General features: G+C 56.0%; 56 protein-coding genes and 1 pseudogene (2 of these 57 cut by a window edge). 35 read left to right on the top strand and 22 right to left on the bottom strand.

Annotated features, from left to right (window positions below):
* On the top strand, window positions 1-654 hold the 3' portion of the coding sequence (locus V4835_RS13275; protein ID WP_331412452.1) for a LysR family transcriptional regulator. 243 nt of this gene lie to the left of the window's left edge; the window shows 654 of its 897 coding nt (coding positions 244-897); the start codon falls outside the window, past its left edge; the stop codon is at window positions 652-654.
* Window positions 655-661: 7 nt separating this feature from the next.
* Here the strand turns inward: V4835_RS13275 and umuC are convergent, their stop codons facing one another.
* Window positions 662-1,924 carry a translesion error-prone DNA polymerase V subunit UmuC gene (gene umuC, locus V4835_RS13280; RefSeq protein ID WP_331412453.1) on the bottom strand — a complete coding sequence of 421 codons (1,263 nt, stop codon included), beginning with the start codon at window positions 1,922-1,924 and terminating at the stop codon, window positions 662-664.
* Window positions 1,908-2,342, bottom strand: a complete 435-nt coding sequence (umuD, locus tag V4835_RS13285; RefSeq protein WP_008500532.1) for a translesion error-prone DNA polymerase V autoproteolytic subunit — start codon at window positions 2,340-2,342, stop codon at window positions 1,908-1,910. The genes umuC and umuD overlap by 17 nt, the downstream gene beginning before the upstream one ends.
* Before the next feature lie 289 nt (window positions 2,343-2,631).
* Between umuD and V4835_RS13290 the strand changes: the two genes are divergently transcribed.
* Entirely contained in the window at window positions 2,632-2,832 is a 201-nt protein-coding gene (locus V4835_RS13290) for a hypothetical protein (protein WP_032657653.1), read from the top strand.
* Window positions 2,833-2,877: 45 nt separating this feature from the next.
* Here V4835_RS13290 and V4835_RS13295 read toward each other — a convergent pair whose 3' ends face one another.
* Window positions 2,878-3,744, bottom strand: coding sequence for an aldo/keto reductase family oxidoreductase (locus V4835_RS13295; protein WP_331412454.1), 867 nt, complete (start codon window positions 3,742-3,744; stop codon window positions 2,878-2,880).
* A gap of 143 nt (window positions 3,745-3,887) precedes the next feature.
* Between V4835_RS13295 and tcp the strand changes: the two genes are divergently transcribed.
* Window positions 3,888-5,549 (top strand): methyl-accepting chemotaxis citrate transducer, encoded by a 1,662-nt coding sequence (gene tcp, locus V4835_RS13300; protein WP_331412455.1) that lies wholly within the window; start codon window positions 3,888-3,890, stop codon window positions 5,547-5,549.
* 27 nt (window positions 5,550-5,576) lie between these two features.
* Here tcp and smrA read toward each other — a convergent pair whose 3' ends face one another.
* Together smrA and V4835_RS13310 are read right to left on the bottom strand one after the other, a co-directional pair.
* Window positions 5,577-6,140 (bottom strand): DNA endonuclease SmrA, encoded by a 564-nt coding sequence (smrA, locus tag V4835_RS13305; RefSeq protein WP_063143001.1) that lies wholly within the window; start codon window positions 6,138-6,140, stop codon window positions 5,577-5,579.
* Between the two features lie 357 nt (window positions 6,141-6,497).
* Window positions 6,498-7,409 carry a LysR family transcriptional regulator gene (locus V4835_RS13310; protein WP_331412456.1) on the bottom strand — a complete coding sequence of 304 codons (912 nt, stop codon included), beginning with the start codon at window positions 7,407-7,409 and terminating at the stop codon, window positions 6,498-6,500.
* 175 nt (window positions 7,410-7,584) lie between these two features.
* Here V4835_RS13310 and V4835_RS13315 point away from each other — a divergent pair, with 175 nt between their 5' ends.
* The 7 genes from V4835_RS13315 (at window position 7,585) to uspE (ending at window position 14,753) form a co-directional block, all read left to right on the top strand.
* Window positions 7,585-8,895 carry a M20 family metallo-hydrolase gene (locus tag V4835_RS13315; protein WP_331412457.1) on the top strand — a complete coding sequence of 437 codons (1,311 nt, stop codon included), beginning with the start codon at window positions 7,585-7,587 and terminating at the stop codon, window positions 8,893-8,895.
* Window positions 8,895-10,340: a M20 family metallopeptidase gene (locus tag V4835_RS13320; protein WP_331412458.1), complete on the top strand. Its 1,446-nt coding sequence runs from the start codon at window positions 8,895-8,897 to the stop codon at window positions 10,338-10,340. The genes V4835_RS13315 and V4835_RS13320 overlap by 1 nt, the downstream gene beginning before the upstream one ends.
* A gap of 35 nt (window positions 10,341-10,375) precedes the next feature.
* Window positions 10,376-11,902, top strand: a complete 1,527-nt coding sequence (abgT, locus tag V4835_RS13325; RefSeq protein ID WP_063142997.1) for a p-aminobenzoyl-glutamate transporter — start codon at window positions 10,376-10,378, stop codon at window positions 11,900-11,902.
* A gap of 10 nt (window positions 11,903-11,912) precedes the next feature.
* A complete protein-coding gene (ogt, locus tag V4835_RS13330; RefSeq protein ID WP_331412459.1) occupies window positions 11,913-12,428 on the top strand; it encodes a methylated-DNA--[protein]-cysteine S-methyltransferase in 516 nt (171 codons plus the stop codon).
* Window positions 12,429-12,611: 183 nt separating this feature from the next.
* Window positions 12,612-13,364, top strand: coding sequence for a fumarate/nitrate reduction transcriptional regulator Fnr (gene fnr / locus V4835_RS13335; protein ID WP_006174991.1), 753 nt, complete (start codon window positions 12,612-12,614; stop codon window positions 13,362-13,364).
* Window positions 13,365-13,510: 146 nt separating this feature from the next.
* The gene (locus tag V4835_RS13340) at window positions 13,511-13,693 is read left to right on the top strand and encodes a hypothetical protein (protein ID WP_014883604.1); all 183 of its coding nucleotides are present in this window, start codon (window positions 13,511-13,513) and stop codon (window positions 13,691-13,693) included.
* 109 nt (window positions 13,694-13,802) lie between these two features.
* The gene (gene uspE / locus V4835_RS13345) at window positions 13,803-14,753 is read left to right on the top strand and encodes a universal stress protein UspE (protein WP_023335478.1); all 951 of its coding nucleotides are present in this window, start codon (window positions 13,803-13,805) and stop codon (window positions 14,751-14,753) included.
* Window positions 14,754-14,876: 123 nt separating this feature from the next.
* Here the strand turns inward: uspE and pntB are convergent, their stop codons facing one another.
* Window positions 14,877-16,265, bottom strand: coding sequence for a Re/Si-specific NAD(P)(+) transhydrogenase subunit beta (gene pntB, locus V4835_RS13350; RefSeq protein WP_063142995.1), 1,389 nt, complete (start codon window positions 16,263-16,265; stop codon window positions 14,877-14,879).
* A gap of 10 nt (window positions 16,266-16,275) precedes the next feature.
* Complete coding sequence (gene pntA / locus V4835_RS13355; protein WP_121423520.1) at window positions 16,276-17,805, bottom strand: Re/Si-specific NAD(P)(+) transhydrogenase subunit alpha; 1,530 nt, start codon at window positions 17,803-17,805, stop codon at window positions 16,276-16,278.
* A gap of 535 nt (window positions 17,806-18,340) precedes the next feature.
* On the opposite strand from pntA, the gene ydgH reads away from it, so the two are divergent.
* From ydgH to folM, 3 genes are all read left to right on the top strand, one after another.
* Window positions 18,341-19,285, top strand: a complete 945-nt coding sequence (ydgH, locus tag V4835_RS13360; protein ID WP_024909331.1) for a DUF1471 family protein YdgH — start codon at window positions 18,341-18,343, stop codon at window positions 19,283-19,285.
* A gap of 184 nt (window positions 19,286-19,469) precedes the next feature.
* Window positions 19,470-20,852 (top strand): amino acid permease, encoded by a 1,383-nt coding sequence (locus V4835_RS13365; protein ID WP_331412460.1) that lies wholly within the window; start codon window positions 19,470-19,472, stop codon window positions 20,850-20,852.
* A gap of 39 nt (window positions 20,853-20,891) precedes the next feature.
* A complete protein-coding gene (gene folM / locus V4835_RS13370) occupies window positions 20,892-21,614 on the top strand; it encodes a dihydromonapterin reductase (RefSeq protein ID WP_121423518.1) in 723 nt (240 codons plus the stop codon).
* On the opposite strand, the gene V4835_RS13375 is transcribed toward folM, so the two are convergent.
* On the bottom strand, window positions 21,611-21,946 hold the full coding sequence (locus V4835_RS13375) for a GlpM family protein (protein WP_063142993.1): 336 nt from the start codon (window positions 21,944-21,946) through the stop codon (window positions 21,611-21,613). The genes folM and V4835_RS13375 overlap by 4 nt on opposite strands.
* A gap of 128 nt (window positions 21,947-22,074) precedes the next feature.
* On the opposite strand from V4835_RS13375, the gene rstA reads away from it, so the two are divergent.
* Together rstA and V4835_RS13385 are read left to right on the top strand one after the other, a co-directional pair.
* A complete protein-coding gene (rstA, locus tag V4835_RS13380) occupies window positions 22,075-22,791 on the top strand; it encodes a two-component system response regulator RstA (protein ID WP_063143057.1) in 717 nt (238 codons plus the stop codon).
* A gap of 250 nt (window positions 22,792-23,041) precedes the next feature.
* Complete coding sequence (locus V4835_RS13385; protein ID WP_331412461.1) at window positions 23,042-23,302, top strand: hypothetical protein; 261 nt, start codon at window positions 23,042-23,044, stop codon at window positions 23,300-23,302.
* 103 nt (window positions 23,303-23,405) lie between these two features.
* On the opposite strand, the gene V4835_RS13390 is transcribed toward V4835_RS13385, so the two are convergent.
* From V4835_RS13390 to V4835_RS24420, 5 genes are all read right to left on the bottom strand, one after another.
* Window positions 23,406-24,526 (bottom strand): IS3 family transposase gene (locus tag V4835_RS13390; protein WP_331412462.1). Its coding sequence is split into 2 segments (ribosomal slippage): window positions 23,406-24,268 and window positions 24,268-24,526, totalling 1,122 coding nucleotides; the frame shifts between segments, so codons are not numbered across the junction.
* A 155-nt stretch (window positions 24,527-24,681) separates the two neighbouring features.
* Window positions 24,682-25,128, bottom strand: a complete 447-nt coding sequence (locus V4835_RS13395; RefSeq protein ID WP_331412463.1) for a hypothetical protein — start codon at window positions 25,126-25,128, stop codon at window positions 24,682-24,684.
* 146 nt (window positions 25,129-25,274) lie between these two features.
* Complete coding sequence (locus V4835_RS13400; RefSeq protein ID WP_331412464.1) at window positions 25,275-25,997, bottom strand: DUF4062 domain-containing protein; 723 nt, start codon at window positions 25,995-25,997, stop codon at window positions 25,275-25,277.
* A gap of 39 nt (window positions 25,998-26,036) precedes the next feature.
* Complete coding sequence (locus V4835_RS24415) at window positions 26,037-26,492, bottom strand: VRR-NUC domain-containing protein (protein WP_442877325.1); 456 nt, start codon at window positions 26,490-26,492, stop codon at window positions 26,037-26,039.
* A gap of 78 nt (window positions 26,493-26,570) precedes the next feature.
* Window positions 26,571-26,780 (bottom strand): DUF968 domain-containing protein, encoded by a 210-nt coding sequence (locus V4835_RS24420; protein WP_071994055.1) that lies wholly within the window; start codon window positions 26,778-26,780, stop codon window positions 26,571-26,573.
* 76 nt (window positions 26,781-26,856) lie between these two features.
* Here V4835_RS24420 and V4835_RS13405 point away from each other — a divergent pair, with 76 nt between their 5' ends.
* The 3 genes from V4835_RS13405 to tus all read left to right on the top strand — a co-directional run bounded on the left by V4835_RS13405 (window position 26,857) and on the right by tus (window position 29,472).
* Window positions 26,857-27,141 carry a tyrosine-type recombinase/integrase gene (locus tag V4835_RS13405; protein ID WP_331412465.1) on the top strand — a complete coding sequence of 95 codons (285 nt, stop codon included), beginning with the start codon at window positions 26,857-26,859 and terminating at the stop codon, window positions 27,139-27,141.
* Between the two features lie 29 nt (window positions 27,142-27,170).
* Window positions 27,171-28,469: a two-component system sensor histidine kinase RstB gene (gene rstB / locus V4835_RS13410; RefSeq protein ID WP_331412466.1), complete on the top strand. Its 1,299-nt coding sequence runs from the start codon at window positions 27,171-27,173 to the stop codon at window positions 28,467-28,469.
* Between the two features lie 73 nt (window positions 28,470-28,542).
* Window positions 28,543-29,472 carry a DNA replication terminus site-binding protein gene (gene tus / locus V4835_RS13415; RefSeq protein WP_331412467.1) on the top strand — a complete coding sequence of 310 codons (930 nt, stop codon included), beginning with the start codon at window positions 28,543-28,545 and terminating at the stop codon, window positions 29,470-29,472.
* Here tus and fumC read toward each other — a convergent pair.
* Window positions 29,473-30,866 (bottom strand): annotated as a pseudogene (gene fumC, locus V4835_RS13420) (class II fumarate hydratase).
* 180 nt (window positions 30,867-31,046) lie between these two features.
* Complete coding sequence (fumA, locus tag V4835_RS13425) at window positions 31,047-32,693, bottom strand: class I fumarate hydratase FumA (protein WP_121423513.1); 1,647 nt, start codon at window positions 32,691-32,693, stop codon at window positions 31,047-31,049.
* 199 nt (window positions 32,694-32,892) lie between these two features.
* Between fumA and manA the strand changes: the two genes are divergently transcribed.
* Together manA and V4835_RS13435 are read left to right on the top strand one after the other, a co-directional pair.
* Entirely contained in the window at window positions 32,893-34,068 is a 1,176-nt protein-coding gene (gene manA, locus V4835_RS13430; protein WP_331412468.1) for a mannose-6-phosphate isomerase, read from the top strand.
* 99 nt (window positions 34,069-34,167) lie between these two features.
* Window positions 34,168-35,700 (top strand): YdgA family protein, encoded by a 1,533-nt coding sequence (locus V4835_RS13435; protein WP_331412469.1) that lies wholly within the window; start codon window positions 34,168-34,170, stop codon window positions 35,698-35,700.
* Between the two features lie 106 nt (window positions 35,701-35,806).
* Here V4835_RS13435 and V4835_RS13440 read toward each other — a convergent pair whose 3' ends face one another.
* The gene (locus V4835_RS13440; protein WP_331412470.1) at window positions 35,807-36,835 is read right to left on the bottom strand and encodes a Mal regulon transcriptional regulator MalI; all 1,029 of its coding nucleotides are present in this window, start codon (window positions 36,833-36,835) and stop codon (window positions 35,807-35,809) included.
* 177 nt (window positions 36,836-37,012) lie between these two features.
* Between V4835_RS13440 and malX the strand changes: the two genes are divergently transcribed.
* The 3 genes from malX (at window position 37,013) to add (ending at window position 40,924) form a co-directional block, all read left to right on the top strand.
* On the top strand, window positions 37,013-38,605 hold the full coding sequence (gene malX / locus V4835_RS13445; RefSeq protein ID WP_023335462.1) for a maltose/glucose-specific PTS transporter subunit IIBC: 1,593 nt from the start codon (window positions 37,013-37,015) through the stop codon (window positions 38,603-38,605).
* Between the two features lie 48 nt (window positions 38,606-38,653).
* Window positions 38,654-39,826, top strand: a complete 1,173-nt coding sequence (locus V4835_RS13450) for a MalY/PatB family protein (RefSeq protein ID WP_331412471.1) — start codon at window positions 38,654-38,656, stop codon at window positions 39,824-39,826.
* A gap of 96 nt (window positions 39,827-39,922) precedes the next feature.
* On the top strand, window positions 39,923-40,924 hold the full coding sequence (gene add / locus V4835_RS13455) for an adenosine deaminase (RefSeq protein ID WP_045353860.1): 1,002 nt from the start codon (window positions 39,923-39,925) through the stop codon (window positions 40,922-40,924).
* Between the two features lie 51 nt (window positions 40,925-40,975).
* On the opposite strand, the gene V4835_RS13460 is transcribed toward add, so the two are convergent.
* Window positions 40,976-42,016 carry an oxidoreductase gene (locus V4835_RS13460; RefSeq protein ID WP_331412472.1) on the bottom strand — a complete coding sequence of 347 codons (1,041 nt, stop codon included), beginning with the start codon at window positions 42,014-42,016 and terminating at the stop codon, window positions 40,976-40,978.
* Window positions 42,017-42,259: 243 nt separating this feature from the next.
* Here V4835_RS13460 and blr point away from each other — a divergent pair, with 243 nt between their 5' ends.
* The 12 genes from blr to gstA all read left to right on the top strand — a co-directional run bounded on the left by blr (window position 42,260) and on the right by gstA (window position 52,425).
* Entirely contained in the window at window positions 42,260-42,385 is a 126-nt protein-coding gene (blr, locus tag V4835_RS13465) for a division septum protein Blr (protein WP_168112406.1), read from the top strand.
* Between the two features lie 231 nt (window positions 42,386-42,616).
* Window positions 42,617-42,832 carry a transcription modulator YdgT gene (ydgT, locus tag V4835_RS13470; protein ID WP_013096896.1) on the top strand — a complete coding sequence of 72 codons (216 nt, stop codon included), beginning with the start codon at window positions 42,617-42,619 and terminating at the stop codon, window positions 42,830-42,832.
* An 86-nt stretch (window positions 42,833-42,918) separates the two neighbouring features.
* Complete coding sequence (locus V4835_RS13475) at window positions 42,919-43,359, top strand: DUF2569 domain-containing protein (protein WP_023335458.1); 441 nt, start codon at window positions 42,919-42,921, stop codon at window positions 43,357-43,359.
* A 76-nt stretch (window positions 43,360-43,435) separates the two neighbouring features.
* Window positions 43,436-44,017: an electron transport complex subunit RsxA gene (gene rsxA / locus V4835_RS13480; RefSeq protein ID WP_008500564.1), complete on the top strand. Its 582-nt coding sequence runs from the start codon at window positions 43,436-43,438 to the stop codon at window positions 44,015-44,017.
* On the top strand, window positions 44,017-44,595 hold the full coding sequence (gene rsxB / locus V4835_RS13485) for an electron transport complex subunit RsxB (RefSeq protein ID WP_331412473.1): 579 nt from the start codon (window positions 44,017-44,019) through the stop codon (window positions 44,593-44,595). Before rsxA ends, rsxB begins: the two co-directional genes overlap by 1 nt.
* On the top strand, window positions 44,588-46,609 hold the full coding sequence (gene rsxC / locus V4835_RS13490; RefSeq protein ID WP_331412474.1) for an electron transport complex subunit RsxC: 2,022 nt from the start codon (window positions 44,588-44,590) through the stop codon (window positions 46,607-46,609). Before rsxB ends, rsxC begins: the two co-directional genes overlap by 8 nt.
* Window positions 46,610-47,662 carry an electron transport complex subunit RsxD gene (rsxD, locus tag V4835_RS13495; protein WP_331412475.1) on the top strand — a complete coding sequence of 351 codons (1,053 nt, stop codon included), beginning with the start codon at window positions 46,610-46,612 and terminating at the stop codon, window positions 47,660-47,662.
* Window positions 47,663-47,672: 10 nt separating this feature from the next.
* The gene (rsxG, locus tag V4835_RS13500) at window positions 47,673-48,293 is read left to right on the top strand and encodes an electron transport complex subunit RsxG (protein ID WP_063142978.1); all 621 of its coding nucleotides are present in this window, start codon (window positions 47,673-47,675) and stop codon (window positions 48,291-48,293) included.
* A gap of 2 nt (window positions 48,294-48,295) precedes the next feature.
* A complete protein-coding gene (locus V4835_RS13505; RefSeq protein ID WP_331412476.1) occupies window positions 48,296-48,982 on the top strand; it encodes an electron transport complex subunit E in 687 nt (228 codons plus the stop codon).
* The gene (nth, locus tag V4835_RS13510; protein WP_331412477.1) at window positions 48,979-49,614 is read left to right on the top strand and encodes an endonuclease III; all 636 of its coding nucleotides are present in this window, start codon (window positions 48,979-48,981) and stop codon (window positions 49,612-49,614) included. The genes V4835_RS13505 and nth overlap by 4 nt, the downstream gene beginning before the upstream one ends.
* Before the next feature lie 591 nt (window positions 49,615-50,205).
* A complete protein-coding gene (gene dtpA, locus V4835_RS13515) occupies window positions 50,206-51,714 on the top strand; it encodes a dipeptide/tripeptide permease DtpA (RefSeq protein ID WP_331412478.1) in 1,509 nt (502 codons plus the stop codon).
* A 105-nt stretch (window positions 51,715-51,819) separates the two neighbouring features.
* Window positions 51,820-52,425 (top strand): glutathione transferase GstA, encoded by a 606-nt coding sequence (gene gstA / locus V4835_RS13520; RefSeq protein WP_063142974.1) that lies wholly within the window; start codon window positions 51,820-51,822, stop codon window positions 52,423-52,425.
* A gap of 77 nt (window positions 52,426-52,502) precedes the next feature.
* On the opposite strand, the gene pdxY is transcribed toward gstA, so the two are convergent.
* From pdxY to anmK, 5 genes are all read right to left on the bottom strand, one after another.
* Window positions 52,503-53,363: a pyridoxal kinase PdxY gene (pdxY, locus tag V4835_RS13525; RefSeq protein WP_331412479.1), complete on the bottom strand. Its 861-nt coding sequence runs from the start codon at window positions 53,361-53,363 to the stop codon at window positions 52,503-52,505.
* Between the two features lie 68 nt (window positions 53,364-53,431).
* A complete protein-coding gene (gene tyrS, locus V4835_RS13530) occupies window positions 53,432-54,706 on the bottom strand; it encodes a tyrosine--tRNA ligase (protein WP_121423496.1) in 1,275 nt (424 codons plus the stop codon).
* Window positions 54,707-54,831: 125 nt separating this feature from the next.
* Window positions 54,832-55,488: a pyridoxamine 5'-phosphate oxidase gene (pdxH, locus tag V4835_RS13535; protein ID WP_028017303.1), complete on the bottom strand. Its 657-nt coding sequence runs from the start codon at window positions 55,486-55,488 to the stop codon at window positions 54,832-54,834.
* A 57-nt stretch (window positions 55,489-55,545) separates the two neighbouring features.
* A complete protein-coding gene (gene mliC, locus V4835_RS13540; RefSeq protein ID WP_063142971.1) occupies window positions 55,546-55,869 on the bottom strand; it encodes a C-type lysozyme inhibitor in 324 nt (107 codons plus the stop codon).
* 93 nt (window positions 55,870-55,962) lie between these two features.
* On the bottom strand, window positions 55,963-56,797 hold the 3' portion of the coding sequence (gene anmK / locus V4835_RS13545; protein WP_331412480.1) for an anhydro-N-acetylmuramic acid kinase. It continues 290 nt past the right edge of the window; the window shows 835 of its 1,125 coding nt (coding positions 291-1,125); the start codon falls outside the window, past its right edge; it ends in the stop codon at window positions 55,963-55,965.

A 56,797-nucleotide genomic window follows, 5' to 3' on the forward strand; every position in this document is an offset into this window, starting at 1 on the left:
AGGCGTTTACATCCTGTCGATCATCGCGTTCAGGGGCGCGTCCATGTCCAGTTACCGAGCGGCCTGGGGCAGATCGTTTTGCCGCATCTGCTGGCGCTACAGCACCTGCATCCCGAACTGCAGCTGATGATTTCCCTGGATGACCGCCTTGCCGATCTGGTGACGGAGGGCGTGGATGTTGCGATACGGCTGAGCAGTGAGCCTCCGCAGGCGCACGCGGCTCGCGTGCTGGCGCGTATTGAAGCCGCGCTGTTTGCCGCTCCCGGTTTTCAGGCGGTACACGGCGTTAGCGAGCTGGCCACGCTGCCACACGTACGGTTCAGCGGTATTCCGCTGGATGCCCCTCTGCGCCTGATTTCTGGCGAGGAAACGGTCGAGGTCAACGTAAATACCGTTTTCCGTGCCAACACCAGCGACGCGCTGCTGCAGGCGCTGGAGTCAGGCATCGGTATCGGCGGCATGCAGCGACCGCTCGTGTCCAGGGCGCTGCAGGCGGGCACGCTGGTACCGGTACTGCCCGACTGGCGGTTACCAGATCGCTTCCTCTATGCCGTATATCCTGACGCCCGCTTTATTCCGCAGCGCGTCAGAAAGGTCGTCAGCGTGATTGAGCAGTTACTGCCTGAGATCGCGACGCATGAAACCACAAAATAGCCGCCTTCTACTTTGCCACCGGCAAATCGGCGTACCGCGTCGTATAGGCCGGTGACAGCATCTCACGCTTCATCGCCCAGGATTTCTCAATACCCTGCCCGGCGAACCATATCTTCCCTTTACCGGAATGATTTACGCTGTCCATCATCTCCATCAGCGCCGCGCTGTTGGCGCGCAGACGATTATCGTCAAACAAATTCAGCTGGGCGACGCCGCTGCTGAAAAAGTCCGCCAGCATGACCCCGGCTTTCATATAGCGATATCCGTCGAGCCATATACGCCCCAGCGCCTCCGTGGCGGCGCGGATGATATCGCGCGAGTCATTGCTGGGCGTCATCAGGGTGACCGAAGCCTGATTGCCATAATAAATTTCGTTTTCAGCATGCGGGCTGGTGCGCACAAACACGCTGATAAAACGACAGTATTGATGCTCGCCGCGCAGTTTCTCTGCGGCGCGTTCCGCGTAGGCGCAAATCGCCTGGTGCATCTCTTCATATTGCGTAATGCGGTGTCCAAAGGAACGGCTACAGATGATTTGCTGCTTCGTGGGGGTGAACTCTTCCAGATCAAGACAGGGCTCACCGCGAAGCTCGCGGGCCGTACGTTCCAGTACCACGTTGAAATGTTTGCGGATGACCCAGGATGACGCTTCCGCCAGCTCCAGCGCCGTAGTAATCCCCATCGCGTTCAGTTTTTTCGTGATGCGCCGCCCTACTCCCCACACCTCCTCTACCGGAACTTTTGCCAGCAGCTTACGCTGCCGCTCGCGGCCTGAGAGATCGACCACGCCGCCCGTGCTGGCCCAGCGTTTCGCCGCATAGTTGGCCAGCTTTGCCAGCGTTTTGGTCGGGGCAATACCGACGCCAACGGTTAAGCCCGTATTTTTAAAGACCTGCGTGCGCATCTGGTGACCGAACGCTTCCAGTGACAGGCAGTGACTGACCCCTGAAACGTTCACGAACGCCTCATCAATGGAGTAAATCTCTATTGCCGGGGCGAGATCGGTCAGCGTCTGCATGACCCGGCTGCTGAGATCGGCATACAGCGCATAGTTCGAGCTAAAAACGTAAACCCGCGACGGGTATAGCTTTTCTTTGAATTTAAAATACGGCTCACCCATTTTTATGCCGAACTGCTTTGCCTCCCGCGACAGTGAAATAATGCAGCCGTCGTTATTGGACACCACCACGATGGGTTTCCCCTCCAGATCGGGGCGGAATACCCGCTCGCAGGAGGCATAAAAGCTATTCACATCAACCAGCGCGAACATGTTTATGCGTTTTGAGCGTGTGGGTGACGACGCCGAAGATCTGCAGCTCCTCTTCGGACTGAAAGGTAATCGGCTGATAGCGGGCATTATGCGGCAGCAGCCTCAGAACCGGTCGGGTCTGTAGCTCTTTCACCGTAAACTCACCGGCGACCGACGCCACGACGATATCCCCATGTTCGGCATTTAACGACCGATCGACCACCAGCAGATCGCCGTCGCCGATCCCCGCCCCAATCATGGAGTCTCCACTCACCTTGATAAAATAGGTCGCACTGGGGTGTCTTACTGCCAGCCGGTTAAGATCGAGACGATCCTCCACATAATCCTGCGCCGGGCTGGGAAACCCACAGGCAACACGTTCTAAAAATAAAGGTAATTCAATGATTTGTTTTGGTTGATAAGAAAAGAGAGTGTCCATAATGCCTTTCTCGCCAGATGCTGTATATAAATACAGTATTACGGATTATGGACAAGGATCAAGGTCATTTCCGGAAGCGAACCCAAACGCGTTGAAGTTTGAGCGGTTTTTTAATTGAGCAACATCGCCCGCCGATAACAGGCCTGACAGCATAAGTCATATAAAAGTCATCTAGTTTATGACTTATAAAAAATAACATCACTACTCAATAACTACATGTTGACTTTAAAGTCAGATAAAAGCATATTTTACGGCACGAATTAACAAGACTTACTGGAGAATATTTTCCATGCCAGCCCGTGACTATCCAGACAAGCGTGTTGCACGCGGTCTGGCAAAGGAGGCCGATCTCAGGATGCTGAGCGCCCGCATCGATCCCGACCTGATGGAGTACATCAGAACCACCGCCTTTGAGACGCGTAAGAGTAAGCAAGAGATTGTGGCGGAAGCGTTAGCGCTTCACAGGCAGAAAAGTCAGACAGGACCCTAAGCGCGCAAAGCCGGAAGTCCCCTTCGGGCTTTGCGCATGTCACGTTTAAGTCATCAGCGAATTCAGCGTTTCCAGTGCTTCAGGCGGTAACTTCAGATCCGCCGCCGCGAGGTTTTGCCGCAGATGCGCCACGGAAGAGGTGCCCGGGATCAGCAGAATATTCGGGGAACGCTGCAGCAGCCATGCCAGCGCTACCTGCATTGGCGTTGCGCCCAGTGAATCCGCGACGGTCTTCAGCCCGGAAGATTGCAGCGGCGTAAAGCCCCCCAGCGGGAAGAACGGCACATAAGCAATCCCCTGCTGCGCCAGCAGATCCACCAGCGCGTCGTCACCCCGGTTCACAATGTTGTACATGTTCTGCACGCACACCACCGGCACCAGCTTCTGCGCTTCCGCAACCTGGGTGGCCGTGACGTTGCTCAGACCAATATGACGCACCAGACCCTGCTGCTGTAATTCGGCCAGGGTGGAGAGCGGTTCAGCAATCGATCCTTCCGCCGGCCCGTGTGCGCTAAACATGATCCGCAGATTCACCACGTCCAGCACGTCCAGCTGCAGATTGCGCAGATTGTCATGCACCGCCTGGGTCAGTTCCTGCGCGGAAAAGGCCGGCAGCCAGGCGCCTTTGTCGTCGCGACGGGCACCAATCTTGGTAACGAGCGTCAGATCGTCCCGGTACGGGTGAAGCGCCTCGCGGATCAGCTGGTTAGTGACATGAGGGCCATAAAAATCACTGGTATCAATGTGGTTCACCCCCGCCGCCGCCGCTTCGCGCAGCACGTCCAGCGCGGCCTGCTTATCCTTCGGTGGACCAAAGACGCCCGGCCCGGCGAGCTGCATCGCACCGTAGCCCAGTCGTTTAACCGTCCGCGTCCCGAGCGCGTACGTCCCGCTTTTATCAATACTGCTCATGTTAACCTTCCTCATAAAAATGATCCGGATTTACAACAGGTTCCCTCAAAGAACCTTTAGTTAAGCGCGAGTTAATTAAAGTTTAAATTCTCTACGACGATAGTAATGAAGTAACCCTGCATCTTCTCTAACGGACGACCGCTATGCTGAAAAACCTGCACGTGATTACCGGTATTATCTTTGCCCTCACCATATTCTGTCTGCTGCAAGTTGTCACGGGAGGGTTGTTCTACTCTGCCGTCAGCAACGATCGCCATAACTTCCAGAATTCCGGCGTGCTCAATGCCCAGCAGGAAAGCCTGAGCGACAGCGTGAACACGCTGGTGAAAACGCGCGTCACCGTCACCCGCGTGGCGATCCGCTACCTGAAGAACCAGCGCGACCCGGCTTCCCTTGCGGCGATCAATAAACTGCTTGGCACCGCAGGCGACTCGCTGGCAAAAGCCGAAGCCTATAACAAAGAGTGGCAGAAGCTGCCGCAGGTTAACGGCCAGGAGGCGGCATTAACCGACGAGATGCAGAAATCCTGGAACCAGATGCACGAAGTGATGCGCTTATCAATTGAGTATCTGCGTGCCGACAACTATCAGGCCTATGGCGATCTGGACGCGCAGCAGGCGCAGGACGAGATGGAAGCGGTCTATAACCGCTGGCGCGCCGAAAACAACACCCTGCTGAAGGCCGCAACCGAAGAGAACCAGAGCAGCTTCACGCAGATGCAGTGGACGCTGGCGGCTATTCTGCTAGCCGTTATCGCGGTTCTGGTGGTCATCTGGCAGGGTTTACAGCACCTGCTGTTAAAACCACTCCACTCCATTATGAACCATATTCGCGCCATTGCAGGGGGCGACCTGACGCAGGATATCGCCATCTCTGGTCGCAACGAGATGGGGCAGCTGGCCGCCGGCCTGCATGAGATGCAGCAGTCGCTGGTGAGCACCGTCAGCGCCGTACGTGGAAGTACCGATTCCATCTACACCGGCGCAGGCGAAATTGCCGCGGGAAGCAACGATCTTTCCGCCCGCACCGAGCAGCAGGCCGCCTCGCTGGAAGAGACCGCCGCCAGCATGGAAGAGCTGACCGCGACGGTTAAACAGAACTCCGATAACGCCCGTCAGGCCACGCTGCTGGCGAAAAACGCCTCTGAGACGGCCGCGCGCGGCGGTCACGTCGTGGATAACGTGGTTCGCACCATGAACGAAATCGCCGACAGTTCGCAGCAAATTGCGCATATTACCGGCGTGATTGACAGCATCGCGTTCCAGACCAACATTCTGGCGCTTAACGCAGCGGTGGAAGCGGCCCGCGCCGGGGAACAGGGTCGTGGTTTTGCGGTTGTTGCAGGCGAAGTCCGCACGCTGGCGAGCCGCAGCGCGCAGGCGGCGAAAGAGATCAAAGGGCTTATTGAGAACTCCGTCAGCCGGGTAAATACCGGTTCTGAGCAGGTTAGCGAGGCTGGCACCACCATGAAGGAAATTGTCGCCGCCGTTACCCGCGTGACCGATATCATGGGTGAGATCTCATCTGCCTCTGACGAGCAGAGCCGCGGTATTGAGCAGGTAAGTCTGGCCGTTTCGCAGATGGACAGCGTGACGCAGCAAAACGCCGCGCTGGTGCAGGAGTCCGCCACGGCGGCTGCGGCGCTGGAAGATCAGTCCGAGCAGCTGCGCCAGGCGGTAGCGGCGTTTCGCCTGAACGGCAAAGAAAAAGCGGTAGCCCCACGTCCTGCCAATCTGAAAACGCCGCAGCTGCTGCGCCCGGCCACGACAGCCGCCTCCACCGACAGCAACTGGGAAACCTTCTGAGTCACCGGCGGGCGAGGATATCGCCCGCTAGCGGCTGCGCTTGGCGTGACGCTCCCAGTTTTCCTGTTTTGCTTCATCTGATTTTCGCAGTGAAACATAACATGCCCCGCTGCCGCCGTGATGCGGCAGCGCCACGCAGAAGGCCTGCACTTCCTCAAACTCGGTTAACCAGCGCGCCAGATAGCTGCGCACCACATTGGGATGCGAGTTCTGCTCGCGCCCTTTCCCGTGAATGATAATAAGATTGCGTAACCCGTCTCGTCCGGCCTGGCGAATAAAAGAATAGAGCATCTGACGGCAGCGTTCGGCGGGCTGACGCAGGAGGTTTAAGCTGGCTTGGCGGGCATATTTACCCGTGCGCAGCTTATCCATAACGCCCTGCTGTACCCCTTCGCGCTGGAACGCCAGCGGTTCTTCCAGGGGAAGCATGTCGAGAAAATCCAGCGTCAGGAAGTTATCCAGCTGTTCGCTATCCACCTCCTCGCGCGCCCGCGTATTGCGGCAGGGCTGCCAGTGAATATCCGCGCAGCGCTTCAGGGGCTGGACATCTTCCATGGCGTCAAGAAAAAATGATTTGTCGTCAGGGTTCATGGACATCCTCCGGCTACATCTGAGGACTGTACTATACCTGCGCCAGAGACCGGCCTCAATCACCGTTACAGGGCGATGCGTGGCAATAATATTAACCTGATGAATATATATAGTATTTATAAAATAGACTTAAATGCGACTTAACTAAAATTTCAGCAAAGGTAAAATAAGTGATTTGTGTTAAATTTTCGTAAAATCAACCACTCAATAGCCTTCCCTTTTTCGGGAAAGGTGTTATACCTAAATAAACCTGCTTCATGGAAATAATACTCAGGATTGGCGAAAGGATGCACTGCTGTGTGTACTATAGGGTCTGTCTGATGTCGGGCAGATCCTGTTTTTTTTATGTTCTCTTTTTTACGCTACGACTATTTTTCTCGCTTCCCTTCTGAATTGCGTAATTAATGACTCGGCAAGGGGTGTCTGACGTGAATCTCGGCGCTGAATTAAATAATAGGTTGCTTTTGGAAGCGATTCGACTACCGGCAGCATGACCAGGCGGTGCGCCAGCAGCGGGTCACAGCCAAGCTCCTGCGGCAATATGCTTAAAAAATCACTTTGCGCAACCAGGCTAATACAGGAAGAAAATGTTTCGCAAACCACGCCAATTCGCGGTATTTGCGAACGATCGCTAAATACCTCTTCTAATTGCTTATAATAACTTCCCCGCGGCGTCGGCATTGTCCAGTTATAATGCAGAAGTTCATTAATGGACGTTGCCCCCATGGCCGGATGTCCTTCACGACAAAATACCGCAAACGGTTTTTCGAAAAGCTTTTCAAACGTAAATTCCTGGTCGTAAGGCCCCTGATAATAGGTGTTGATGGTGAAGTCCAGTTCGCCCTGGCGTAATTCATTGATCATCGACACCAGCTGCCCTTCCATAATCCGCACCTTGACCTGCGGATGCTGCGCGTGAAAGCGGGTGATAACGGCGGGCATCAGGCTTCGTGAAACGCTGGCCCCCATCCCGATGTTGATCTGCCCGGCCAGCTCGCCCTGCCGCTGACGGATATCATCCTGCGCCGCGCGCAGCTCTTCCAGAATTAATCTCGCGCGCTGGTAAAAGCCCTCACCGCATTCGGTTAACGCGACGCCCTTACTCCTGCGCACGAAAAGCTGCGCCGCCACGCCCTCCTCCAGCTCTTTGATGGATTTGGTCAGCGCCGGCTGCGAAAGATTCAGCGCCCTGCTGGCACCGCGAATGCTGCCATGACGCGCGACCTCAACAAACGCCCGGATTTGATGAAATTTAATCTGGAATGTCATAGCCCGACCGATAACCGTTGTTTATCAGAGTAAAGAAACTGTCATCTACTTTAATGGAAAGGGATGTGCGAGGGTAATTCCTGAACGGTTAAAACTGTGAAATATCGGTTAGTGATAAGTAAAAACTATCACAGCGTGAAGCAGTTCACATATTTTAATGATGACAGGAACAGATATGGACACACTGGCGCAGTACATCCAGACGTTATCCCCGCAGCTGAGCGCATGGCGTCGTGATTTTCACCATTATGCGGAATCCGGCTGGGTAGAGTTTCGTACCGCCGCGAAAGTCGCGGAAATCCTCGACTCGCTGGGTTACGAGCTGGCGATGGGTCGCGACGTGGTCGATGCCGAAAGCCGGATGGGGTTGCCCGATGCCGCAACCCTGGCGCGAGAGTTTGCCCGCGCGCGGGCGCAGGGCGCGCCTGAGAAATGGCTGGCACCGTTTGAAGGCGGGTTTACCGGCATTGTGGCGACCCTCAATACCGGGCGTCCTGGACCGATCCTGGCGTTTCGTGTCGACATGGATGCTCTTGATTTAAGCGAAGCGCTGGATGAAAGCCATCGCCCGTTCCGCGACGGTTTTGCCTCCTGCAATCCGGGAATGATGCACGCCTGCGCGCACGACGGCCACACCACGATTGGTCTGGGGCTGGCGCGGGTGCTTAAGCAGAATGAAGCGCAGCTTAACGGCACCCTTAAGCTGATCTTCCAGCCTGCCGAAGAAGGCACCCGCGGCGCGCGCGCCATGGTTGCCGCCGGGGCGCTGGACGGCGTGGACTATTTCACGGCCATCCATATTGGTACCGGCGTCCCTGCCGGAACGGTGATTTGCGGCAGCGATAACTTTATGGCCACCACCAAGTTCGACGTGAACTTTACCGGCGTAGCCGCACACGCGGGCGGTAAACCGGAGGACGGACGTAACGCCCTGCTCGCCGCCGCGCAGGCCGCCCTCGCCCTGCACAGCATCGCCCCGCACAGCGAAGGCGCCTCCCGGGTGAACGTCGGGGTGATGCAGGCGGGCAGCGGACGCAACGTGGTGCCTGCGAATGCCCTGATAAAGGTTGAAACCCGCGGCGAAAGCGAAGCGATTAATCAGTACGTCTTTGAACGCGCGCAGGCGGTTATCACCGGCGCAGCGGCGCTCTACGGCGTGCGCGCCGAAATGCGCCTGATGGGTGCCGCGACCTCCAGCGCGCCGACACCGGCGTGGGTTGATTATCTGCGCGAACAGGCAAGCCAGGTTTCCGGGGTTGTCCACGCCATAGATAAGGTGAAGGCGCCAGCAGGCTCCGAAGACGCCACGCTGATGATGGCCCGCGTGCAGCAGAACGGCGGCATGGCTTCCTATATGGTGTTCGGCACGGATTTGAGCGCCGGACATCACAATGAAAAATTCGACTTTGATGAGCAGGTCATGACTATCGCCATCGAAACGCTGGCGCGGACCGCGCTCAATTTCCCGTGGACGCGAGGTGTGTAATGCAGGAGAACTACGCTTTTATTGCCGATGCGATCGACACGCGATGTCGGACGTTAACCGATATTGCCGACGCGATCTGGGATCGTCCTGAAACCCGCTTTGAAGAGTTCTGGTCCGCCGAACGGCTCGCCAGCGAGCTGGAGTCAGAAGGATTTACGCTGACGCGCGAGGCAGGCGACATTCCCAACGCTTTTATCGCCAGCTTCGGCAGCGGGAAACCGGTCATCGCCCTGCTGGGCGAATACGATGCGCTGGCAGGACTTAGCCAGCAGGCGCACTGCGCAACGGCGCAATCCGCCACTCCGGGGGCCAACGGCCACGGCTGCGGGCATAACCTCTTAGGCACCGCGGCACTTGCGGGCGCGGTGGCGGTGAAAAGCTGGCTGGAGCAGCACGGCGGCAGCGGAACGGTGCGTTTTTATGGCTGTCCCGGTGAAGAAGGTGGCTCCGGCAAAACCTTTATGGTGCGTGAAGGTCTGTTTGATGACGTCGATGCCGCCGTCACCTGGCACCCGGAAGCCTTCGCCGGGATGTTTAACGTCAGCACGCTGGCGAATATTCAGGCCGCCTGGCGTTTTCAAGGCGTGGCGGCGCATGCGGCCAACTCCCCTCATCTGGGACGCAGCGCGCTGGACGCCGTGACGCTGATGACCACCGGCACCAACTTCCTCAACGAGCACATTATCGAAAAAGCGCGCGTCCATTACGCCATTACCGATACCGGCGGGATTTCACCCAACGTGGTGCAGGCGCAGGCTGAAGTGCTGTACCTGATCCGCGCCCCGGAGATGGCCGATGCGCAGCAGATTTACGAACGTATCGAGAAAATCGCCCAGGGCGCGGCGATGATGACCGAAACCACCGTCGAGTGTCGCTTTGATAAAGCCTGCTCCAGCTACCTGCCGAACCGCACGCTCGAGGCGGCGATGTATCGCGCCCTGCAGCACTACGGCACGCCGCTCTGGACGGAGGAAGAACGCGCCTTCGCCCGCGAGATCCGCGCCACCCTGACGCCCAACGATCTGCAAAATAGCCTGAAAAATATTGCCGCAACGGGGGGTGACGCGGGTAAATCCTTTGCCCGTCGTCATCAGGAGACGCTGCTGGTGGATGAAGTCGCGCCCTATGCCATCACCGACAACGTGCTGGCGGGTTCAACCGACGTGGGCGACGTCAGCTGGAAAATGCCGGTCGCCCAGTGCTTCAGCCCCTGCTTTACCGTCGGCACGCCGCTGCACACCTGGCAACTGGTGGCGCAGGGGCGTACCTCCATTGCCCACAAAGGCATGCTGCTGGCCGGAAAAGTAATGGGCGCGACCGCGCTCAATCTGCTCCAGGACGCAGCGCTGCTGAAAAAATGCCGTGAAGAGTTCGAACAACAATTACAAGAACAACCGTACGTGTGTCCGATCCCAAGAGGCGTGACACCGTCACCTTTAAAATAAAAAACACAACAACACAACACTCCCGAGGAACGCCCATGAGTATGTCATCCATACCTTCGCATTCCCCATCCGGTAAGCTCTATGGCTGGGTTGAAAGGATCGGCAATAAAGTGCCGCACCCTTTCCTGCTGTTTATCTATCTGATTGTGATTTTAATGGTCGCCACCGCCGTGCTCTCCGCCTTTGACGTGAGCGTGCGCAGCCCGGCTGACGGCAGCCTGGTGGCGGTAAAGAACCTGCTCAGCGTTGACGGGCTGCACTGGTTTTTGCCGAACGTTATCAAAAACTTCAGCGGTTTCGCCCCGCTGGGCGCCATTCTGGCGCTGGTGCTGGGCGCCGGGCTGGCGGAACGCGTTGGCTTGCTGCCCGCATTAATGGTGAAGATGGCTTCGCACGTCAGCGCGCGTTACGCCAGCTATATGGTGCTGTTTATCGCCTTCTTCAGCCATATCTCCTCCGACGCCGCGCTGGTGATCATGCCGCCGATGGGGGCGCTGATTTTCCTCGCCGTCGGGCGTCATCCCGTGGCGGGCCTGCTGTCGGCGATTGCGGGCGTGGGCTGTGGATTCACCGCCAACCTGCTGATCGTCACCACCGACGTGCTGCTGTCGGGCATCAGCACGGAGGCGGCGAAGACCATTGATGCGGCAATGCACGTCAGCGTGATCGACAACTGGTACTTTATGGCCTGCTCGGTCATTGTCCTGACGATTGTCGGCGGGCTGATTACCGATAAAATCATCGAGCCGCGCCTGGGAAAATGGGAAGGCCGTAGCGATGAAAAGCTGGACACCCTGAGCAAAGAGCAGCGCTTCGGCCTGCGCGTGGCTGGCGTGGTCTCGCTGGCCTTTATCGCGCTAGTGGCGCTGATGGTGGTGCCGGAAAACGGCATATTGCGCGATCCGGTTAAACATACCGTCCTGCCGTCGCCGTTTATTCAGGGCATCGTGCCGCTGATTATCCTCTTCTTTTTTGTCGTTTCGCTCGCCTACGGCATCGCGACCGGCAAAATCCGCCGTCAGGGCGATCTGCCTCAGCTGATGATCGAGCCGATGAAGGAGATGGCGGGCTTTATCGTGATGGTGTTCCCGCTGGCGCAGTTTGTGGCGATGTTTAACTGGAGCAACATGGGCAAGTTTATGGCCGTGGGCCTGACCGACGCGCTGGAGGCGGCCGGATTAAGCGGCGTACCGGCGTTTGTCGGCCTGGCGCTGCTGTCATCCCTGCTGTGCATGTTCATCGCCAGCGGCTCCGCCATCTGGTCGATTCTGGCCCCGATCTTCGTGCCGATGTTTATGATGCTCGGGTTCCATCCGGCGTTTGCCCAGATCCTGTTCCGCATCGCGGACTCCTCGGTGATTCCGCTGGCGCCGGTTTCGCCGTTTGTTCCGCTGTTTTTAGGCTTCCTGCAGCGCTATAAACCGGAGGCCAAACTGGGTACCTACTATTCGCTGGTTTTACCCTACCCGCTTATCTTTTTAGGGGTATGGCTGGTGATGCTGGTGGCATGGTATCTTGTCGGCCTGCCGATTGGGCCGGGGATATACCCGAGGCTGAACTAAAGGAATAAGGATGCTGAGATTACTCGAAGACAAGATTGCGACGCCGCTCGGGCCGCTGTGGGTGATCGCGGACGAGCAGTTCTGCCTGCGCGCCGTCGAATGGGAAGAGCACAGCGACCGCATGGAAGAACTGCTCCATGTTCACTACCGCGCGCAGGGGTATGAACGTATCCGCGCCGCCAACCCGGGCGGACTGAGCGACAAGCTTGCAGCCTACTTCGAAGGCGATCTCAGCATCATCGATACTCTGCCGACCGCCACGGCAGGCACGCCTTTTCAGCGCGAAGTGTGGCAGGCCCTGCGGTCGATACCGTGCGGGCAGGTTATGCATTACGGCCAGCTTGCGGAGCAGCTAGGCCGCGCAGGGGCCGCACGTGCAGTGGGTGCCGCGAACGGCTCCAACCCGGTCAGCATCGTGGTGCCCTGCCATCGCGTCATTGGCCGCAACGGCACCATGACGGGCTATGCCGGCGGCGTGCAGCGCAAAGAGTGGTTGCTGCGTCACGAAGGGTATCTCTTGCTTTAGTTCCCAGGCTTTTAGTGCTTAATTTTCTTCCGGTTAGGCTAAAAATCCATAATCAAGCTGTGGAATTTCAAGAAGATGGCGACACGTTGCCGTCTCTTGTCCTTATTGAGGGTTTGTCAGGCTTACGTACTTACCAAAAAGATGTTAAAATTGACCAATATCAATTAAGGCTTGAGCAAACCTATGATCCCGGAAAAGCGAATTATACGACGCATTCAGTCTGGCGGTTGTGCTATCCATTGCCAGGATTGCAGCATCAGCCAGCTCTGTATCCCGTTTACCCTGAATGAGCATGAACTCGATCAGCTTGATAATATCATCGAGCGCAAAAAGCCTATTCAGAAAGGGCAGACGCTGTTTAAAGCGGGAGACGAACTGAAATCGCTCTATGCTATCCGTTCTGGCACCATCAAGAGCTACACCATCACCGAACAGGGTGATGAGCAGATCACCGGCTTCCATCTGGCGGGCGACCTGGTGGGCTTTGATGCCATCGGCACGGGCCATCATCCGAGCTTTGCTCAGGCACTCGAAACCTCGATGGTTTGCGAAATCCCGTTTGAAACCCTGGACGACCTGTCCGGCAAGATGCCTAACCTGCGTCAGCAGATGATGCGTCTGATGAGCGGTGAGATCAAAGGCGATCAGGACATGATCCTGCTGCTTTCCAAAAAGAATGCAGAAGAGCGCCTGGCCGCGTTTATCTACAACCTCTCCCGCCGCTTCGCCGAGCGTGGCTTCTCGCCGCGTGAGTTCCGTCTGACGATGACGCGTGGCGATATCGGTAACTACCTGGGTCTGACCGTGGAAACCATCAGCCGTCTGCTGGGCCGTTTCCAGAAAAGCGGGATGCTGGCCGTTAAGGGTAAATACATCACTATCGAAAACGGTGAAGCGCTGGCCGTTCTTGCCGGGCACGCCCGCAACGTGGCGTAACTTCCCGCCTGTTGATGACCAGACTGATAAATTCTTGTGATTTATTGGTCTGGTATAATCACATCCGTTTCAAGATATTTTCACCGCAGCACGTCCCCACACAGCGCCCGAAAGGTTCTCGTTGAGGTTATGAATTGAGAGAAAGTTTGTTTTTCGTTTCAGTCGTGATTGCCTCTGTGACCTTTATCTTCATCTGGATCATGCTTGTTGGCCCGATGAAGGGGGAAGAAAAAACCTACGTCCAGGACTCCACGACCTTTGCAATAGCGGTGATGGTGCTGCTGTTTATTGCGTTTATCGCGGTGACGACCACGGTACTTTTCCTCTGATAATTTTTCATGAATTATTGATCTGGTAAAACCTCCCCTCTGTTTCATTCAGGATATATAGGTTACTCTTTTAATTACAGACTGTGGTGACAGTAGTAAGGAGACCTGTATGGCCAAGTATCAAAACATGCTGGTAGCTATCGATCCGAATCAGGACGATCAGCCAGCATTACGACGTGCTGTGTATTTACATCAACGGATTGGTGGCAAAATCAAAGCGTTTTTGCCGATCTATGACTTCTCGTATGAGATGACCACCCTTCTGTCGCCTGACGAGCGCACCGCTATGCGTCAGGGCGTCATCAGCCAGCGTACCGCGTGGATCCGTGAACAGGCGAAGTATTACCTGGAAGCGGGTGTGCCCATTGATATTAAAGTGGTCTGGCATAACCGACCTTTCGAAGCCATTATCCAGGAGATTGTCGCCGGTGGGCACGACCTGCTGCTGAAGATGGCGCACCAGCACGACAAGCTGGAATCCGTAATTTTCACCCCGACCGACTGGCACTTGCTGCGTAAATGCCCCTGCCCGGTCTGGATGGTGAAAGACCAGCCGTGGCCTGAAGGCGGAAAAGCCGTTGTCGCGGTAAACCTCGCGAGCGAAGAGGATTACCACAATTCGCTGAACGAGAAGCTGGTGAAGGAAACCATCCAGCTTGCCGATCAGGTGAATCATACCGAAGTGCATCTGGTGGGCGCCTATCCGGTCACCCCGATTAACATTGCCATTGAGCTGCCTGAATTTGACCCGAGCGTGTACAACGACGCGATCCGCGGTCAGCACCTGCTGGCCATGAAAGCGCTGCGCCAGAAATTCAGCATTGATGAGAAAATGACCCACGTGGAAAAAGGGCTGCCTGAAGAGGTGATCCCGGACCTGGCGGAACATCTGCAGGCGGGGATTGTGGTGCTGGGCACCATTGGCCGGACCGGTATTTCTGCCGCGTTCCTCGGCAATACCGCCGAACAGGTGATCGACCACCTACGCTGCGACCTGCTGGTCATTAAGCCGGATGAGTACCAGACGCCGGTTGAGCTGGACGACCCGGAAGACGATTAACCAGTAAGATGAAAAAAAACCGTCGGGGAACCGGCGGTTTTTTTTTGCCGGGTGGCGGCTTCGCCTTACCCGGCCTACGGGTTTGGTAGGCCCGGTAAGCTTGCGCCACCGGGCTTTACCCTGTCAGAGTGATTTCAGAATCGCATCCACGCTGGCTTTGGCATCGCCAAACAGCATGTGGGTGTTCTCTTTGAAGAACAGCGGGTTCTGAACTCCGGCATAGCCGGTATTCATGGAGCGTTTAAACACAATCACGTTCTGCGCCTTCCACACTTCCAGAACAGGCATACCGGCGATTGGGCTACCCGGATCGTCCTGTGCAGCAGGGTTAACGGTATCGTTGGCACCAATGACCAGCACGGTGTCGGTGTCGGCGAAATCATCGTTGATCTCATCCATTTCCAGCACGATGTCGTAAGGCACTTTCGCTTCCGCCAGCAGCACGTTCATGTGGCCAGGCAGACGCCCTGCCACCGGGTGAATACCAAAGCGAACCTTGATCCCGCGCGCGCGCAGCTTCTCGGTGATTTCCGCAACCGGATACTGCGCCTGCGCCACCGCCATGCCGTAGCCCGGGGTGATAATGACCGTGTGCGAGTTTTTCAGCATGTCTGCGGTATCTTCCGCAGAAATTTCACGGTGCTCACCCACTTCTTCATCCGCGCTGGAAGAAGACCCATCGGTCCCGAAACCACCGGCGATAACGCTGATGAACGAGCGGTTCATCGCCTTACACATGATGTAAGACAGGATCGCACCGGAAGAACCCACCAGCGCACCGGTGACGATCAGCAGGTCGTTGCTCAGCATAAAGCCTGCCGCCGCTGCCGCCCAACCGGAGTAGGAGTTCAGCATTGAGACAACCACCGGCATATCCGCACCGCCGATGGACGCCACCAGGTGCCAGCCGAACGCCAGCGCGATGATGGTCATTACCAGCAATGCCAGCACCTGCAGACCGACGCTTTCGGTACGCACGAAGACCACCAGCAGTACAAACGACACCACCAGCGCCGCCAGGTTCAGCTTATGACGGTTTGGCAGCATCAGCGGTTTAGAAGATATCTTCCCGCGGAGTTTGCCGAACGCGACAATAGAGCCGGTGAAGGTCACCGCACCGATGAAGATACCGAGGAACACTTCCGTCAGGTGGATGTTCACCAGAATCGGTTCCAGGCCCGGTTCGTGATACAGGTAGCTGTTGAAGCCCACCAGCACCGCCGCCAGACCCACGAAGCTGTGCAGAATAGCAACCAGCTCCGGCATCTCGGTCATTTCAACGCGTTTTGCCAGGCGAATACCAATCGCGCCGCCGATGATCATCGCCACCAGGATCCACGCCACGTTGCCGGTGTCCGGCCCAAAGATGGTGGCAATCAGCGCAATCGCCATCCCGGCGATACCAAAGTTATTCCCCTGCTGAGACGTTTCGTGTTTGGAAAGCCCCGCCAGACTGAAAATAAACAGGATTGCAGCAACAATGTATGCGGCTGTCACTAATCCTCCAGACATATGCTACCCCTTAGCCTTTACGAAACATTTTCAGCATGCGCTGAGTCACGGTGAAACCACCGAAAATATTGATACTGGCGATCAGCACCGCGATAAAGCTCAGGAAGCTGATCCAGCCGCCGTGACCAATCTGCAGTAACGCCCCCACCACGATGATCCCGGAGATAGCGTTGGTTACCGACATCAGCGGCGTATGCAGCGCATGGGAGACGTTCCACACCACGTAGTAGCCTACGACGCAGGAGAGCGCGAAGACGGTAAAGTGGCCGAGGAACTCTTTCGGCGCAACGTCAGCCAGCCAGCCGAACAGAATAATTACCAGCGCCATGATCGCGTATTTGCGCCACGGAGAAGCCGGTTTGGCGGGTTCTTTTGGCGCGGGCGCCGCTTTCGGTGCCGCCTGAGGCTGAGCAGAAACCTGAATAGGCGGCGCAGGCCAGGTAATTTCACCTTCGCGGACGACGGTGACGCCGCGTACCACCACATCGTCGAAATCAACGGTGACGTTGCCGTCTTTCTCTTTGCAAAGCAGCTTCAGCAGGTTGACCAGGTTAGTGCCGTAGAGCTGAGAAGACTGCGTTGGCAGACGGCCCGGCAGATCGGTATAACCGATCACCTTCACGCCGTTCGCGGTCGTGGTCACCTGATTCGGTACGGTATATTCACAGTTACCGCCGTTTTGGGCGGCCAGGTCGACAATCACGCTGCCCGACTTCATGGAGTCAACCATCTCACGGGTAATCAGCTTCGGTGCCGGTTTACCCGGGATAAGCGCGGTGGTGACAATAATGTCGACATCTTTCGCCTGGGCGGCGAAGAGCTCCATTTCGGCTTTGATAAACGCTTCGGACATCACCTTCGCGTAACCGTCGCCGCTGCCTGCCTCTTCCTTGAAGTCCAGCTCAAGGAATTCGGCACCCATACTCTGGACCTGTTCCTTTACTTCAGGACGGGTGTCAAAGGCACGTACGATAGCGCCCAGGCTGTTTGCCGCACCGATTGCGGCAAGGCCCGCCACGCCCGCGCCAATCACCATCACTTTCGCCGGAGGGACTTTACCCGCGGCGGTGATTTGACCGGTAAAGAAGCGGCCAAACTCATGAGCCGCTTCAACAATGGCGCGGTAGCCGGCAATGTTTGCCATGGAGCTTAAGGCATCCAGCGACTGCGCGCGCGAAATGCGCGGCACGGAGTCCATCGCCATCACGGTCACGCCGCGGGCCGCCAGCTTCTCCATCAGCTCCGGGTTTTGCGCAGGCCAGATGAAGCTCACCAGGGTCGTCCCCGGATTCAGCAGCGCAATCTCACTCTCTTCCGGTGCGTTGACCTTCAGAATCACCGGCGACTGCCAGACGTCGGCACCGTCGACCACTTCCGCGCCAGCCTGGATAAAGGCCTCGTCATCGAAACTCGCCAGTTTGCCTGCGCCGCTTTCAACCGCGACCGTAAAACCCAGCTTAAGCAGTTGCTCCACCGTTTTCGGTGTTGCCGCTACGCGGGTTTCATTGGCTAACCGTTCTTTTGGTACCCCAATACGCATAGTTTTCCCTTCCATCGGTTTTTGATGATGGTTTATCGATAAATGCCCGCGGTTTGTATCAATATTCGCCATCACGCGAGCGACGAAATATGATTAACCCCGGAAAATAAAACAGTAACAAACTGTCTATAACCTACTGAAAATAGCGCTCGCGATCTACCGCCAGAAAACACTATTTCTTACTTTATCTGTGAAAAATAAGCGATCGGCGTCACTGACAGTGATATTTACCTTAAATTCATTGCCAGAACCGATAAATCGCGCAAGCGAAGCGGTAAAAACATGATATAGCGCCATAAGAGAACAACTTATTAACATTAAATTAACTTGTAAAAGTCATATGCTTTATCAGTTTTACTTGTCAAACGCGTGTTTTTTCAACATATCACTAAATGTTATAGAAATTGGTGATTCAGTCAGCACAGGCAGTGAAAAATGGCGCAGACAGCGACGGGTTTTAAATGCAATAATCGGGACCGTCTCAAATTAACAACAATACCAGTACATGGTTTGCGCAAGGCGAAGGATCATTTTTATGAAGCTTAAGAACACACTCCTGGCGTCCGCACTTCTTTCCGCGACCGCCCTGTCTGCGAATGCCGCAACAGAGTTAACGCCGGAGCAAGCGGCAGCGTTAAAACCTTTTGACCATACGGTCATTGTGGGTCGTTATAATTCTATTGGCGACGCCGTCGCCGCGGCATCAAAAGCTGCTGATAAAAACGGGGCTGCCTCGTTTTATGTCGTTGACCAGTCCGATTACGGCAACAGCGGTAACCAGCGCGTGACCATTGCGCTGTTCAAAGACAATGCGCCAAAAGCTGACGCACCGAAAAACCGCGTGATCAACGGTGTTGTTGAACTGCCGAAAGATCAGGCGATTGAGCTGGAACCTTACGACACCGTCACCGTTCAGGGCTTCTATCGCAGCCAGCCTGAAGTGAACGATGCCATCACCAAAGCCGCGAAAGAGAAAGGGGCCTACTCTTTCTTCATCGTGCGTCAGGTCGATGCTAACCAGGGTGGCAACCAGCGTATTACCGCGTTCATCTATAAAAAAGATGCGAAAAAACGTGTTCTGCAGAGCCCGGATGCCATCCCGGCGAATTCAGAAGCAGGTCGCGCGGCAATAGCAAAAGGCGGCGAAGAAGCGAAGAAAGTTGAAATTCCAGGCGTAGCAACGACGGCTGCCCCAAGCGCTGAAGTGGGCCGTTTCTTTGAAACGCAGTCCACGAAAGGTGGCCGTTACTCCGTTACGCTGCCGGACGGTACCAAAATTGAAGAGCTGAACAACGCCACTGCCGCGCAGATGGTGCCGTTCGACAGCATCAAGTTTACCGGCAACTACGGCAACATGACGGAAGTCTCTTACCAGGTCGCGAAGCGTGCGGCGAAGAAAGGGGCGAAGTATTACCACATCACCCGCCAGTGGCAGGAACGTGGTAACAACGTGACCATCAGCGCCGATCTGTACAAGTAACAAAATCGTTTACGAAAGGCGGCGCAATGCCGCCTTTTTTGTTACTTTTTTTGAATTTCTGTCCCACGTCATTGCATGCTTTCGTTACACTCCGTAAAATCCCGCGCCTTAGTGTGATCCACCATTTTTATGCGCCTGAGCGAAATAATTATTCTGGATTTTGACCTTTCATAACAGGAAGCCAATGGAAAAGAAACTTGGCCTGAGTGCTCTGACTGCACTCGTTTTAAGCTCAATGCTGGGTGCAGGCGTATTCAGTTTGCCGCAGAATATGGCGGCCGTCGCCAGCCCTTCCGCGCTCATCATTGGCTGGGGCATTACGGGTGTCGGAATACTGCTGCTGGCCTTCGCCATGCTGCTGCTCACCCGCATTCGTCCGGACCTGGACGGCGGCATTTTCACCTATGCGCGTGAAGGTTTCGGCGAGCTGATTGGCTTCTGTTCCGCGTGGGGATACTGGCTGTGTGCGGTTATCGCCAACGTCTCCTATCTGGTTATCGTCTTCTCGGCGCTCAGTTTCTTTACCGATACGCCTGAGCTGCGCCTCTTTGGCGACGGGAATACCTGGCAGTCTATTGTGGGCGCCTCGGTGTTGCTGTGGTTCGTCCACTGGCTGGTGTTGCGTGGCGTACAAACGGCCGCCAGCATCAACCTGGTGGCGACGCTGGCGAAACTGGTTCCGCTCGGGCTGTTTATCGTTCTGGCCTTTATTGCGTTCCGTCTGGACGTATTCAAGCTCGATTTCAGCGGCGTTGCGCTGGGCGTTCCCGTCTGGGAGCAGGTGAAAAACACGATGCTGATTACCCTGTGGGTGTTCATCGGCGTTGAAGGCGCGGTCGTGGTTTCTGCCCGGGCCCGGAATAAACGCGATGTGGGCCGCGCTACGCTGCTGGCCGTACTGGCTGCGCTCGGGGTCTATCTGCTGGTGACGCTGCTGTCGCTGGGCGTGGTGGCGCGTCCTGAGCTGGCGGAAATGCGTAACCCGTCAATGGCAGGCCTGATGGTGAAAATGCTCGGCCCCTGGGGCGATGTGGTGATTGCCGCAGGGCTGATCGTCTCCGTCTGCGGCGCTTACCTGAGCTGGACCATCATGGCGGCTGAAGTGCCGTTCCTGGCCGCGACGCACAAGGCGTTTCCACGCCTGTTTGCCCGTCAAAACCAAAACAGCGCGCCGTCGGCATCACTCTGGCTGACCAACATCAGCGTTCAGGTCTGTCTGGTGCTGATCTGGCTCACAGGTTCTGACTATAACACCCTGCTGACCATCGCCTCGGAGATGATTCTGGTACCCTATTTCTTAGTGGGTGCGTATCTGTTAAAAATTGCCACACGCTCTGCGCATTATGTCGTGGGCGTCGGAGCCTGTATTTACGGCCTGTGGTTGTTGTATGCTTCCGGACCTATGCATCTGCTGCTGTCGGTAGTGCTGTACGCACCGGGTCTGCTGGTGTTTATCTACGCCCGCCGCACGCATCAGCTGGAGAACGCGCTGAAACGCCGTGAGATGGCATTAATTGGACTGCTACTGGTTGCTGCCCTACCGGCAACCTGGATGTTAATGGGATAGCATCGCCTTTCCCATTGTTGAACTGTTAAGGAGAATACGATGGGAAATGCACCGCTTCGCCCAATACTGATTACCGGCGGAGGCCGCCGTATCGGCCTCGCCCTCGCCCATCACTTTCTCAACCTTCGCCATCCGGTCATTGTCAGCTACCGTACGGAATACCCGTCGATTGAAGGGTTACGCAAAGCCGGTGCTGTCTGCATCCAAGCTGATTTTTCAACCGATGAAGGCATTCTGGCTTTCGCGGAAGAGGTGAAATCCACCACGACGGGGCTGCGCGCCGTGATCCATAACGCCAGCGCATGGCGTGCCGAAAAACCCGGTACGTCTCTCAGCGAAACGCTCTCCGCCATGTTGCAGATCCACGTAAATGCCCCTTATCTGCTCAACCACGCCCTGCAGGATCTTCTGCGCGGTCATGGGCACGCTGCGGGCGATATTATTCACTTTACCGATTATGTGGTGGAGCGCGGAAGCGACAAGCACATCGCCTACGCGGCCAGCAAAGCCGCGCTGGATAACATGACGCGCTCGTTTGCCCGCAAGCTCGCGCCCGAGGTGAAGGTGAACGCCATCGCCCCGGCGATGATTTTGTTTAACGAAAACGATGATGCGGAGTATCGCCAGCAGGCGCTGAATAAGTCGCTCATGAAAATCGCCCCGGGCGAGAAAGAGGTCATCGACCTTGTGGATTACCTGCTCACCAGTTGCTACGTCACCGGCAGAACCTTTGCCGTGGACGGCGGCCGACCGCTGCGCTAGTGAAAGCGGCTCCAGAAGAAAATTAACACCCAGGCGCTGAGTCCCCAGCAGACAACCGCCCCGCTCAGCGCCAGGGGAAGACGCAGAAAACCGGTGAAATACCACAGCGAAAGCAGGTACAGAAAATACGGAATGATAGACCACATGCCAAACACGATGGTCGTGCGTAACGCTTCCGTGCCCCGTTCAGAAGCCACAATATAGTGAGCAATCAGCGCAAAGGTCGGAAACAGCGGAATTAGCCCGGCAATATAGTAGTTTTTCGTTTTTGCCAGAACGCCAATCAGTAACACCACCAGCGCGCCCAGCGCGGCTTTGATCACCAGTCCCATATTTTTCCCTGGAATAATCAACTCACAATATGAGCCAGAATAACGGAACCGGCGTTAATTTTGAAAGATTAATGGAAGGTTAAGGTTTCGCGGTGTATGTTGGCTTTTTTCACGAAAACAGACGCTGTATGAATAAGATTGTTTATGTTGAAGACGAACCCGAAGTCGGGCAACTGATCGCCGCGTATCTGGGTAAACATGATATGGACGTCATTGTTGAACCTCGCGGCGATCGTGCCGAAGAGGTGGTCGTCCGTGAAAACCCGGATCTGGTGCTGCTGGATATCATGTTGCCAGGCAAAGACGGCATGACGCTCTGCCGTGACCTGCGCGCCCAGTGGGAGGGACCTATCGTCCTGCTCACCTCACTGGACAGCGATATGAACCACATTTTGTCGCTGGAGATGGGTGCCAATGACTACATTCTGAAAACCACACCGCCTGCCGTCCTGCTTGCACGCCTGCGCCTGCATTTGCGCCAGCACGCCAGCATCGAACGCGAAGCGCCCGCGCCGTCCCTGACGCCGCACAAAGCGATGCGCTTCGGTACGCTGTCTATTGACCCCATTAACCGCCAGGTGCTGCTCTCTGGCGAGCTTATCGCCCTCTCCACCGCGGATTTTGACCTGCTGTGGGAGCTGGCAACGCACGCCGGGCAAATCATGGACCGCGACGCGCTGCTGAAAAACCTGCGTGGCGTGAGCTATGACGGAATGGACCGCAGCGTTGACGTGGCGATTTCGCGCCTGCGCAAAAAGCTGCAGGATAACGCTACCGAGCCCTACCGCATTAAAACCGTACGTAATAAGGGCTACCTGTTTGCCCCACATGCGTGGGAAACCTGATCGCGTCTCCCGATAAGATAACCTGCGCGAAATGAAGGCATTGCGCGACGATGCCCTTCTTTCGCGCGTTTATTTTTACGTTTGCGCAACAATTGACTTGCTAAGCACGCGAACTATTCCATAATTACCTTCTCGACTCTCCTTTTTTCAGCTCGCCCCGCTCATGCGACCGTTTTACTCATTTTCACCGTGAAGCTCTCACGATACCTCTCCCATAAAATCTTGATATGAGGATTTAAGCCCATGAAATATGTATAGCTACAGTCAGGTCGAAGCCATCAAAACCAATCTTGAATGGATTGTTAATCAGGCAGCGCTTAGCCATTCCTCCCCCTCACGCGCCGATCGGAAAGCGCTCTTTGATCTCCTTGAACTCATCCAGTCTTACGAAATTCTCCTGGATTTAATTAACGAATTTGGGGCCGATGTGATTGATATGCACATTGCGGAAGGACTGGCCGTAACGGAAACGCTCATCGCCAAGGTAAAAAGAAGTGCGCACGCGATATAGTGCGCTCTACCCAACAGAGATGACGCTTTCCACACGCTAAAGAGATATGAAAACACCGTGGTTTTTTCATATATTGACCTGCTCCCAGGATTAGATACAACCTTCAGTTAGTAATGTCGGTTGGTTTTTCTTCATATTTCCTGTTTCGCCAGTCCGTTGCGAATTCAGCTGGTGTCTGGTAATCCAGCGATGAATGGGGACGGCACTCGTTATAATCCTGCCGCCAGTCATTAATCGTTTTCCGGGCATGAAGAATATCGCTGAACCAGTACTCATTCAGACACTCATCGCGAAAGCGTCCGTTAAAACTCTCAATAAATCCGTTCTGCGTTGGCTTACCTGGCTGGATAAGCCGTAGTTCCACACCATGCTCAAAGGCCCATTGATCGAGCGCGCGGCAGGTAAATTCCGGACCCTGATCGGTTCTTATTGTCGCCGGATAGCCCCTAAACAGCGCGATACTGTCCAGAATACGCGTGACCTGAACGCCTGAAATACCGAAAGCAGCGGTGATTGTCAGACACTCCTTCGTGAAATCATCCACACAGGTCAGGCACTTGATCCTCCGACCGTTGGCCTGTGCGTCCATAACGAAATCCATCGACCATGTCAGGTTCGGCGCATCCGGGCGCAGAAGCGGAAACCGTTCGGTTGCCAGCCTTTTACGGCGTCGTCTGCGTTTTACGCTCAGTCCATTAAGGTGGTAAATACGGTATACCCGCTTGTGATTGACGTGAAGGCCCTCCCGACGAAGCAGCTGCCAGATGCGGCGGTAGCCAAAACGCCTGCGCTCCAGTGCCAGCTCAGTGATGCGCCCTGATAAATGCGCATCAGCTGCCGGACGCTGAGCCTCATAGCGGCAGGTCGACAGGGACAAACCTGTAAGCCTGCAGGCACGACGTTGCGACAGACCGGTCGCATCACACATAAACTTAACGGCTTCCCGCTTCTGGCCTGTCGTCAGTACTTTCGCCCCAGAGCCACCTGAAGTGCCTCCTTATCCAGCCTGGCTTCGGCAAGTAGCTTCCTGAGGCGGGCGTTCTCCTCTTCAAGAGATTTAAGCCGCTTCACCTCAGGAACTTCCATGCCACCAAACTTCTTGCGCCAGGTGTAGAAAGTGGCATGGGAAATGGCGTGCTTACGGCAGAACTCACGGGCAGAAACTCCGGCTTCCGCTTCGCGAAGAATACTGATGATCTGTTCGTCGGAAAAACGCTTCTTCATGGGGATGTCCTCATGTGGCTTATGAAGACATGACTAACATCGGGGTGTATTAATCAACGGGGAGTAGGTCAAGATTGCAAAATATGAAATAAAATAGTTATAAACTCTAATCTTTGATGAATGAGACGAACCTCTCGTCTCATTCATCAAGCAAATTATTTTACTGATATTAGAATATCCGTAGTTTCCCAGTCAGGAAATTCATCACACAATATTGAAACTTTCACAGTGAATGTACCCCGCTTTAGCGGAAGAAGATGTATATCAGCACTCATTTCATCAATAGTATTTTGCCTAACATATCTTAATCCACCCTCAATGTAATCCTTGCCTTCAATATAAAGGTCTCTTTTGGAAAAATCGGGAATATTTATGCTACGGCGAGTGTTCCCAATCAGAGGAAAAAAACCAAAATCTCTAGTTTGAAATGCAGCATTCCTTTTTCTTGCCGCCTCATCAATTGGATTCTTTGGTAAACCAAGTGCTGGCACTTCATAATCATCCATATCGCTTGTTGATAATGCAATCAGTCCATCGGGTAGATGGATACGAATACTAACATTGTTAGCTTTTGTAACGGATGTATTACTGATAGTGAACACTGGTAAATTATTTTTTGCGAATAAATAAAACTGGATTGAATCGAGATAGGTTTCAACCTCGCTATCTTCAGGTAATTGTTCATTATAGACTACTAAGTCTGCCTCGTTGACATACCTGCGTAATTCGAATGGTATGTCGGCATGTGTTAAAGGCCTAACTGAATCGTAAGAAAAACTTCGGAATCTAACTCTGGAAGGACTATATTTAATGCACCCAGAGCATTATCATGCCCATTTATTAGAAAAGACAATTCTGGTTTATTGGTTAATTTTTCAGCCTCTAACAGCCGCACTTTTTCACGAAGGTTATTATTCTCTTCCATAACCTTAACAAGTTTTGTTAGAACTTCCGGATCAGAAGCATCCCCTCTTATCCAGCCCACCCCTGGTTCTTCAGTGAATATTTTGTATAATGCCGTTGAGATTTTTTGAATTAACTCGTCCTCTCTCTCCCAAAAAGCACATAACTGATTATCTAATACTTTCTTTTTAAAATCCTCAAGCATTTTTATTTTTAACGGTTCGGACTCTCTATTTTCTCTAGTTGTGGTAAATGAGTTACCAGGCAGAAAACATAGTGTTGGTATATTTTTTTGTCTTGCGTAATCAAATTCCTTTTCTGTGTAACTTACACCATCCTCCTCGGATATACTTCCGTAACGTTCACCTACGATTAAAACGTAATAATCACTATTATCTATGGCTTTTTTGATGGTATTCCATTGTTGTCTTCCGCTTGCACTGAACATTTCCATACCCGCTGGAATGTGGTTCATACTCAGAATGTGTTCTGTCACCTTCCTCCGTGCGGGGAATAAATCGGTGTAAGTAGAACTAACGAAAATCTGGTATCTCACATTATTAGCCATTTCATTATCCTTTTGCTGTGCACTAATTCGGCAAAACATTCACCCTAAACTCATTTTAAGATACCTAATGATAAGGTGTCTCGCCTCATCAAACCCATAGCGAACCTCAGCTCGGTACCCGACGCCACGAAGTCGCTCGATCCATTCTAACTGAGTGCCCGTAGGCTTTCCCCCTTTCGCTTTCATCTCGATGCGCAGGCCGTGCCATTTATCGGAAGGCAGATCCGGAATCAGGTCAGGGTATCCCGCCCTGCCGCCGGCACGCTTAAACTCGCTGGCAGCGATCGGGCCACGCTTCCCCTCGTTCGGAACGTGCACCAGATAGTCACCTATCCGACACCCATTAATGACTGTCAGGCCAGCCCACTGAATTAAAGCTTCCTGCGCCAGTAACTCAGCATTCCCGTGTACACGACGCGCACCTTTTGCCGTGGGCATAACCTTTGCTGCCGATGGCGGCCAGCATATCGATAGCGTTCTGCATACGCCTCCCATTACGATTACGCCGAGTCCCAGCGCGCGATGCTGCAACCGAAAGATGTGCTCGAGATGGCTGCCGTGCTGGCGTTCCCACTACAACACATTCTCGTGCAACTCTCTGTGGCAAATGCGGCACATCGGCATAACATGGAAGTCTCCAGCCTTCGTGCCGGTCCCGCCGAACCCGGAACCAATCATATGATGGGGATCATCACCCGGCTTCCAGCAGCCACAACACAGCAAAGTTTTTACCCAATCCGTATATTGCTGACACTCCCAGCGCGGTATTTTGGGGCGACGCATATATTGCGGTGGCGCGTCGGCAACAACGGAAAGAGTTATTACTGGCGCCTCTTCAACAACAGAAGCGAACTACTCGGTGAATTCGATCAGCTCTCTCTGGAACATCACGATTCGCCGTTCAGGTGTGCGTCGCAGACGTCCATATCAAACACGGCATACATACGCATGCTGGATGCTTTCTGCTGGAGCCAACTCTGCGTTTATTGCAAGCCAGATGGGCCATGAGAATGCAGAAATGATTTATACAGTGTACTCTGCCTGGATAAACGCGCTTGATGGTGACCAGATTGAAATTCTTAACCATCGTATCGGCGGATACAGCAGTGTCCCCCTGGTGCCCCCAGAGGAAGACGCGCAGTAGCTAACACATTGATCATCCGGTGATATTTAATGAAAAAGCTGTTTGTGCAGTTTTATCTTTTGCTGTTTGTCTGCTTCCTGGTCATGACCATGCTGGTCGGGCTGGTCTATAAATTCACCGCCGAACGTGCGGGCAGGCAGTCGCTGGACGATCTGATGAAAAGCTCGCTCTATCTGATGCGCAGCGAGCTGAGAGAGATCCCGCCGCACGACTGGGCGAAAACCCTCAAAGAGCTGGATCTGAACCTGTCGTTCGATTTACGCATCGAGCCGTTAAAAGATTTTGAGCTGGATCCGCCCGCCATGCAGCGTCTGCGCGACGGGGACATCGTCGCGCTGGATGAGAAATACACCTTTATCCAGCGAATTCCGCGCAGCCATTACGTGCTGGCCGTCGGGCCGGTGCCCTATCTCTATTATCTGCACCAGATGCGTCTGCTGGACATGGCGCTGATGGCCTTTATCGCCATTTCGCTCGCGTTTCCGGTCTTTATCTGGATGCGCCCACACTGGCAGGACATGCTGAAACTGGAATCCGCCGCGCAGCGTTTTGGCGAGGGGCATTTTACCGAACGTATCCACTTCGACAGCGGTTCCAGTTTTGAACGTCTGGGCGTGGCCTTTAACCAGATGGCCGATAACATCAATGCCCTTATCGCCAGTAAGAAGCAGCTGATCGACGGGATTGCGCACGAGCTGCGCACGCCGCTGGTTCGCCTGCGCTATCGTCTGGAGATGAGCGAGAATCTGACGGAAGCGGAGTCTCAGGCCCTGAACCGCGATATTGGCCAGCTTGAAGGGCTGATTGAGGAGCTGCTGACCTACGCGCGCCTCGATCGTCCGCAAAACGAACTGAACCTCAGCACGCCGGACCTGCCCGCCTGGCTGCAAACCCACATCGATGACGTTCAGAGCGTGAATCCGCAGCGCACGCTGTTAACGCGCGTCACGCCGGGTGATTACGGCGCGCTCGATATGCGCCTGATGGAGCGCGTGCTGGACAATCTGATGAACAACGCCATGCGCTACAGCGAAAGTACGCTACAGATTGGGCTGGATTTGCAGGGCAATCAGGCCAGCCTGACGGTGGAGGATGACGGTCCGGGGATCGCCCCGGAAGCGCGAGAAACCGTGTTTGAACCGTTTGTCCGCCTCGACCCCAGCCGCGATCGAGCCACCGGCGGATGCGGCCTGGGGCTGGCGATTGTCTACTCTATCGCGCAGGCGATGGGCGGCACGGTGCATTGCGAAGAGAGCGAGCTCGGCGGCGCGCGCTTCTGCTTTAGCTGGCCGGTGTACCATAACATCTCCCTTCCCGTCCCTGCCTGACCTCAACCGCACGCTGGCCTGACCCGGCGTGCTGTGCTATATGATAAGTATGTTGTAACTAATGAGAGTGCTTATGGCCACATACGATCTCCTCGAACGGCTGAACGGCACGTTTCGGGAAATAGAACACGAGCTCCTGACCCTGACCGAACGTTTGCAGACCTGCCGCCTGCTGGCCGCGCGCGTCTTTACCCTGCCCGAGGTGGCTAAAGGGGCCGAGCACGACCCGCTGGACGCCATCGAGGTTGAACAGCACATCGGCAGCGCCGCCCTTGAGCTGGCGCTGAAGCACTATCGCCGCCTGTTTATCCAGCAGCAGTCAGAAAACCGCAGCAGTAAGGCGGCCGTACGTCTGCCCGGCGTGATCTGCCTGCAAACCGATGCGACAACGCGCGACGCGCTGGAAAGCCAGATTACCCATATCAACACCCTGAAAGCGGCTTTTGAAAAGATCATCACCGAGGAGTCCGGCCTCGCCCCTGCCGCCCGGTTTGAATGGGTGCACCGCCAGCTTCCGGGGCTGATTACCCTGAACGCCTATCGCACGCTAACGGTACTGCGTCACCCCGCCACGCTGCGCTTCGGCTGGGCGAATAAGCACATCATTAAAAACTTCACCCGGGATGAGATTCTGGCGCAGCTGGAAAAAAGCCTGAAGACGCCGCGCACCGTCGCACCGTGGTCGCGTGAACAGTGGATTGAGCGCCTGGAGCAGGAGTATCACAGCATCGCCTCGCTTCCTGCGGACACGCGCCTCAAGATAAAGCGCCCGGTGAAGGTGCAGCCTATCGCCCGCGTCTGGTATTCCGGTCAGCAAAAACAGGTTCAGTATGCCTGTCCGACGCCGCTGATTGCGTTTTATGATGCCGATCAGGGGGCCATCGTGCCGGATATTGGTGAGCTTTTGAATTACGATGCGGACAACGTCCAGCACCGTTACAGGCCTCAGGCGCAGCCGCTGCAGCTGATTATTCCGCGGCTGCACCTGTATGTGGCGGGTTGATTATTTCAGGCTGCCGACCATTGCCTCCGGGCGAACCCAGGCGTCGAACTCTGCCTCCGTGAGATAGCCCAGCGCCAGGGCGGAGTCTTTCAGCGTCAGCCCCTCTTTATGCGCTTTTTAGCGATCTCGGCGGCCTTGTCGTAGCCGATATGGGTATTCAGCGCCGTCACCAGCATCAGCGATTCATTGAGCAACTGGCTGATACGCTCGCGATTCGGCTCAATCCCTACCGCACAGTGCTCGTTAAAGCTCTCCATCCCGTCCGCCAGCAGACGAATCGATTGCAGAACGTTGTGGATCACCATCGGGCGATAGACGTTCAGCTCGAAGTTGCCGGACGCACCGCCCAGGTTGACGGCCACGTCGTTGCCCAACACCTGACAGCAGAGCATGGTCATGGCTTCGCACTGGGTCGGGTTGACTTTACCCGGCATGATGGAGCTGCCCGGCTCGTTTTCCGGAATGCTGATTTCACCGATGCCGCAGCGCGGACCCGAGGCCAGCCAGCGCACGTCGTTGGCGATTTTCATCAGCGAGGCCGCCAGCCCTTTCAGCGCGCCGTGGGTGTGGACCAGCGCATCGCAGGTCGCCAGCGCTTCAAATTTATTGGGCGCCGTGACGAACGGCTGTCCGGTGATGTTTGCCAGCTCCTCCGCCACGCGCACCGCGTATTCTGGATGGGTGTTTAACCCGGTCCCGACCGCCGTCCCACCGAGCGCCAGCTCCGCCAGATGCGGCAGGCTGTATTCAATGTGCTTCAGGTTATGTTCCAGCATCGCCACCCAGCCGGAAATCTCCTGGCCGAGCGTCAGCGGCGTGGCGTCCTGCAGGTGGGTACGGCCAATTTTAACGATATCGCGGAAGGCCTGCGCTTTCTCGTTGAGCGTGGATTTGAGCACGTTAAGCTGCGGAATAAGCTGCTCGCGGATAGCAATCACCGCCGCCACGTGCATCGCCGTCGGGAAGACATCGTTGGAACTCTGGCTTTTGTTGACGTCATCGTTCGGATGGACCTTACGCTCCATGCCGCGCACGCCCCCCAGCAGTTCGCTCGCCCGGTTCGCCAGCACTTCGTTCATGTTCATGTTGCTCTGGGTGCCGGAACCGGTCTGCCAGATGGCGAGGGGGAATTCATCGGGATGCTTACCCGCCAGCACTTCGTCGGCGGCGTTGATGATGGCGGTTGCTTTGTCTGCCGTCAGCAGGCCTAAATCCTGGTTCACTTTAGCGGCTGCGCGTTTGGTGAGCGCCAGCGCCTGAATCAGCGAGACGGGCATTTTTTCAGTTGAGATACGGAAATGCTCCAGCGAACGCTGGGTTTGCGCGCCCCAAAGCTTGTCGGCCGGGACGTCGATGGCGCCCATCGAGTCTTTCTCATGGCGTACCGTGGTCATTACTTTCTCCTTGATAACAAAAGAGGGATTGCTCACATGCTTAAGGGATAAGTATTGATGACTTCTGGGAAACGATATGGCGCTTTGTGCGCTCTTTTTGGCGTCGGGTGGCGCTGACGCTTACCCGACCTACCGAACACGTAGGCCGGGTAAGGCGCAGCCGCCACCCGGCTGTTTAGCTTACTTCACACACGCCGAACACTGGGACGACTGGATCTGTTTGAAGAAGTCGTTACCTTTGTCATCCACGAGGATAAACGCCGGGAAGTCTTCCACTTCAATTTTCCAGATCGCTTCCATACCCAGTTCCGGGTATTCCACGCACTCCAGGCTCTTGATGCTGCCCTGCGCCAGCACCGCCGCCGGGCCGCCGATACTGCCGAGGTAGAAGCCGCCGTGCTTGTGGCAGGCGTCCGTCACCTGCTGGCTGCGGTTACCTTTCGCCAGCATGATCATGCTGCCGCCGTTGGCCTGCAGCTGGTCAACGTACGAGTCCATGCGGCCTGCCGTGGTCGGGCCTAACGAACCGGAGGCATAGCCTTCAGGCGTTTTCGCCGGGCCGGCGTAGTAGATCGGATGATCTTTAATGTACTGCGGCAGCCCTTCGCCGTTGTCCAGACGCTCTTTCAGCTTCGCGTGCGCGATGTCGCGGCCCACGATAATCGTGCCGTTCAGGGAGAGACGGGTCGAGACCGGATACTGCGAAAGCTGCGCCAGAATCTCTTTCATCGGACGGTTCAGGTCGACGTGAACCGCTTCCCCCTCACCCGCTTTACGCAGCTCTTCCGGAATGTATTTGCCCGGGTTGTTTTCCAGTTTTTCGATCCACACGCCTTCGCGGTTGATCTTTGCCTTGATGTTGCGATCCGCAGAGCAGGACACGCCCATCCCGACCGGACAGGAGGCTCCGTGACGCGGCAGACGGATCACGCGCACGTCGTGGGCAAAGTATTTGCCGCCAAACTGCGCCCCGAGGCCCAGGTTACGCGCCTCTTCCAGCAGCTCCTGCTCAAGCTGTACGTCGCGGAACGCCTGGCCGTGCTCGTTACCTTCGGTAGGCAGACCGTCATAGTATTTGGTTGAGGCCAGCTTGACGGTTTTCAGCGTGCTTTCAGCCGACGTACCGCCGATCACGAAGGCAATATGGTACGGCGGGCACGCCGCGGTGCCGAGGGTGCGCATCTTCTCAACCAGGTAGTTCTTCAGCTTGCCCGGAGTGAGCAGCGCTTTGGTTTCCTGGTAGAGATAGGTTTTGTTGGCAGAACCGCCGCCTTTGGCGATACAGAGGAATTTGTACTCGTCACCGTCGACGCTGTAGAGGTCAATCTGTGCAGGCAGGTTGGTGCCGGTGTTGACCTCTTTGTACATATCCAGCGCCGCGTTTTGCGAGTAGCGCAGGTTATCTTCGGTGTAAGTGTTGTAGACGCCGTGCGCCAGGGCCGCTTCATCACCGCCGCCGGTCCAGACGCGCTGGCCTTTTTTACCGACAATGATCGCCGTGCCGGTGTCCTGACAGGTTGGCAGAACACCTTTCGCGGCGATGTCTGAGTTACGCAGGAACTGCAGGGCAACGTATTTATCGTTTTCGCTGGCCTGCGGGTCGCTCAGGATATCGGCGACCTGCTGCTGGTGCGCAGGACGGAGCATAAACGAGGCGTCGTGGAAAGCGTGCTGCGCCAGCAGCGTCAGCGCCTGCGGTTCTACCTTGAGGATCTCTTGTCCTTCAAACTCGGAGACGGAGACGTGATCGCGGGTTAACAGGTAATATTCGGTCCGATCCTTACTGAGGGGGAAAGGATCCTGATAATGGAAGGGTTTATTCGACATTGGTATCTCACTTACTGCTTCGGTCTGTTTATTCAGGGCAGATGTTCCGCTGCCCGGCTTAAAAGCGAGTCAGCTTATCCTACACAATTTTTTAACAAAAACTGAGACTAGTACGACTTTTTACATCCACAGGTTACTTCCATGAGGTTTATTGCTTTAATACCCGGAGTTAATTCCACAATTGAATCAGGGCTTGATAATGCAAAAACTCATTAACTCAGTGCAAAACTACGCCTGGGGAAGTAAAACTGCGTTAACGGATCTCTACGGTATCGCGAACCCGAACAACCTGCCGATGGCAGAACTGTGGATGGGGGCACACCCGAAGAGCAGCTCAAAAATTGAAGACGCCAGCGGCCAGGTACGCAGCCTGCGTGACGTAATTGATGCCGATAAAGCCGCGCTGCTGGGTGACAAAGTCGCTCACCGCTTCGGCGAACTGCCGTTCCTGTTCAAGGTGCTGTGCGCCGACCAGCCGCTCTCCATCCAGGTTCACCCGAACAAGAAAGCCTCTGAAATTGGCTTTGCAAAAGAGAACGCGGCCGGTATCCCGTTAGACGCCGCCGAGCGTAACTACAAAGATCCTAACCACAAGCCGGAGCTGGTCTTTGCGCTGACCCCGTTCCTGGCAATGAACGCGTTCCGCGAGTTTTCAGAGATTATTTCTCTGCTGCAACCGGTCGCGGGTGCCAACAAGGCTATCGCCCACTTCCTCGAAAACCCGAACGCAGAGGCGCTGAGCCAGCTGTTTGCCAGCCTGCTGAATATGCAGGGTGAAGAGAAATCTCACGCGCTGGCGGTGCTGAAAGCGGCCCTGGACAGCCAGCAAGGTGAACCGTGGGAGACCATCCGCCTGATTTTCGAATTCTACCCGGACGACAGCGGCCTGTTCTCTCCTCTGCTGCTGAACGTAGTGAAGCTGAACCCGGGCGAAGCGATGTTCCTGTTCGCTGAAACCCCGCACGCCTACCTGCAGGGCGTGGCGCTGGAGGTGATGGCCAACTCCGACAACGTGCTGCGCGCGGGCCTGACGCCGAAATACATCGATATTCCTGAGCTGGTTGCCAACGTGAAGTTCGTGGCGAAACCTGCCGCGGAGCTGCTGACTCAGCCGGTGAAAAACGGCGCAGAGCTGGACTTCCCGATTCCGGTTGAAGATTTTGCCTTCTCCCTGCACGACCTGAGCCAGGCCGAAACCGCCATTGCGCAGGAGAGCGCGGCAATCCTGTTCTGCGTGGAGGGCGAAGCGACGTTGCACAAAGGCGAACAGCGTCTGGTGCTTAAGCCCGGTGAGTCAGCATTCGTTGCAGCCAATGAGTCTCCGGTTAGCGTAAGCGGCACCGGTCGCCTGGCGCGCGTTTTCAATAAGCTTTAAGCACTTACTGAATTTTTTAACAACTCTTGCTAAGCTAGTTGCAGGCTTAATATCTCCAGGCGGTTTTTACCGCCTGGTTTCATTTTAGGGATAGTCGCAATGAAAAAATCGGTCGTAGCGGTTGGAGTGATTGTAGCGTTAGGCGTGGTCTGGACGGGTGCCTCCTGGTTTACCGGGAAACAGCTGGAAGGCCGTCTGGCTGAGATGGTGGCGCAGGCTAACGGAGAGATTAAGCGCAGCGCGCCGGAGGCGGGCCTTGAGCTGAGCTACCAGAACTATCATCGCGGCGTGTTTACCAGCCGTATGCAGCTGGTAGTGAAGCCGGTTGCCGGTGCTGCAAACGGCTGGCTGAAACCGGGCCAGAGCGTGGTGCTGGACGAGGTGGTGAGCCACGGTCCGCTGCCGCTGGCGCAGCTGAAGTCCTTTAACCTGATCCCGTCGATGGCGTCCGTTCATACCGTGCTGGTGAATAACGACGTCACCAAACCGCTGTTTGACCTGGCGAAGAATGAATCGCCTTTCGACATTAATACCCGAATCAGCTATGCCGGTGACACAAGCTCCGATATTGCCCTGAAAGCGCTGAACTACGAGAACGAGAATGAGAAAGTCGCCTTCAGCGGCGGTCACTTCAAACTCGATGCTGACCGCGACGGAAACGTGTTCTCCCTGACGGGTGAAGCGGAAAGCGGCCTGGTCAATGCCGTGAACGAATATAACCAAAAAGTTCAGCTCACCTTCAGCAACCTGAAAGCCGACGGCAACAGCCGAATGACCGATTTTCAGGAGCGTATTGGCGATCAAAAACTGTCTCTCGACAAGGTTGCCATTGCGGTTGAAGGAAAAGAGATGGCCGTGCTGGAAGGCATGGACGTCAACGGCAAATCCGACGTTTCCAAAGACGGTAAGAGCATCAACACCCAGCTGGACTACACGCTGAAGAGCCTGAAAGTGCAGAATCAGGATCTGGGCACCGGCAAACTGTCGCTGAAGATCGGCAATATCGACGGCCAGGCGTGGCACGAGTTTAGCCAGAAATACAGCAAAGAGAGCCAGGCGCTGCTGACCGATGCCGCGCTGCAGCAGAACCCTGAGGTGTACCAGCAGCAGGCGATGGCGGTACTGTTCAACAACCTGCCTATCCTGCTGAAAGGTGAGCCGGTGATAACCGTTGCGCCGCTGAGCTGGAAAAACAGCAAAGGCGAAACCAACTTCAACCTGTCACTGTTCCTGAAAGATCCGGCAGCCGCAACGGGTGAACCGCAGACGCTGGCGCAGGAAGTGGATCGCAGCGTGAAGTCGCTCGACAGCAAGCTGACCATCCCGATGGATATGGCGACCGAGTTTATGACCCAAATTGCGAAGCTGGAAGGCTACGGCGATGAAGACGCCGGCAAGCTGGCTAGCCAGCAGGTGAAAGGCCTGGCGGCCATGGGCCAGATGTTCCGCATCACCAAAGTGGAAAACAACACGATTTCCACCAGCCTGCAGTATGCCAACGGCCAGGTAACGCTCAACGGCGACAAGATGCCGCTGGAAGACTTCGTCGGCATGTTTGGTATGCCAACGCTGGGGATGCCGGAACCGGCTGAACCGGCAGCGCCTGCCGCTCCGGCGGCACCGCAGCAGTAAACGACAAAACCCCTCGCATGAGGGGTTTTTTATTGCCGGGTGACGGCTACGATCGACCTTGTAGGCCCGTGCAAGCGAAGCGCCGCCGGGCGATGTGCAGCGGAGATTACTTCACCGTCACCAGCCGCGCCGCCACAATCTGGTGCCCGGCCTGAACATCCGTATTGTCGATGCGCTGCATGATCCTGTCCGCCAGGGTGTAGCCCATCTCCCGCGCAGGGGTGGTGGCCCAGACGATCGGCAGGTCATCGAGCGCGTTTTCACCGACGTCGGCGAACGCTCCCAATGCCACCTGATGGCCGAAGAAGGTTTCAACCCCGCCCTCGCCGCCTTGACGCCCGGCGCGGATCAGGCCAAACCAGGCGCCCATGGCAATCACATCGTTGTAGCAAATCACGGCGCTGATCGTCGGACTGCTTCGCAGCAGCGCGCCTATCGCTTCCGCCGCTTTCTTCTGGCTGGATTCACACTCCACGACCCATTCGCTGTGGAACGGCAGACCGTATTTAATCAGCGTCGCGCAGTAGCCGCCTACCCGCTCGGCCCGGGTCAGGGACGAGCTTTTAGCGCCCAGCCAGGCAATGCGCTGATGCCCACGACGAATAAGATGCTCGGTCAACATTTGTGCGGCCTGCATGTTATCCGGGCGCAGCGTGTCGGCCTCGTCCAGGTAGCTGGCGCGCGAAGCGAACACCAGCGGCACGCCTTTCGCGGCGGCGCGCTCGCACAGTTCACTGCCCACGCCCGACGCCCCGGCGACGATCACCCCGTCCACCCCCTGGTTCAGCAGCATATCGAGCCGGGAGAGAAGCTGATCGGCCTCGCGACCGCCGTGCAGCAGAAAGACCATTCGTCCCTGCGCTTCAAGCGCTTCGGTTAGCCCGGCGGTCAGCTCCGCATAAAAAGGTGACGTCAGGTCGCGAACAATCAGGCCAATCACCCCGCTTTGCCCGCCACGCAGCGCCGACGCCTGGCGGTTACGCACAAAGCCCAGCTGTTCAACCGCCTCGTTCACCCGCTGACCGGTGGCAGGAGAGATGCGCCCTTTCCCGCTTAGCACCAGAGAAACGGTGCTGACGGAAACGCCCGCCGCCAGCGCGACATCGTTGATGGTGATTTTTTTCGCTACAGCCATGTGTCGGCGTGACTCCCTGAAATGAGATCGGTAAAACGTTTTATCAATACGTTATCTTTATACTACCAGTCAAAGCCTGAGAATGTGATTTAGCGCGCACTAAACTTTGATAAAACGTTTTATCTTCTCGCAGCATTGAAGCAGACAAACTGATTTTAACAATAAAGGAGTCGTTTTATGACGGCGAAAGCAGCACAAAAAATATCGCTGTGGGAATTTTTCCAGCAACTGGGTAAAACCTTTATGCTGCCCGTGGCACTTCTCTCGTTCTGCGGGATCATGCTCGGGATCGGCAGCTCGCTAAGCAGTAAAGACGTCATCACGCTGATCCCGTTCCTCGGTACCCCCGTGCTGCAGGCGATCTTTATCTGGATGAGTAAAGTCGGCTCCTTTGCGTTTAGCTTCCTGCCCGTCATGTTCTGCATCGCCATCCCGCTGGGCCTGGCGCGCGAAAATAAAGGCGTCGCGGCGTTTGCCGGTTTTGTCGGTTACGCGGTGATGAACCTGGCGGTTAACTTCTGGCTGACTGCGAAAGGCATTCTGCCGACCACCGACGCTGCCGTGCTGAAAGCCAACAACATTCAGAGCGTGATTGGCATCCAGTCTATTGATACCGGGATCCTCGGGGCGGTGATCGCGGGTGTAATTATCTGGATGCTGCACGAGCGCTTCCACAATATCCGCCTGCCGGATGCTCTGGCCTTCTTCGGCGGTACCCGCTTCGTGCCGATTATCACCCTGGTGGTGATGGGCCTGTTTGGTTTGATCATTCCGCTGATCTGGCCGGTCTTTGCAATGGGCATCAACGGCATTGGCCGCATCATCAACGGCGCGGGAGATTTTGGTCCGATGATCTTCGGCACCGGCGAGCGTCTGCTCCTGCCGTTTGGCCTGCAGCATATCCTGGTGGCCCTGATTCGCTTCACCGAAGCGGGCGGGACGATGGAGGTGTGCGGTCACGACGTGAGCGGTGCGCTGACCATCTTCCAGGCGCAGCTGAGCTGCCCGACCACCCACGGCTTCTCCGAAAGCGCCACCCGCTTCCTGTCTCAGGGTAAAATGCCTGCCTTCCTCGGCGGCCTGCCGGGTGCCGCGCTGGCGATGTACCACTGCGCACGCCCGGAAAACCGTCATAAAATTAAAGGCCTGCTGATTTCCGGCGTGATCGCCTGCGTCGTGGGCGGAACCACCGAGCCAATCGAGTTCCTGTTCCTGTTCGTCGCGCCGGTGCTGTACCTCATCCACGCGGTGCTGACCGGTCTGGGCTTTACCGTGATGGCGGTGCTGGGCGTGACCATCGGCAATACCGACGGCAACGTGATTGACTTCGTGGTGTTCGGCATCCTGCACGGCCTGTCCACCAAGTGGTATCTGGTGCCGGTCGTGGCGGCTATCTGGTTTGCGGTGTATTACGGTATCTTCCGCTTCGCCATCACCCGCTTTAACCTGAAAACGCCTGGCCGCGATGTTGAAACGGCGAGCAGCGTTGAACAGGCGGTTGCCGGGACCGTGGGTAAATCCGGCTATAACACCCCGGCCATTCTGGCGGCGCTGGGCGGTGCGGATAATATCACCTCTCTGGATAACTGCATTACCCGCCTGCGCCTGTCGGTGGCGGATATGTCAAAAGTGGATACCAACGCCCTGAAAGCCAACCGGGCCATCGGCGTGGTACAGTTAAATCAGCACAATTTGCAGGTGGTTATCGGCCCGCAGGTGCAGTCGGTGAAGGATGAGCTGGCTACCCTGATGCGAACAGTAGAAGCCTGATGCCTCAGCCCCCTCTCATGAGGGGGTTTTACTTTAAGGATTAACGTCATGTTTGATTTTTCTACCGTCGTGGATCGACACGGCACCTGGTGTACGCAGTGGGACTACGTCGCCGACCGCTTTGGCGCGGCCGACCTGCTGCCCTTCACCATCTCGGATATGGATTTCGCCACCGCTCCCTGCATTACCGACGCGCTGCACCAGCGCATCAATCACGGCGTGTTGGGCTACAGCCGCTGGAAGAACGATGAGTTTCTCGCCGCCGTCGCGCACTGGTTCCAGCAGCGCTTTCACAGCCAGATAGAGACCGAATCGATTGTTTATGGCCCTTCCGTTATCTACATGGTGTCAGAGCTGATTCGTCTCTGGTCAAACCCCGGCGACGGCGTGGTGGTACACACCCCGGCATACGATGCGTTTTACAAAGCCATTGAAGGCAATGCGCGTCATGTGGTGCCCATCGAGATGGAAAAGCATGCCGCTGGCTGGCAGGGTAATATGGCTGCGCTGGAAGCAGCCCTGGCGAAACCTGAAAACAAAATTTTGCTGCTGTGCAGCCCGCAAAACCCGACCGGCAAGGTCTGGACGCGGGAGGAACTGACGCAGATGGCGGAGCTGTGCGCGCGTTATGACGTGGCGGTTATCAGCGATGAAATCCATATGGACATGGTGTGGGGAGAGCATCGTCACACGCCGTGGAACACGGTGGCGCGCGGCAAATGGGCGCTTCTCACCTCCGGCTCGAAAAGCTTTAATATTCCGGCGCTGACGGGCGCTTACGGTCTGATCGGCGATGAAGAGAGCCGAAACGGTTATCTCAGCGCGCTAAAAGGCCGGGACGGCCTCTCTTCCCCTTCCGTGCTGGCGCTGACGGCGCATATCGCCGCCTATCAGCAGGGAGCGCCGTGGCTGGATGCCCTGCGGGGTTATCTCGAAGAGAATTTGTTGTATATCGCGCAGGAGGTAAACAGCGCTTTTCCGAAACTGAACTGGCAGCCGCCGGAAGCGACCTATCTGGCCTGGATTGACCTGCGCCCGCTGAATATTGACGACCGGGCGCTGCAAAAAGTGCTGATCGAGCAGCAAAAGGTCGCCATCATGCCGGGATATACCTACGGCAAAGAGGGAAATGGCTTTGTTCGCCTGAATGCGGGCTGCCCGCGCAGCAAGCTGGAACAAGGCGTTCAACGCCTCATCGCCGGGATTAACGCAATCCTGTAATCAATTTGCGCAACGGAATATTCCCTTGCGCAAATAGCTTTTTACCCCGTTTTGTTTTTATAATATGGCGCACTTTAACCAGAAAAGAGTGCGACCATGATTGATACACGCCTGCCTTTAACTGATATTCATCGTCACCTTGACGGTAACATTCGTGCCCAAACCATCCTCGATCTTGGCCGCCAGTTCAATTTAACGCTTCCTGCGCAGACGCTTGAGTCGTTGATCCCGCACGTACAGGTGACCTCCAATGAACCGGACCTGGTCAGCTTCCTGAGCAAACTCGACTGGGGCGTGAAGATGCTGGCCTCGCTGGATGCCTGCCGCCGCGTGGCGTTTGAGAACATTGAAGATGCGGCCCGTAACGGCCTGCATTACGTCGAGCTGCGCTTCTCGCCGGGCTACATGGCGATGACCCACAACCTGCCCGTTGCGGGCGTGGTGGAAGCCGTCATTGAAGGCGTCCGTGAAGGGTGTAAAACTTTCGACGTTCAGGCCCGTCTGATTGGCATTATGAGCCGCACGTTCGGCGAAGCCGCCTGCCTGCAGGAGCTGGAAGCGCTGCTGGCCCATCGCGATGCCATCACCGCCGTCGACCTCGCCGGCGACGAGCTGGGCTTCCCGGGCAGTCTGTTCCTCTCCCACTTCAACCGCGCGCGCGATGCCGGTTGGCACATTACCGTGCACGCAGGTGAAGCGGCAGGCCCGGAAAGCATCTGGCAGGCCATCCGCGAGCTGGGCGCCGAGCGTATCGGTCACGGCGTGAAGGCAGTAGAAGATCGCGCCCTGATGGATTTCCTGGCGGAGCAGCGTATCGGGATTGAGTCGTGCCTGACGTCTAACATTCAGACCAGCACCGTGGCAACGCTGGCGCATCATCCGCTGAAAACGTTCCTCGAGCACGGCGTGCTGGCCTCGCTGAACACCGACGACCCGGCGGTTCAGGGCGTGGATATCATCCACGAGTACAACATCGCCGCACCGCAGGCGGGTCTGAGCCGCGAGCAGATCCGTCAGGCGCAGATCAACGGGCTGGAAATTGCCTTCCTGACGCCTGAAGAGAAGCAGGCGCTGAAAGATAAAGTGGCTCGCGGTTAACACCGTTGCCGGGTGGCGCTGACGCTTACCCGGCCTACAAAACGTTTAAATTTATGCCAGACAGAGCGTGGCGCGATGTTTGGCAGATTCGATACCCAGCTCGATCAGCTCCATGATCTGAATCGCCTGGCTGGCCGGAACCGGATTTTCTCCCGTGCCGTTCAGCGCATCGCGGATGGCCGCATAATAGGCCGGATAGTTGCCCGGGATCGTCAGCAAGGTCTCCTCTACCAGCTCCTCACCTTCCACCCGCGTTACCACGCCGTCGCGCATATCATAGCCCCAGTCTTCCTGCGGCAAACGTTCACCGCTTTTCAGTCGGTCCTCCTGCGGATCGAGACCAAACTTCACGTAGCTCCCGCGCGTGCCGTGAATAATATAGCGGGCCGATTCTGCGGCCGCGGCCATCGTGCCGTGCAGCACTATTCGCCGCTGCGGGTAACTTAATACAGCGTGGAAGTAATCGGTCGTCTGCGCTCCGGGCCTGAGCTGGGCCAGATCGACAGTCATGCTCACCGGCAGACCAAAAAGATTGACGGCCTGATCGAGCAGATGCGGGGCTAAATCGTACCAGATACCGCTGCCCGGACCGGCCTGCTCGCGCCAGCGGTTTCTTACCTGCGGTCGGAAGCGGTCAAAGTGCGATTCAAAAAAGAGGATCTCCCCTAGCGTGCCCTCACTGAGAAGCCTTTTTACCGTCAAAAAATCGCTGTCCCAGCGGCGGTTATGGAATACCGACAGCAGCCTGCCCAGGCTCTTTGCCAGCGCATCCAGCTCGCGAGCCTGAGACAGCGTGACGGTAAAGGGCTTATCGACAACCACGTGCTTACCGGCTTCCAGCGCGGCCTTTGCCAGCGGAAAGTGGGTGTCGTTCGGCGTGGGGATGACGATCAAATCAATATTTGGATCGTTGAAAAGGTGTTTTGGCTCAGAGACAACCGGCACGGAAGGCCAGTCGGCATGAACTTTAGCGGCATCGCTGCTGGATACCGCCGCCAGCGCCATCCCCGGCGTCCCGGCTATCAGAGGCGCATGAAACGTTTTGCTCGCGTACCCGTAGCCGATAAGCCCGACGCGGATATTATCACTCATAGTGCCATCCTCTTTTATGACGTTCTTATTTCACACTGGCTAACCTGACATGACCACAGATTAATAATGTGCCATATGACTTAAAATAGCAGGTTGTACGGGTTGTTTTTGTTACATAGTATTAACCTACTGATTTTGTTTAAGGGAACCGTTCCCAAAGCGCTTGCCGTCGGGGAAACGTCGCTGTAACATTTGCGCCCTGTATTTATGGATAAAGTACAATTACGAATCATGACGTCAATTATTAATCGAATCATTGAATTAGCGGGATGGATTGTCCTTGGGGTTTCGGTCATTTTGCTGGGCGTTGCCAGCCATATCGATAACTACCAGCCGCCGGAGCCTGTCACAGTCGCCCAACCTAAGTAACCGGTTACTGCAATAAAGAGTGACATAATATGTCAGTTACTTATTGCCAGCCCTGGTGAACACGGTTAACCTTCTCTTCCAGGCATCGTCTGATGCCTGAATTTCAGCAAAGAAAACTCCTAATTTCGTCGCGTTACCTGAGTGGGCTGTTTACGTCTTTATTAATCCGTTTATTATTCGAACGAATTACCTTAACTGGTATTACTCACTTTTATATGGAAACTTATTAATATGACAGTTCAGGACTATTTATTAAAATTTCGCAAGATCAATTCGCTTGAGAGCCTGGAAAAACTGTTTGACCATCTGAACTACACCCTGTCGGATAATCAGGACATCATTAATATGTATCGCGCCGCTGACCATCGCCGTGCGGAGCTGGTTTCCGGTGGTCGTTTGTTCAACGTCGGTGAAGTGCCTAAGTCCGTGTGGCGTTACGTTTTATAAGAAAGTAGCCATCCGCGCGAAATGTTATATACTCTCCGCCCTGCAAACTGGCTGTACAACATTTCGCGCAGATTATGGGAGAGTTCATGACCGCAACGCCTGGAGAACGCATTGGAGGCTGGTTAATCGCCCCACTGGCATGGCTGCTGGTTGCCTTATTAAGCGCATCACTTGCGCTGCTGCTGTATACCACCGCACTGGTTACCCCTCACGCCATCCAGACCCTGATGTCGCAAAGCGTGCTGAATATTGCGATGTGGTTTGTGTCGTTCGTTTTCGCAATTGGAATGTGGTACTACACGCTGTGGCTGACCATTGCCTTCTTTAAGCGCCGCAAGAGTGTGCCGAAGCATTACATCATCTGGCTGCTGATTTCGGTCCTGCTGGCGGTGAAAGCGTTTGCTTTTTCGCCCGTTTCAGACGCTCTGGCCGTTCGTCAGCTGCTTTTCCCACTGCTGGCCGCGGCGCTGCTGGTGCCCTATTTCAAGCGTTCGACGCGGGTGAAAAACACCTTCGTGAACCCGTAATAACCCTACAGATAACCTGTTGTCGCCTGCGTTGGTTTGTCCGATAATAGGCGGCTTTTTTATTTCAGGCTAAATAATGACCGATTACTTACTGCTCTTTGTCGGCACCGTGCTGGTTAACAACTTCGTTCTGGTGAAGTTCCTTGGCCTGTGCCCGTTTATGGGCGTTTCCAAAAAGCTGGAAACGGCAATGGGTATGGGGCTGGCGACGACCTTCGTGATGACGCTGGCGTCCATCTGCGCGTGGTGGATCGATACCTGGATCCTCATCCCGCTGGGGTTGACCTATCTTCGTACGCTGGCCTTTATTCTGGTTATCGCGGTGGTGGTGCAATTTACCGAAATGGTGGTGCGCAAAACCAGCCCGGCGCTTTATCGCCTGCTGGGTATCTTCCTGCCGCTGATCACCACCAACTGCGCCGTTCTCGGCGTAGCGCTGCTGAACATCAACCTTGGCCATAACTTTATGCAGTCGGCGCTGTATGGTTTTTCTGCGGCAGTCGGTTTCTCCCTGGTCATGGTGCTGTTCGCCTCCATTCGCGAGCGCCTGGCAGCAGCGGATATTCCTGCGCCCTTCCGCGGTAACGCGATTGCGCTGGTGACCGCAGGTTTAATGTCTCTGGCCTTTATGGGCTTTAGTGGTCTGGTGAAGTTGTAATGAATGCTATCTGGATTGCCATCGCCTCTATCAGCGTTCTGGGGTTGGTGTTTGGCCTTATCCTGGGTTACGCCTCCCGTCGTTTCGCGGTAGAGGACGATCCTGTTGTTGAGAAAATTGATGAGCTTCTGCCGCAAAGCCAGTGCGGGCAGTGTGGCTACCCCGGCTGCCGCCCCTATGCCGAAGCGGTAGGGATTCAGGGTGAAAAAATTAACCGCTGCGCCCCCGGCGGCGAAGCGGTGATGCTGAAAATCGCGACCCTGCTTAACGTTGATCCGCAGCCCGTTGACGGCGATGCGGACGTGCAGGAGCCGGTCCGAGCCCTGGCCGTGATCGACGAAGCCAACTGCATCGGCTGCACCAAATGTATTCAGGCCTGCCCGGTTGACGCCATTGTTGGCGCCACCCGCGCTATGCACACCGTCGTGGCGGACCTCTGCACCGGCTGTAACCTCTGCGTGGCCCCCTGCCCGACGCAATGTATCGAGCTGCGCCCGGTTGAAACGACTACCGAAAGCTGGAAGTGGGATCTTCAAGCCATTCCGGTTCGCAATATTCCTGTGGAACAACATGCTTAAGTTATTTTCTGCTTTCAGAAAAGAGAAGATCTGGGACTTTGACGGCGGTATTCATCCACCGGAAATGAAAACCCAGTCCAACGGCACGCCGCTGCGTCAAATTCCGCTGGCGACGCGTTACGTTATGCCGCTCAAGCAGCATATTGGCGCTGAGGGTGAGCTGTGCGTGAAAGAAGGCGATACGGTTCTTCGCGGTCAGCCGCTGACCTTTGGGCGCGGACGCATGCTGCCGGTGCACGCGCCAACCTCGGGTAAGGTGGTCGCCATTGCCCCGCATACGGTGGCGCATCCGTCCGCGCTTTCAGAACTGAGCGTTATTATTGAAGCCGACGGCGAAGACCGCTGGATTGACCGTGACGGCTGGAGCGACTACCGCGCCCACAGCCGCGAAGCGCTTATCGAGCGAATTCATCAGTTCGGCGTCGCCGGGCTGGGTGGCGCGGGCTTCCCGACCGGCGTCAAGCTGCGCGGCGGTGGCGATAACATTCAGACGTTGATTATCAACGCCGCCGAGTGCGAGCCGTATATCACCGCTGACGATCGTCTGATGCAGGACTGTGCCGCCCAGGTGGTGGAAGGCATCCGCATCCTTGCGCACATTCTGCAGCCGCGGGAAGTGCTGATTGGTATTGAAGACAATAAACCGCAGGCTATCTCTATGCTGCGCGCCGTGCTGGCCGGTAGCCATGATATTAGCCTGCGCGTTATCCCGACCAAGTACCCTTCTGGCGGTGCAAAACAGCTGACGCAAATTCTCACCGGCAAGCAGGTCCCGCACGGCGGACGCTCTTCGGATATCGGCGTGCTGATGCAAAACGTCGGCACCGCTTATGCCGTGAAGCGCGCGGTGATTGACGGCGAACCGTTAACCGAGCGCGTGGTGACGCTGACCGGGGAATCGATTTCTCGTCCGGGCAACGTCTGGGCGCGTCTGGGTACGCCGGTGCGCCATCTGCTGGAGCAGGCTGAGTTTTGCCCGGGCAGCGACCAGATGGTGATCATGGGCGGCCCGCTGATGGGCTTTACCCTGCCGTGGCTGGACGTTCCGGTAGTGAAAATCACCAACTGTCTGCTCGCGCCTTCCCCGACCGAGATGGGCGAAGAGCAGGAAGAGAAAGGCTGCATCCGCTGTAGCGCCTGCGCCGATGCCTGCCCGGCGGACCTGCTGCCGCAGCAGCTGTACTGGTACAGCAAAGGCCAGTTGCACGACAAGGCAAAAGCCCATAACCTGGCCGACTGCATCGAATGCGGCGCCTGCGCCTGGGTCTGCCCAAGCAACATCCCGCTGGTGCAGTATTTCCGCCAGGAGAAAGCTGAGATTTATGCCATCTCTATGGAAGAAAAACGCGCTGCGGAAGCCAAAGCGCGCTTCGAAGCGCGCCAGGCGCGACTGGAACGCGAAAAAGTCGCCCGTCAGGAACGCCATAAGCAGGCCGCCGTTCAGCCTGCCGAAAAAGATCAGGATGCCATTAACGCCGCGCTGGCGCGCGTTCGCGAGAAAAAAGCGACCGCGGCACAGCCTGTGGTGATCCCGGCGGGTGAGAAACCTGATAACAGCGAAGCCATCGCCGCGCGTGAGGCACGTAAGGCCGCAGCGCGCGCCCGTCAGGCTGAAAAAGCGCAAACGGTCAAGGCAGATGCTGAGGTCGACCCGCGTAAAGCCGCCGTTGAGGCAGCGATAGCCCGGGCCAAAGCCCGCAAAGCCGGTGAGCAAAGCGTGGTCGTCGAGCAGGATACGGTCGATCCACGCAAAGCGGCCGTTGAAGCGGCGATTGCCCGCGCCAAAGCGCGCAAAGCAGCGCAGCAGGCCCCTGTGGCAGAACCCGAAGCACCGGTCGACCCGCGCAAAGCCGCCGTCGAAGCGGCCATTGCTCGCGCCAAAGCCCGTAAGGCGGCGCAGCAGGAAGAGCAACCGCAGGCCGCCAACGACGACCCGCGCAAGGCCGCCGTTGCCGCCGCCATTGCGCGCGTTCAGGCGAAGAAAGCCGCACAGCAAGCAGTTAACGAGGATTAAATGGTTTTCAGAATCGCAAGCTCCCCTTACACCCACAATCAGCGCCAGACATCGCGCATCATGATGCTGGTCTGCCTGGCGGCGCTGCCGGGCATTGTCGTTCAGTGCTGGTTTTTCGGCTGGGGAACCCTGTTCCAGATAATCCTGGGCTGTGCCAGCGCCCTGGCGGCGGAAGCCCTTGTGCTTAAGCTGCGCAAGGCGGCTGTCTCCCGCATTCTTGCCGACAACTCCGCGCTGCTGACCGGCCTGCTGCTGGCCATCAGTATCCCGCCGTTTGCACCGTGGTGGATGGTGGTTCTCGGGACCGTTTTCGCCGTGATTATTGCCAAACAGCTGTATGGTGGCCTGGGCCATAACCCGTTTAACCCGGCGATGATTGGCTACGTGGTGCTGCTGATCTCCTTCCCGGTGCAGATGACCAGCTGGCTGCCACCGCACGAGATTGCCGCCACGGTTCCGGGCTTTATGGATGCCCTGCACGTTATCTTTACCGGCCATACGGCGCTCGGCGCTGATATGAACGCGCTGCGCATGGGCGTGGACGGCATTAGCCAGGCGACGCCTCTCGATACCTTTAAAACGTCCCTGCACGCCGGGCACAGCGTTGAGCAGATCATGAAATCCGCGATCTACAGCGGCGTGCTGGCGGGCGCAGGCTGGCAGTGGGTCAACCTTGCGTATCTGCTGGGCGGCCTGTTCCTGCTGCAGCAGAAAGCCATTCGCTGGCATATTCCGGTCAGCTTCCTCGTGACGCTGGCGGTTTGCGCGACGCTGGGATGGGTCTTCTCTCCTGAATCACTGGCCAGCCCGCAGATGCATTTGCTCTCCGGTGCGACCATGTTAGGTGCCTTCTTTATCCTGACGGATCCGGTTACGGCGTCAACGACTAACCGCGGCCGCCTGATCTTCGGCGCGCTGGCGGGCCTGCTGGTATGGCTCATCCGCAGCTTTGGCGGTTACCCGGACGGCGTGGCGTTTGCCGTCCTGCTTGCCAACATTACCGTTCCGCTCATCGACTATTACACGCGCCCGCGCGTGTATGGCCATCGCTAAGGGTTTCGCCATGTTAAAAACGATGCAAAAACACGGCGTTACGCTGGCTGTCTTCGCCGCGGTCCTGACGGGGCTGACGGCACTGGTTAATGCGCTGACCAAAACGACCATCGAAGAGCAGGCTTCAAAGCAGCAAAAGGCGCTCTTCGATCAGGTCATCCCGTCAGATTTCTACGATAATGACCTGCAAAAAAGCTGCTTTGTGGTAGACGCGCCGCAGCTTGGGAAAGGCGCGCACCGTGTCTTTATCGCCCGCAAAGGGGATAAACCGGTAGGCGCAGTGATGGAAGCGACGGCGCCCGACGGCTATTCCGGCGCCATTCAACTGCTTGTCGGCAGCGATTTCACCGGCACGATACTGGGTACACGCGTGACGGAACATCATGAGACGCCGGGTCTTGGCGATAAAATAGAAACCCGGCTGAGCGACTGGATTTTGCACTTCGCCGGTAAAGTTATCCATGGCGAAGGTGACACCGCGTTTGCGGTGAAGAAAGATGGCGGCGAGTTCGACCAGTTTACCGGCGCGACCATCACGCCGCGCGCCGTGGTGAACGCCGTAAAACGAGCCGGGCTGTATGCTGAAACGCTGCCCGCGCAAATCAACAATCTTCCGGCCTGTGGAGAGTAATCATGAGCCAGGTTAAAGAGGTTATTGTCCAGGGGTTGTGGAAGAACAACTCCGCGCTGGTACAGCTTCTGGGAATGTGCCCGCTGCTGGCGGTAACGTCCACCGCCACCAACGCGCTCGGTCTGGGTCTGGCAACCACGCTGGTACTGACCCTGACCAACCTCTCCATCTCCGCCCTGCGCCGCTGGACGCCGTCGGAAATTCGTATTCCGATTTACGTCATGATCATTGCGTCGGTGGTCAGTATCGTCCAGATGCTGATTAACGCCTACGCGTTCGGCCTGTACCAGTCGCTCGGGATCTTTATTCCCCTTATCGTCACCAACTGTATCGTCGTCGGGCGGGCGGAAGCCTTTGCGGTGAAAAATAGCCCCGCCATGTCGGCACTGGATGGGTTTTCCATTGGCATGGGTGCCACGTGCGCCATGTTCGTGCTGGGCTCGCTGCGCGAGATCCTCGGAAACGGTACGCTGTTTGACGGCGCAGATGCGCTGCTCGGCGGCTGGGCCAAAGCGCTGCGCGTTGAAGTGTTCCACACCGATACGCCATTCCTGCTGGCGATGCTGCCGCCTGGCGCATTTATTGGCCTTGGCATGATGCTGGCGATAAAATACCTGATTGATGAGAAACGTAAGCGCCGCGCGGCTGAGCGTAGCGTTATGGAAGGGACACCCGAGAAGGCTTCATGAATAAAGAAAAGCGCATTGCGATCCTGACCCGTCTGCGGGACGAGAACCCGCACCCGACGACGGAGCTGAATTTTACCTCCCCGTTTGAGCTGCTGATCGCCGTGTTGCTCTCCGCGCAGGCTACCGATGTGAGCGTCAATAAAGCCACTGCCCTGCTCTATCCGGTCGCCAATACGCCGAAAGCCATGCTGGAGCTGGGCGTGGAAGGCGTGAAGTCCTATATCAAAACCATCGGCCTGTTTAACAGCAAAGCTGAGAACGTCATTAAGACCTGCCGGATCCTGCTGGAACAGCACGGCGGCGAAGTGCCGGAGGACCGCGCTGCGCTTGAGGCCTTACCGGGCGTGGGGCGTAAAACCGCGAACGTGGTGCTCAACACCGCGTTTGGCTGGCCCACTATCGCCGTGGATACGCATATCTTTCGCGTGTCCAACCGGACTAACTTCGCGCCGGGGAAAAACGTCGAGCAGGTCGAAGAGAAGCTGCTAAAAGTGGTTCCACCCGAATTTAAGGTTGATTGCCATCACTGGCTGATTCTGCACGGCCGTTATACCTGTATTGCCCGTAAGCCTCGCTGCGGCTCCTGCATTATTGAAGATCTCTGCGAATACAAAGAAAAAGTATATCCCTGATCGTCGCAATCCCATGCCAAAAGAAGGGCTATCGAACGTTCTTCTTTTGGCCGTTATTTGTCCGTCTTTCGCTTCCCCTGACCTGTCACTTATTCGGCTGTTTAACGCTCAAACAGGTTAATACTTTTTTTATAGCCAAAAATTTCTATATATCTGTGATCGAGATCACCCTGATAACTTCATGTTGAGTTTTTGTTGTCAAAATCCGCTTAAACCCTTTGTCTGACAAGATACTCCCCTCCCCCTACCGAAGATAAGACCAGCTATTTTTCAGAATATGGGCTATATCAATGCATGAAGCGGCAAATAGCAGAACATATCGCCAAAAGCCAGTCAGGGAGGGTTATTGCCAGTCGAAAAAACTACCTTTGCTCATGGTGTGAAATTTAACGCTGAATAACATTTATATGAACCGACGATTATACCACCCCAGATATATGTAACAGATTATTACAAACGTATTGCCAGATGGGACAGGATAGTGAACATTACCCGCCGTTTCTCCTCCCAATATAACTATAAGGCGTATGGGCTACGGCCATCACGCTATGAACACCCCCGTTAATATGGGATGTAAAAAAAGAGGTATATGTGTCTACTGCAAACAATAAACCAACAGATGAAAGCGTGAGTCTTAACGCTTTTAAACAGCCTAAAGCGTTCTATCTCATCTTCTCTATCGAGTTATGGGAGCGTTTTGGTTATTACGGCCTGCAAGGGATCATGGCGGTTTACCTGGTAAAACAGCTGGGTATGTCCGAAGCCGATTCCATCACGCTGTTCTCCTCCTTCAGTGCTCTGGTGTACGGTCTGGTCGCTATTGGCGGCTGGCTGGGTGATAAAGTCCTTGGGACTAAACGTGTCATCATGCTGGGCGCCATTGTTCTGGCGGTTGGCTATGGTCTGGTTGCATGGTCAGGGCATGATGCCGCTGTCGTGTATATGGGTATGGCGACGATTGCCGTCGGTAACGGTCTGTTCAAAGCGAACCCGTCCTCCCTGCTTTCTACCTGCTACAACAAAGACGATCCGCGCCTGGACGGTGCATTTACCATGTACTACATGTCCATCAACATCGGTTCGTTCTTCTCAATGCTGGCAACCCCATGGCTCGCGGCGAAATTCGGCTGGAGCGTGGCGTTTGCGCTGAGCTTCGTGGGTATGCTGATTACCGTGGTGAACTTCCTGTTCTGCCGCAGCTGGGTTAAAGACTACGGTTCAAAACCTGACTTCGAGCCTGTGCATATGGGCAAACTGCTGGCGACCATCGTGGGCGTGGTGATCCTTGCCGCGGTCGCTACCTGGCTGCTGCACAACCAGGGTATCGCACGTGCCGTTCTGGGCGTGGTTGCGCTGGGTATCGTGGTCATCTTTGCGAAAGAAGCGTTCGCCATGCAGGGCGCTGCCCGTCGTAAGATGATTGTGGCGTTCATTCTGATGCTGGAAGCGATTATCTTCTTCGTGCTGTACAGCCAGATGCCAACTTCCCTGAACTTCTTCGCTATCCGTAACGTTGAACATTCAATCCTCGGTATCGCGTTCGAACCTGAGCAGTTCCAGGCTCTGAACCCGTTCTGGATCATGATTGGTTCCCCGATTCTAGCCGCTATCTATAACAAGATGGGCGACCGTCTGCCAATGCCGCACAAGTTCGCCGTGGGCATGGTGCTGTGTTCTTGCGCCTTCCTGGTGCTGCCGCTGGGTACCAAATTTGCCACCGACGCCGGTATCGTGTCCGTTAACTGGCTGATCCTGAGCTACGCGCTGCAGTCTATCGGCGAACTGATGATCTCCGGTCTGGGCCTTGCGATGGTTGCACAGCTGGTGCCGCAGCGTCTGATGGGCTTCATTATGGGTAGCTGGTTCCTGACCACTGCGGGTGCGGCAATCATTGCAGGTAAGATTGCCAACCTGATGGCGGTTCCGGAAAACGTGACTGACCCACTGCTTTCCCTGAACGTCTACGGTACCGTGTTCATGCAGATTGGTATCGCGACTGCGGTTATTGCGGTTCTGATGCTGCTGACCGCACCGAAACTGAACCGTATGACTCAGGACGACGACAAGACCGCTAAAGCGACCAACACCGCTACCGCGTGATTTCCGTGAGAAACGACTGACCAGAAGCCGCTAATGCATTAGCGGCTTTTTTTTTATCCGTTTGGGCACTAACATAGCTGGAACCTCAGCAAAAAGGAGTTACCGATGAAACTGTTCTACAAACCGGGCGCGTGCTCTCTTGCTTCCCATATCACCCTGCGCGAGAGCGGCAAAGATTTTACGCTGGATGGCGTTGATCTGATGAAAAAACGTCTGGAAAACGGTGATGATTTTCTTGCCATCAACCCGAAAGGACAAGTTCCGGCGCTCCTGCTGGATGACGGTACCCTGCTGACCGAAGGCGTGGCGATTATGCAGTTCCTGGCCGATAGCGTACCCGATCGCCATCTGCTGGCGCCGGTCAGTACCATTTCTCGCTATAAAACGCTGGAATGGCTGAACTACATTGCGACCGAACTGCACAAAGGGTTTACGCCGCTGTTCCGCCCGGATACGCCAGAGGAGTTCAAACCGACCCTGCGCGCGCTTCTTGAGAAAAAGCTGCAGTACGTTAATGCATCGCTGAAAGACGATCAGTGGATTGCGGGTTCGCGCTTCACGATTGCCGATGCGTACCTGTTCACCGTGCTGCGCTGGGCGCGCGCGGTTAAGCTGAACCTGGAAGGGTTAGACCATATTGCATCGTATATGAAACGCGTCGCAGAGCGCCCTGCGGTGGCTGCGGCGCTGAAAGCGGAAGGTCTTAGCTAATATCGCCCGGCGGCGCTGCGCTTGCACGGGCCCACGGGTTTTGTAGGCCGGGTAAGCGCAGCGCCACCCGGCATCGTTTAAAGCTGGGTTGCGCTGAAATAGTGCTCCGGCTTCGCGATACGATCCTGTGCCGCAACCACCTGCAGTTCATATTCCTGCATCTCTTTCGTCGCAATCATGATTTCGTACACCGCCGCGGTAACGTGCTCCAGCGCGTCACGTATCGTCGCCCCTTGAAGTAATTTCACCAACAGCAGACCGCTGGTGACATCCCCGACCCCAACCGGCTGGCGGTGGCCAAAATCCACCAGCGGACGGCTGATATGCCAGGCGTCATCTTTCGTCACCAGAAGCATCTCAAAACGGTCCTGGCTCAGCCCTGCGCGCGCAAGGTGTTTTACCAGCACAACTTCAGGCCCCTGAGCGATCAGTTCACGAGACGCGCTTACCGCCTCTTCTACGCTGTTAACCGGACGCTCGCAGAGAATTTCGAGTTCGACCAGGTTTGGCGCAATGATATCGCTGGCGGGCAGCGCGTGGCGGACGTGAAACTCTGCAACGCCTGGCGCCACGATACAGCCTTTCTCCGGATGGCCCATAACGGGGTCGCAGAAGTATTTTGCCGACGGGTTTGCGGCTTTCACCTGGCGCACGATGCCGAGGATATGCTCCCCCTGCTCCGCTGAGCCGAGGTAACCGCTCAGCACGGCGTCACAGCGTTTGAGCTGGTCGATATCGGCAATACCCTGCACAACCTCGGTGAGGTGCGAAGGCGGCATCACGCAGCCGGTCCATTTGCCGTATTGCGTGTGGTTAGAGAACTGCACGGTATTAAGGGGCCAGACGTTGACGCCGAGGCGACGCATCGGGAATTCCGCGGCGCTATTGCCCGCGTGTCCAAAAACAACGTGGGACTGAATGGCGAGGATGTTCTTCATTTTTTTCTTACCAAACCCTGAAAAAACAAAAAGGGGCGTGGTTTCCCACGCCCCCTGGAGACTGTTAATTACTTCCAGCAGACAAGGCAGTAGTTCTTCTTGCCGCGACGCAGCAGCGTGTAGCGACCATACAGACGGTCGCCGTCAACGAAGGTATATTCCGGGTCGGCCTGTTTCTCACCGTTGATGGTGATAGCGTTGGACGCGATGGTTTTACGCGCCTGACCGCGGGAAGGCTGGAGCTCAGAGTCCACCAGCGCCTGCATCAGGTCAGCCCCTTTTTCCATCTCAACCATCGGCACGCCGTCCTGCGCCAGCTGTTCGAAGTCCGCTTCGCTCAGATCGCTCAGGGTACCGTTGAACAGGCTTGCGGTAATGCGTTTTGCCGCGGCCAGACCTTCTTCACCGTGAACCAGTTTGGTCACTTCGTCCGCCAGCACGTACTGAGCGCGCGGCGCTTTACCGCTGTTCTTGTCTTCTTCTTCCAGCGCGTTGATCTCTTCAATGTCCATAAAGGTGAAGAACTTCAGGAAGCGGTAAACATCGGCATCCGCCGTGTTGATCCAGAACTGGTAGAATTTGTACGGGCTGGTTTTCTTCGGATCGAGCCACACCGCGCCGCCTTCGGTTTTACCAAATTTGGTGCCGTCGGCCTTGGTGATCAGCGGAACGGTCAGACCGAAGACCTGATTCTGGTGCAGACGACGGGTCAGGTCGATACCGGAGGTGATGTTACCCCACTGATCGGAACCGCCAATCTGCAGGGAAACGCCATGCAGTTTGTTCAGGCAGGCAAAGTCATAACCCTGCAGCAGGTTGTAGGAGAACTCGGTAAAGGAGATACCCTGGTCGTCGCGGTTCAGACGCTGCTTCACGGCCTCTTTGTTAATCATCTGGTTAACAGAGAAGTGCTTGCCGATATCACGCAGGAAGGTCAGCACGTTCATGCCACCAAACCAGTCGTAGTTGTTCGCGGCAATGGCGGCGTTATCACCACAGTTGAAGTCGAGGAACGGTGCAACCTGTTTGCGGATCTTATCCACCCACTCCTGCACGGTATCTTCGGTATTCAGTTTACGCTCAGCGGCTTTAAAGCTTGGGTCACCAATCAGACCGGTCGCGCCGCCCACCAGGGCAACAGGCTTATGGCCCGCCATCTGGAAGCGTTTCAGGCATAACAATGGAACAAGATGCCCCAAATGCAAGCTGTCAGCGGTGGGGTCGAAGCCGCAATAGAGCGCGATCGGGCCTTGCGCCAGTCGCTCTGCTAACGCTTCCTCGTCCGTCACCTGGGCCACGAGGCCCCGCTCTTGCAATTGTTTAATCAAGTTACTGCTTGCCATCAAATTCTCCATGTATAAACGACTGCACCTTTGCCGGTACACGACTTTTCGCCTGATGCGAAAGGACCATAGAATAAAGCGCAAGCGCGGTGTGCGCTAGCGCTTAAATCAACAAATTTCGGGGATTACGGTGCCAGTCTGTCGATTTTCCAGCCGCCATTGTCGCGCTGGTATAAAAAGCGGTCGTGCAGGCGATGTTCGCCCCCCTGCCAGAACTCCATCTGCTCAATCGGGATACGGAAACCGCCCCAGAAGCTTGGCAGGGGAATTTCACCCTGCTGGAACTTCTGTTTCAGCTCCAGGAATTTACTTTCCAGCACGCCGCGGGCAGAAATTCGGCTGGACTGTTTTGATACCCAGGCACCAATCTGGCTGTCACGCGGACGGCTGTGGAAATACTTCACCACTTCCAGCGTCGAAAGACGTTCCGCCTTGCCGGTGACCATCACCTGACGTTCCAGCATGTGCCAGGGGAACAGCAGGCTGATACGCGGATTGTTTTCCAAATGGTGCGCTTTGCGGCTGCCAAGGTTGGTATAGAACACCAGGCCTTTCTCGTCATAATGCTTGAGCAAAACGATGCGCTGATACGGTTGACCGTTTTCATCAACCGTCGCGACAACCATGGCCGTTGGGTCGGCAAGTTTCGCTTCGCAGGCCTGTTTCAGCCAGCGTTCAAAAAGCACGAGGGGTTCAGCGGGAAGATCCTGGCGACGCAGGCCGCCTTTGGTGTATTCACGGCGCAGATGCGCAATTTGCTGCAGTTCGTCGTTATCTGACATGGCGTTAGCTGACATTGAGAGTGGGTGGCGCTATTGTGCGCCGCCCCTGTAAAAATCTCAACGCTTCGGATTTTCAAGCTGGCAATTGTTCAGCACGATGCGGTCGCGTTTGTAGACCGTAGCGCTGTCGCCTTTCGACCAGAAGACGTAGATACCGTCGGTATAGCGTGCGCCAGAGGCCGACATGCCCTGCTTCAGCGTCAGCAGTTTATTGTCGTAAACAAAGCTGGCCTCCTGGCGTGGGTTATTCAGCTTCACGGTCAGCGGTTTTTCGTCGCAGCGATACTCCAGCGTATCGGTCTGCATGCGGTCAAGGAGCTGGTTATAGACGCTGCATCCTGACAGCAATAAAGGCGCGGCAATAAGAAGAAGTTTTTTCATGGGCGTATTCCGAAGACTTTCCTGGTCCTGGAGGGCATGGCTGCCCTCCTATTTCGTTCCATTCTAACGACGACACGCCGCGCTGAATTTCAGTTAACTCTGATTATGACGAGGATTTGCCGGGAAAATCGCCCCGAGGACGCTCGCCTCACGAGCACCGGTTACCGACGGCAGGTTGCCCGGCAGTCCGGCAACGGTGCGCCAGGCAAGCCAGGCGAAGGCCAGCGCCTCCATATCATCACCGCTGATGCCGGCCTCATCGGTCGTGGTCACTTCGGTTCCCGGCAGTAGACCTGCAAGACGCGCCATCACCAGCGGGTTGCGGCTTCCTCCGCCGCACACCAGCAGGCGTTCGCATCCGCCGCTGAGCAGAACCTGTTCGGAGATCGACACGGCCGTCAGCTCGGCAAGCGTCGCCTGGACATCCTGCGGCGCGAGTGCCGGGAATGGCACCAGCTGACGCTCAAGCCAGCCTAAGTTGAAGTATTCACGCCCCGTGCTCTTAGGGGCCGGAAGGGCAAAATAAGGATCGCTTAGCATCGACTGCAGCAGCGGAAGAATCACTTTCCCGTCGCTCGCCCACTCCGCGTTTTTATCATACGGTTGACCGCACTGACGCCAGATCCAGGCATCCATTAACATATTGCCCGGGCCGGTATCGTAGCCGCGAACGGGCTGCCCCGGGATGAGCATCGACAGGTTGGCAATCCCGCCAATGTTGAGCACCATCCGCCGCTCTGTTGGGTGCGCCAGTAACGCCTGATGGAACGCGGGTACCAGCGGCGCGCCCTGCCCGCCAAGGGCGATATCGCGACGACGGAAATCGCCAACCACCGTCACGCCCGTCTTCGCCACAATCTGGTTGTTATCGCCGATTTGCAGGGTGTGCGGGGCATCTCCGCCGGGCTCATGCCAGACCGTTTGTCCG

Source organism: Enterobacter cloacae complex sp. CARB60, assembly GCF_036487345.1.
Classification (GTDB): domain Bacteria; phylum Pseudomonadota; class Gammaproteobacteria; order Enterobacterales; family Enterobacteriaceae; genus Enterobacter; species Enterobacter asburiae_D.

What these genes read in the sequence shown, in the direction of transcription:
- tus (WP_331412467.1), top strand. Translation starts at nt 28,543, where the DNA reads ATGGCCACATACGATCTCCTCGAACGGCTGAACGGCACGTTTCGGGAA.
- ydgT (WP_013096896.1), top strand. Translation starts at nt 42,617, where the DNA reads ATGACAGTTCAGGACTATTTATTAAAATTTCGCAAGATCAATTCGCTT.
- abgT (WP_063142997.1), top strand. Translation starts at nt 10,376, where the DNA reads ATGAGTATGTCATCCATACCTTCGCATTCCCCATCCGGTAAGCTCTAT.
- V4835_RS24415 (WP_442877325.1), bottom strand. Translation starts at nt 26,492, where the DNA reads ATGGGAGGCGTATGCAGAACGCTATCGATATGCTGGCCGCCATCGGCA.
- manA (WP_331412468.1), top strand. Translation starts at nt 32,893, where the DNA reads ATGCAAAAACTCATTAACTCAGTGCAAAACTACGCCTGGGGAAGTAAA.
- rstA (WP_063143057.1), top strand. Translation starts at nt 22,075, where the DNA reads ATGAATAAGATTGTTTATGTTGAAGACGAACCCGAAGTCGGGCAACTG.
- add (WP_045353860.1), top strand. Translation starts at nt 39,923, where the DNA reads ATGATTGATACACGCCTGCCTTTAACTGATATTCATCGTCACCTTGAC.
- V4835_RS13295 (WP_331412454.1), bottom strand. Translation starts at nt 3,744, where the DNA reads ATGAGCAGTATTGATAAAAGCGGGACGTACGCGCTCGGGACGCGGACG.
- nth (WP_331412477.1), top strand. Translation starts at nt 48,979, where the DNA reads ATGAATAAAGAAAAGCGCATTGCGATCCTGACCCGTCTGCGGGACGAG.
- rsxC (WP_331412474.1), top strand. Translation starts at nt 44,588, where the DNA reads ATGCTTAAGTTATTTTCTGCTTTCAGAAAAGAGAAGATCTGGGACTTT.
- V4835_RS13475 (WP_023335458.1), top strand. Translation starts at nt 42,919, where the DNA reads ATGACCGCAACGCCTGGAGAACGCATTGGAGGCTGGTTAATCGCCCCA.
- V4835_RS13320 (WP_331412458.1), top strand. Translation starts at nt 8,895, where the DNA reads ATGCAGGAGAACTACGCTTTTATTGCCGATGCGATCGACACGCGATGT.
- pntA (WP_121423520.1), bottom strand. Translation starts at nt 17,805, where the DNA reads ATGCGTATTGGGGTACCAAAAGAACGGTTAGCCAATGAAACCCGCGTA.
- mliC (WP_063142971.1), bottom strand. Translation starts at nt 55,869, where the DNA reads ATGAAAAAACTTCTTCTTATTGCCGCGCCTTTATTGCTGTCAGGATGC.
- pdxH (WP_028017303.1), bottom strand. Translation starts at nt 55,488, where the DNA reads ATGTCAGATAACGACGAACTGCAGCAAATTGCGCATCTGCGCCGTGAA.
- V4835_RS13385 (WP_331412461.1), top strand. Translation starts at nt 23,042, where the DNA reads ATGTATAGCTACAGTCAGGTCGAAGCCATCAAAACCAATCTTGAATGG.
- tyrS (WP_121423496.1), bottom strand. Translation starts at nt 54,706, where the DNA reads ATGGCAAGCAGTAACTTGATTAAACAATTGCAAGAGCGGGGCCTCGTG.
- smrA (WP_063143001.1), bottom strand. Translation starts at nt 6,140, where the DNA reads ATGAACCCTGACGACAAATCATTTTTTCTTGACGCCATGGAAGATGTC.
- V4835_RS13290 (WP_032657653.1), top strand. Translation starts at nt 2,632, where the DNA reads ATGCCAGCCCGTGACTATCCAGACAAGCGTGTTGCACGCGGTCTGGCA.
- rstB (WP_331412466.1), top strand. Translation starts at nt 27,171, where the DNA reads ATGAAAAAGCTGTTTGTGCAGTTTTATCTTTTGCTGTTTGTCTGCTTC.
- V4835_RS13315 (WP_331412457.1), top strand. Translation starts at nt 7,585, where the DNA reads ATGGACACACTGGCGCAGTACATCCAGACGTTATCCCCGCAGCTGAGC.
- V4835_RS13375 (WP_063142993.1), bottom strand. Translation starts at nt 21,946, where the DNA reads ATGGGACTGGTGATCAAAGCCGCGCTGGGCGCGCTGGTGGTGTTACTG.
- V4835_RS13505 (WP_331412476.1), top strand. Translation starts at nt 48,296, where the DNA reads ATGAGCCAGGTTAAAGAGGTTATTGTCCAGGGGTTGTGGAAGAACAAC.
- V4835_RS13400 (WP_331412464.1), bottom strand. Translation starts at nt 25,997, where the DNA reads ATGGCTAATAATGTGAGATACCAGATTTTCGTTAGTTCTACTTACACC.
- rsxB (WP_331412473.1), top strand. Translation starts at nt 44,017, where the DNA reads ATGAATGCTATCTGGATTGCCATCGCCTCTATCAGCGTTCTGGGGTTG.
- tcp (WP_331412455.1), top strand. Translation starts at nt 3,888, where the DNA reads ATGCTGAAAAACCTGCACGTGATTACCGGTATTATCTTTGCCCTCACC.
- malX (WP_023335462.1), top strand. Translation starts at nt 37,013, where the DNA reads ATGACGGCGAAAGCAGCACAAAAAATATCGCTGTGGGAATTTTTCCAG.
- umuD (WP_008500532.1), bottom strand. Translation starts at nt 2,342, where the DNA reads ATGGACACTCTCTTTTCTTATCAACCAAAACAAATCATTGAATTACCT.
- umuC (WP_331412453.1), bottom strand. Translation starts at nt 1,924, where the DNA reads ATGTTCGCGCTGGTTGATGTGAATAGCTTTTATGCCTCCTGCGAGCGG.
- uspE (WP_023335478.1), top strand. Translation starts at nt 13,803, where the DNA reads ATGGCCAAGTATCAAAACATGCTGGTAGCTATCGATCCGAATCAGGAC.
- rsxD (WP_331412475.1), top strand. Translation starts at nt 46,610, where the DNA reads ATGGTTTTCAGAATCGCAAGCTCCCCTTACACCCACAATCAGCGCCAG.
- gstA (WP_063142974.1), top strand. Translation starts at nt 51,820, where the DNA reads ATGAAACTGTTCTACAAACCGGGCGCGTGCTCTCTTGCTTCCCATATC.
- folM (WP_121423518.1), top strand. Translation starts at nt 20,892, where the DNA reads ATGGGAAATGCACCGCTTCGCCCAATACTGATTACCGGCGGAGGCCGC.
- pntB (WP_063142995.1), bottom strand. Translation starts at nt 16,265, where the DNA reads ATGTCTGGAGGATTAGTGACAGCCGCATACATTGTTGCTGCAATCCTG.
- fnr (WP_006174991.1), top strand. Translation starts at nt 12,612, where the DNA reads ATGATCCCGGAAAAGCGAATTATACGACGCATTCAGTCTGGCGGTTGT.
- V4835_RS13460 (WP_331412472.1), bottom strand. Translation starts at nt 42,016, where the DNA reads ATGAGTGATAATATCCGCGTCGGGCTTATCGGCTACGGGTACGCGAGC.
- fumA (WP_121423513.1), bottom strand. Translation starts at nt 32,693, where the DNA reads ATGTCGAATAAACCCTTCCATTATCAGGATCCTTTCCCCCTCAGTAAG.
- V4835_RS13310 (WP_331412456.1), bottom strand. Translation starts at nt 7,409, where the DNA reads ATGACATTCCAGATTAAATTTCATCAAATCCGGGCGTTTGTTGAGGTC.
- rsxG (WP_063142978.1), top strand. Translation starts at nt 47,673, where the DNA reads ATGTTAAAAACGATGCAAAAACACGGCGTTACGCTGGCTGTCTTCGCC.
- rsxA (WP_008500564.1), top strand. Translation starts at nt 43,436, where the DNA reads ATGACCGATTACTTACTGCTCTTTGTCGGCACCGTGCTGGTTAACAAC.
- V4835_RS13435 (WP_331412469.1), top strand. Translation starts at nt 34,168, where the DNA reads ATGAAAAAATCGGTCGTAGCGGTTGGAGTGATTGTAGCGTTAGGCGTG.
- V4835_RS13450 (WP_331412471.1), top strand. Translation starts at nt 38,654, where the DNA reads ATGTTTGATTTTTCTACCGTCGTGGATCGACACGGCACCTGGTGTACG.
- V4835_RS13440 (WP_331412470.1), bottom strand. Translation starts at nt 36,835, where the DNA reads ATGGCTGTAGCGAAAAAAATCACCATCAACGATGTCGCGCTGGCGGCG.
- ydgH (WP_024909331.1), top strand. Translation starts at nt 18,341, where the DNA reads ATGAAGCTTAAGAACACACTCCTGGCGTCCGCACTTCTTTCCGCGACC.
- V4835_RS13365 (WP_331412460.1), top strand. Translation starts at nt 19,470, where the DNA reads ATGGAAAAGAAACTTGGCCTGAGTGCTCTGACTGCACTCGTTTTAAGC.
- pdxY (WP_331412479.1), bottom strand. Translation starts at nt 53,363, where the DNA reads ATGAAGAACATCCTCGCCATTCAGTCCCACGTTGTTTTTGGACACGCG.
- ogt (WP_331412459.1), top strand. Translation starts at nt 11,913, where the DNA reads ATGCTGAGATTACTCGAAGACAAGATTGCGACGCCGCTCGGGCCGCTG.
- V4835_RS24420 (WP_071994055.1), bottom strand. Translation starts at nt 26,780, where the DNA reads ATGCGTCGCCCCAAAATACCGCGCTGGGAGTGTCAGCAATATACGGAT.